The organism is Sinorhizobium alkalisoli (genome assembly GCF_008932245.1).
GTDB lineage: Bacteria > Pseudomonadota > Alphaproteobacteria > Rhizobiales > Rhizobiaceae > Sinorhizobium > Sinorhizobium alkalisoli.
Genome location: NZ_CP034909.1, coordinates 227,960 through 283,719 on the forward strand (window position 1 = coordinate 227,960; position 55,760 = coordinate 283,719).

The following is a 55,760-nucleotide window of genomic DNA, read 5'->3' on the forward strand; positions in this document are numbered from 1 at the left end:
CTCGTCGGCGCCGGGCGTTCGGAATTCATGCAGTCGTTGATCGGCATCACCCGGCCGTCCGCCGGTGCGGTCAAGCTCGATGGCAAGGTACTGGTCATCCGCAATCCGGCCGAGGCGATCCGCGCCGGCATCGTCTATGTACCGGAAGAGCGCGGCCGGCAGGGTGCGATCATCGGCATGCCGATCTTCCAGAACGTCACCCTGCCATCGCTTTCCCACACGTCGCAATCCGGCTTCCTGAGGCTCGCCAACGAGTTCGCGTTGGCGCGCGAATACACGTCCAGGCTCGATCTCCGCGCCGCTTCCCTCGACCAGGATGTCGGCACGCTTTCAGGCGGCAACCAGCAGAAGGTGGTGATCGCCAAATGGCTGGCGACGAAGCCGAAAGTCATCATACTCGACGAGCCGACCAAGGGCATCGACATTGGCTCCAAGGCTGCCGTCCATGCCTTCATGAGCGAACTCGCGGCGCAAGGCTTGAGCGTTATCATGGTGTCGTCGGAAATCCCTGAGATCATCGGCATGTCCGACCAGGTCATCGTCATGCGCGAGGGGCGGATCGCCGCCCGGTTCGAGCGCTCCGAACTGACGGCGGAAAAGCTGGTGCGCGCGGCGGCCGGCATCGAGGCGCAGCCTGAGGGGTGGGCCGCATGATGGCGAAGCTGCTCAAGCACCGCGAAGCTCTCCTGGTCATGGCGATCGCCGTCCTACTCGCCCTGATCGCCCTGCGCTTTCCGGCCTTCGTCGCACCGGCAAATCTGGCGCGCGTCTTTAATGACACCTCGATCCTGATCATCCTCGCCCTCGGGCAGATGGCGGTGATCCTCACCCGCTGCATCGATCTGTCGATGGCGGCGAACCTCGCGCTTTGCGGCATGGTAGCGGCCATGCTCAACACAGCCTTTCCCGGATTGCCGATCCCGCTCGTCATCGTCACCGCGATGGCGCTCGGCGCATTGCTCGGCATGATCAATGGCACGCTGGTCTGGAAACTCGCCATTCCGCCGATCGTCGTCACCCTCGGAACGCTGACGATCTATCGCGGCCTCATTTTCCTTCTGACGAACGGCAAGTGGATCAACGCGCACGAGATGAGCGTTGCCTTCAAGGCTCTTCCCCGCCTGGATATCGCCGGCGTGCCCATGCTCTCCTGGCTGTCGATCGCAATGATCGCGCTGATGTTCGTGGTCATGAGCCGCACGTCGCTTGGCCGCGCCTTCTACGCGGTCGGCGGCAATCCGCACGCCGCTATCTATACGGGTATCGATGTCGGCCGCACGCGTTTCTTCGCCTATTCTCTGTCGGGTGCGCTGGCGGGACTTTCCGGCTATCTCTGGGTATCCCGCTACGCGGTTGCCTATGTCGATATCGCCGCCGGATTCGAGCTCGACATCATCGCCGCCTGCGTCATCGGCGGCATTTCGATCGCCGGCGGCATCGGTTCCGTTGCCGGGGCCGTACTCGGAGCTCTCTTTCTCGGCGTGATCAAGAACGCGCTGCCCGTCATCAACATCTCGCCTTTCGCGCAGATGGCGATCTCCGGAACGGTCATCATCATTGCCGTCGCCGTCAACGCCCGCGCCGAGCGTCGCAAGGGCAGGGTCATTCTCAGAAAAGCGGAGGCGGTCTGATGGCTGACGCTCAACTCTCTCCCCGCTACATCCCCGATCGCCTGCAGGGGCGGGGCGCACGTCTTCTGAAGAGCTGGGAGGCTTTGCTCGTCATCGTGGCAATGGTGATCTTCCTCGGCAATTCGCTGGTCTCGCCCTACTTCCTCGACCCGTGGAATCTCTCGGATGCCACCTTCAACTTCACCGAAAAGGCGATGATTGCCTTCGCCATGGCGCTGGTCATCATTTGCGGCGAAATCGATCTTTCGGTCGCCTCGATCATCGCGCTCGCCTCGACCGCGATGGGCTATGCCGTGCAGCTCGGCTTCGATACGCCGGCGCTTGTCGCGGTCGGCCTTGGGGTCAGTCTTCTGTGCGGCGCGATCAACGGACTCCTGATCACCGGCCTGCGCCTTCCTTCCATCGTGGTGACGATCGGTACGATGAGCCTGTTCCGCGGGCTGGCCTTCATCGTGCTTGGAGATCAGGCCTTCACCGGCTACCCATCGAGCTTCTCCTGGTTCGGTCAGGGCTACGTCTGGTGGGTCTTCTCGTTCGAATTCACGCTTTTCCTGCTATTGGCCTTGATCTACGGCGTGCTGCTGCACAGGACGAATTTCGGCCGCACCGTCTATGCCATCGGCAACAACCAGACCGCCGCCCTCTTTTCGGGCGTGCGGGTCGGCCGAGTGAAATTCATCCTCTTCCTGATGACCGGGCTGATGGCGGGACTCGCCTCCGTCTGCCTCACCTCCCGGCTCGGGTCGACGCGTCCCTCGATCGCGCTCGGCTGGGAGCTCGAAGTCGTTACCATGGTCGTGCTCGGCGGCGTCAGCATTCTCGGAGGTTCCGGCACCATACCCGGCGTCGTTCTGGCGGCGCTTATCATGGGCATGGTCACCTTCGGCTTTGGCCTCCTGAACGTTCCCGGGATCGTCATGTCCATCTTCATAGGGCTGCTGCTGATTTCGGTCATCGCCCTGCCCATCCTGTGGCAACGCGCCCGCCGTCATTTCGCGCATTGAGGTAGCCATGGAAAAATACGCCTTCCGTATGCGGCTCAATCCGGGAATGGCCGAGGAATACAAGGCCCGTCACGATGCAATCTGGCCCGAATTGTCCGCGCTCCTGAAGGATGCCGGGATCTCGGATTATTCGATCCACCTGGACGAGGAGGCCAACCTTCTCTTCGGGGTGCTCTGGCGAAGCGAAGACCACAGAATGGCTGACCTGCCCTCTCACCCGGTCATGCGGAAATGGTGGGCCTACATGGCCGACCTCATGGAAACCCGCGCGGACAACGAGCCGGTCGCCGTGCCGCTCAAGACCGTCTTCCATCTGCCATGAAGACCGTTGCCGTCATCGATATCGGCAAGACGAACGCCAAGGTCGCGCTCGTCGACCTTGAGCGTTTCGAAGAGATCGCCGTGCGAAAGACGCCCAATCTCGTGCTCGCGGACGGGCCTTACCCGCATTTCGACATCGAGCGGCTCTGGCGATTCATTCTCGCGAGCCTCGCCGCACTCCATCGTGAGCACCCGGTGGAGGGGATCACCGTTACCACGCATGGTGCGACCGCGGTTCTGCTCGACGAGGAAGGCCGCCTCGCTCTGCCGGTCCTGGACTACGAGTATACCGGGCCGGATACGCTCGCCGAGGAATATGACGAGGCGCGCCCGCCCTTCCTGGAGACCGGCTCGCCCCGTCTGCCGATGGGTCTCAATATCGGCGCTCAGCTGTTCTGGCAGCAGTGCACGTTTCCTGAACACTTCGCCAATGTCGTGTCCATCCTCACCTATGCGCAATATTGGTCCTACCGTCTCACCGGCATCAAAACCACCGAACTGACCTCGCTTGGTTGCCACACCGATCTCTGGAACCCCAGGGCGGGCACCTTTTCCACATTGGTCGACAAGCAGGGGTGGCGCGGGCTCTTCGCGCCGGTACACAAGGCGGGCGAAGTCATCGGCGGCCTGCTACAGCCGCTTGCCGAAGAAGCGGGCTTGCCGCCGGGCCTGCCCGTCTATTGCGGCATTCACGACTCCAACGCCTCCTTGCTGCCTCATCTGCTGACGCGCGGCGCCCCGTTCTCCGTCGTCTCGACCGGAACCTGGGTGATCACGCTGGCCGTCGGCGGCGCGGCAGCCGAACTCGACGAGACGCGCGACACGCTGATCAATGTCAATGCGCTCGGCGACCCGGTACCCTCCGCCCGCTTCATGGGTGGCCGCGCCTTCTCGATGATTGTCGGCGAGGACCCGCCGGCGGCGTCGCCCGACGCCGAGGCGCGCGTGCTGGCGGCCGGTCACATGCTGTTGCCCTCCGTGCCGGGTGGTTCCGGGCCATTTCCTTCGGCAAGTCCCCGCTGGACGGCAGAGGAGAAGTCGCGCGACCCTTCGGAACGACTGGCCATCGTCTCCTTTCACCTGGCCCTGATGACGGCGACCTGCCTCGACCTTATCGGGGCAAAGGGAGAGATCGTTGTAGAGGGCCCCTTTGCGGCCAATGCCGCCTATCTGCGCATGCTTGCGGCCGCAACCGGACGCCCCGTGCTGGCAAACCGGCTGAGCACCACGGGAACCAGCCTTGGGGCAGCCTGTCTCGCGGCGCGCGCGCGTGTCAGGACCGGCGCGGAAGCTTTCAAGGACGAAATTCCGCCAGCCTACGGAGACTATGCGGTTGCGTGGAAGAGGGCGACCGCGCAGCATGTGAAAGCCACCGCAGGCTTGAAGCCAATTGGCGGTTGAGCGGTGAAGTGAACCGCATGGGTTTTCTTGAAGACAGAGGGCGTGGGGTCAGAAGATATTTCTGCTTGCCGCCCGATCATGCTCGATGATGACGACGATCGATATCGCGGTCATTGCCAGGATTGCGGTGATGGCGGCGCTGATTCCAAGAACAATCATTGTTCATTTCCCGAGAGCGCATCCTCATGATGTCGCTTGTGCCCGGATGGGGCAGCATGCGCAGTGGCGCCCATTCGGCTCGAATGGATACCGGACGGAAAGCAGGACCGCAATGCCAAACTCTTGTGATTGAAAAGCTGGCGGTTTGCCGCCGGAGCGAATTTAAAAGGCTGGCAGCAAAGACGCTATTGCGGTTCCGCTCCACTGAATTTTAGCGAGTCCGATAACAAGCCGGCGCTGTTAACCTTCAAGCAAGGAATTAACCATAAACATGGTCCAACACGTCGGATTGGGACAGTTTCGGCTTCCCCTCAAGGCATGACGCCGTACCGCCGTACCGGTTCCGGTCCGGTATGCAATCTTCACCAGTTTTCTTGCGGGACGGACGATCGCACACGCCTTGGGCGCGCAGATCTCATCGATTGGGCGTGACCGGCTACGGCCCCTGGCGGGCCACATCTTCCTTCCGGCAAGTTTTCGAATACGCATCGGCCGGGGTTCAGTGTGAAGCAGGAAGCGTCAGAACAGGCAAGGAAGGGCCAGGCGGGCAGTCTGTTCGACCGACTGCGCTTCGCCGGCCTTGACGAGGACGCCTGCACGCTTCTGCGCGATCATCGACAAGCGCTGTCGCCGCGTATCGAGCTTGCGTTGCGTGATCTTTTCCAACGTCTGCAGTCCTATCCCGACGCCGCCCGCCACTTCGACAGCGATCGCCAGTTCGACCGTCTGCACGACTTGCAATCCTCGCATTGGAACGTTTTGACCGACGCCCGTTTCGACGGTCTCTATGCAGAGCGGGTGAAGGTCCTGGCCGATACCGAAAATCGTATGGGGCTCGATCCGCGCTGGCAAATTGCGAGTCACGCGGTGGTATTGGAACATCTGATTGTCGGTGCGATCGAGAGTGCTTGGCCCAGATACCTGCTTCCCCTCGGCAAGAGCCGCAGGAAGGAGCTTTGCGAACTGGTCGCCGCCCTTGTCCGCGCCACATTCGTCGACACCGAAATCGCGGTTTCCCTGCGCTTCAATGCCCTGCGTCAGCGACACCAGCAGCAGCTGTCGGAGCAGCGCAAGAGCGACGAGACCGAAGTAGCCGGTCTTTTCCAGGATTTCCTTGGCGCTCTTGCCGACGGCAACCTTGCGGCCCGTCTCCCGGAAAACGCGCCGGATGCCTATCGCCCGATCGGAGCGGGCCTCAATGCGGCGTTGGACCGGATCCAGGAGTCGCTGGCGGCGGCCGACCAGCGTGCCGCGGCGGCCGAGTCGCTCGCCCGGAGCCTGCGCGACCGCGCTGCCGAGTTCTCCGGCAAGGCCGGCGGCGAGGCTGAGGCGCTGTCCGGCCATGTAGCGCTGCTCGATAGCGTGACCGAGCGCATGCGCTCGGGGTCGATCCGTATCGGCGAGACCGAGACTGCGGCGAGCGGGACCCGGGTGGCGGCCGAGCGCAGCGGCGAGATCGCAGGTCAGGCGATATCGGCCATGGCGGATATCGAGGCCTCGGCGGAAAAGATCGGACAGATCATCGGCGCAATCGATGAGATCGCCTTCCAGACCAATCTATTGGCCCTGAACGCAGGCATCGAGGCCGCACGTGCCGGCGACAGCGGCCGGGGCTTCGCGGTGGTGGCACAGGAGGTCCGCGCTCTCGCGCAGCGCTCGGGGGAAGCAGCGCGTGAAATCAAGCATCTCGTCAGCGGCACGAAAGCGCAGGTCGAAGTCGGCGTCGAGATCGTCGGCCGCACACAGGACGCGATCAGCAGCATCGTCGAACAGGTAACTACCATCAATGCCGCGGTCTCCGGCATCGCTCGGGACGCGGAGAGCCAGGTAAAGGATCTCGCTGCCACGACTTCCAGAATCGGCGGCATGTCGCAGGCGATGGGCCAGAGCGCCGCACTCGCAGGCGAGACACTGGCGTCGTCGGACGATCTCCATAGCGTGATCCTGGAACTGGGCCAGACGGTCCGCCGCTTCCGTTTCGAGCGCCAGGCGGGACCGGCGGTAAGTGCCTTCTCCCATGCGCCCGCACTGTCGCCGCAGGTCCATGAAGACGAACCGGCGACGCTGTTCAGCGATGACGCCATATCGGAGCGGCGGGTCGCCGGCTGGCGGGACTAGCTTCAGGGGCAAATTGGATTTCAGTCGAGGACGAAATGGCCAGGAAAAACACCGCAAAAAAAACGCTCAAGCTCGCTCCCGTGCTGGATCTGAACGAGGCGACCGCGCTGCACGAGAAGCTCTTGGCATTGAAGGGCAGCTCGGTCGAGATCGATGCTTCCGCCGTCGAGCGGATCGGAGCGCTTTGCGCGCAAGTGCTGATGGCGGGCGCAAGAAGCTGGAAAGAGGACCAGTCGTCCTTCACCTTTTCCCAGGTGTCGGATGCTTTCATTAAAACGACACAGCTCGTCGGCGTGGACATTGCGCCCCTGATGGCAAAGGAGATTTGAGAAAATGAAGAAGAGAGTTCTGACTGTCGATGACTCCCGGACAATCCGGAACATGCTTCTTGTCACCCTCAACAATGCCGGGTTCGAAACGATCCAGGCGGAGGATGGCGTCGAGGGCCTCGAAGTGCTCGAAAGCGCCAACCCGGATGTCATCGTCACCGACATCAACATGCCGCGCCTTGACGGATTCGGCTTCATCGAGGGCGTTCGCAAGAACGACCGCTATCGCGCCGTGCCAATCCTGGTGCTGACGACGGAGAGCGACGCCGAGAAGAAGAACCGCGCGCGGCAGGCAGGCGCCACCGGCTGGATCGTCAAGCCGTTCGACCCCACCAAGCTGATCGATGCGATCGAACGTGTAACGGCCTGAAGTCCGAGGGTAGCCTCCAATGGATATGAACGAAATCAAAGAGATCTTCTTTCAGGAATGCGAGGAGCAGCTCGCAGAACTGGAATCCGGTCTCCTGAAGCTCAACGACGGTGATCGCGATCCCGAAACGGTCAATGCCGTCTTTCGCGCAGTTCACTCCATCAAGGGGGGCGCGGGTGCGTTCGGGCTGGACGACCTCGTCTCGTTTGCGCACGTATTCGAGACGACGCTCGATTGCGTTCGATCCAACAGGCTTGAACCCACACAGGACGTGCTGAAAGTCATGCTCCGCTCGGCGGACGTGCTTGCCGATCTGACGAACGCCGCACGCGACGGCGGCAGCGTCGACGGCGCCCGCAGTCGGCAACTGATAGCCGAGCTCGAGGCGCTGGCGAATGGTGAGCTGCCACAGCCCGCAGTCGAAGCCGTCAAGGCGGCGCCAGTAGCGGAGGCGCCTCGGCCCACCGTGAACGAGGAAGGCTTCCAGCCGGTTGCATTCTCCTTCGATGAATTCGATTCGAGCGAGCCGCCGACGATCGAGCCATCCACCTTCGAGATCGTCTTCAAGCCGAAATCGGAGCTCTACTCGAACGGTAATGACGCGACGCTGCTTCTTCGCGATCTCTCGCGCCTTGGCGAGATGAGCATCCTTTGCGACATGGACGAGCTGCCGGCGCTCGATCGCATGAACCCTGAAGCGGCCTATTTCAGCTGGAAGATTTCGCTGAAGACGGACAAGGGCGAAGACGCGATCCGCGCCGTGTTCGAATTCGCCGAGTGGGACTGCGAGCTCGAGGTGGTGCTCGCGGGAGACGCGCACGCCGGGGCGGGCGAGGAGCTGCCGATGCAGCCGGTTCCTTTCGATCTGTCGCTGCTCGACGACGAGGCGCCGGCGGCCGTGGCCGAAGACGAAGATCAGAGCGCGGATCAGCCGCGCGAACTGCACGACGCGACTGTTTCAGCTGCCGCGACCGCAAGCAACATCCTGCATATGGCGCAGACCGCCGCGCGTGCAACCGCCGAAACAGCGAAGACTGCGGCCCCCGCGCCCGTTGCTGCGGCCCAAGCGGCGGGCCAGCCGGGAGCCTCCGCCGCCACGCCGACGATCCGCGTGGATCTCGACCGCGTCGATCGCCTGATCAACCTTGTTGGCGAACTCGTGATCAACCAGGCGATGTTGTCGCAAAGCGTCATCGAGAACGACACCAATGGGACGTCGTCGATCAATATGGGCCTCGAGGAGCTGCAACAGCTCACCCGTGAGATCCAGGACAGCGTCATGGCGATCCGTGCTCAGCCCGTGAAGCCGGTCTTCCAGCGCATGTCCCGCATCGTCCGCGAAATCGCCGATATGACCGGCAAGTCCGTGCGTCTCGTCACCGAGGGCGAGAACACGGAAGTGGACAAGACGGTCATCGACAAACTGGCTGAACCGCTGACGCATATGATTCGCAACGCTGTCGACCACGGCCTTGAAACGCCCGAGAAGCGTGTTGCCGCCGGCAAGAACCCGGAAGGCACGGTGCGGCTGACGGCGAAGCATCGCTCCGGCCGTATCGTCATCGAGCTTGCCGACGATGGTGCGGGCATCAATCGCGAGAAAGTGCGTCAGAAAGCGATCGACAATGACCTCATCGCCGCCGATGCCAATCTCTCGGACGAGGAAACCGACAACCTGATTTTCCATGCGGGCTTCTCGACCGCCGACAAGATCTCCGACATCTCCGGTCGCGGTGTCGGCATGGATGTCGTCAAGCGGTCGATCCAGGCGCTCGGCGGCCGCATCAACATCTCCTCGAAGCCGGGGCAGGGTTCGATCTTTACGATGAGCTTGCCCCTGACGCTCGCGGTTCTGGACGGCATGGTGGTCACGGTCGCCAACCAGACTCTGGTGGTGCCGCTGACCGCGATCGTCGAAACACTCCAACCGGAAGCCTCCGCCATCCACAGCTTCGGTGCCAGCCAGCGGCTGATCTCGATACGCAACTCTTTCTGCCCGCTGGTGGATGTCGGCAGGATCCTGAATTTCCGCGCGACGCAGGCCAATCCGGTCGAAGGCGTGGCCTTGCTGGTCGAGTCCGAAGGCGGCGGGCAGCGCGCCCTCATGGTGGATGCCATCCAGGGGCAGCGTCAGGTCGTCATCAAGAGCCTCGAAGCGAACTACACGCATGTTCCGGGCATCGCGGCGGCGACCATACTCGGCGACGGGCGCGTGGCGCTCATCCTCGACGTCGACGCCATCGTTGCCGCATCGCGCGGACAGTCCCTCAAGCCTGAAATGACCCTAGCTGCAGCCGGATAACATCATGACCTATGCCGCAAAAAATCTGACCACTGGCGGACGGGAGCTGATCGCTTTCCGCGTCGGCGACCAGGAATTCTGCGTCAACATCATGTCGGTCCGCGAAATACGCGGCTGGACGCCCGCGACGCCGATGCCGCATGCGCCGCCCTATGTTCTGGGCGTCATCAATCTGCGCGGGGCGGTGCTGCCGATCATCGATTTCTCGGCCCGTCTCGGTATGAAGCCGGCCGAGCCGACGGTGAGGCATGTGATCATCGTAGCCCAAGTAAACACCAGGGTCGTGGGACTGCTGGTCGACGCCGTCTCCGATATCCTGACGGTCGCCGATTCCGATATCCAGCCCACGCCGGAGATCGCTTCCGATTCCGAGCGAAGCTTCGCCCGCGGGGTGCTGGCGATCCAGGGACGCATGATCTGCCTTGTCGAACTCGATTCGGTCTTCCCGAATGAGGAAAGGGAAGCGGCATGAATTTTCAGGTGACCACCGAGCCGAAGCTCTCGCCGGACGAATGTCTCGCAAGCGGCGAATATCCGCTGACCCGTCGCGACCTTAACGAGATCGCGGCGATGATCTATGCGGACGCCGGCATCTATCTCAACGAAACCAAAGCGTCGCTCGTCTATTCAAGGCTGTCGAAGCATATCCGTAGCCTTGCCCTCGGGGGCTTTCGCGATTATTGCCAGCTCGTCGCCTCGCCCGCGGGCGCGGCGGCGCGCCGCGACATGCTCTCGCACCTGACGACCAACTTTACCCGTTTCTTCCGCGAGAACCATCACTTCGAACATCTGAAGTCGGAGGTCTTGCCGAATCTGATCTTGCGCGCAAAGCAGGGTGGTCGCGTGCGAATCTGGTCGGCGGCCTGTTCGGACGGGCAGGAGCCCTACTCGATTGCGCTCACGGTGCTGTCGCTCCTGCCGAATGTGTCGGACTACGACTTCCGCATCCTGGCAACCGACATAGATCCGAAGATCCTCGCTCTCGCCCGGGCCGGGTGCTACGACGCGACGGCGCTGGAGACGGTTGATCCCGCCATGCGCAAGCAATGGTTCAAGGAGGTCGAAGTCGCCGGCCGGTCCAAGTGGCAGATCGACGACCGCGTCAAGCGCCTGATCACCTTCAACGAGCTCAATCTAATGGCGCAATGGCCGGTCAAGGGGCCCTTTGACGCGATCTTCTGCCGCAACGTTGTGATCTATTTCGACGAGCCGACGCAGATGAAGATCTGGTCGCGCTTTGCCAGCCTGCTCGATAGCGGTGGACATCTCTACATCGGCCATTCGGAGCGGGTGTCCGGAGATGCCAAGGCGCTCTTCGACAACATCGGCGTCACCACCTATCAACATATCGGAAAGTTCCAGGGAGGTCGGGCATGAGCACTCCCGCCCGCGTTCTCGTCGTCGACGACTCGCCTACGATGCGTGGCCTGATCTCCGCCGTGCTCAATGCCGATCCGGAAGTGAGAGTCGTCGGCCAGGCCGCGGATGCGTTCGAGGCGCGCCAGGCCATCAAGCAACTCGATCCCGATGTGGTCACTCTCGACATCGAGATGCCGAATATGAACGGCCTTGAATTCCTCGAAAAAATCATGCGGCTCAGGCCGATGCCGGTCATCATGGTCTCGACGCTGACGCACAAGGGCGCGGAGGCGACGATCGCCGCCCTCGAGATCGGCGCTTTCGATTGTGTCGGAAAACCGCATGCCGGCGATCCGAACCCGTTCGACGGGCTGGTCGACAAGGTTAAGGCGGCGGCGCGTTCGCAGCGAAAGGCGATGATCACCACGAACAGCACGGCGGCGCCGGCCGTCGGCGCCGCAGCCGAATACCGTGCTAGCCGCAAGATCATCGCCATCGGCGCCTCGACGGGGGGCGTCGAGGCATTGATCGCGGTACTGCAGAAGTTTCCGCCCAGATGCCCGCCGACCGTCATTACACAGCACATGCCGCACACCTTCACCAAGAGCTTCGCCGAACGGCTGAACAGGCTCTGTGCTCCGGCCGTCGCGGAGGCGACCGACGGCGCTCGGCTGGAAATCGGCAAGATCTACCTGGCCCCCGGCGGCGAGAAGCATCTGCAGGTCGCCAACGCGGTCGCGCCTTGCTGCAGGCTCGTCGACCGTGAGCCCGTCAACGGCCATCGCCCGTCTGTCGACTTGCTGTTCGATTCGGTTGCCGAGTTGGCGGGGCGCAATGCAATCGGGGTTATCCTGACCGGAATGGGTCGCGACGGCGCGGCTGGTCTCCTGAAAATGCGGCATGCCGGAGCACGCACATTCGGACAGAACGAAAAGACCTGTGTCGTCTACGGCATGCCGAGAGTTGCCTATGAATTGGGCGCTGTTGAAACGCAACTCCCCCTCGGATCGATCGGGGACGAGGTTCTCAAAGCGGCAGCAGCCCGGAAGGAAGGAATTGAATAAATGTCCATCGCCGAAAAAATAAAGGTTCTGATCGTCGATGATCAGGTGACGAGCCGGCTGCTGCTCGGGGATGCCTTGCAGCAGCTGGGCTTCAAGCAGATCACGGCCGCCGGTGACGGGGAGCAGGGCATGAAGATCATGGCCCAGAATCCGCACCATCTGGTCATCTCGGACTTCAATATGCCGAAGATGGACGGCCTGGGGCTGCTGCAGGCGGTGCGCTCGAACCCCACCACCAAGAAGGCCGCCTTCATCATCCTGACGGCCCAGGGTGATCGGGCATTGGTGCAGAAGGCGGCGGCGCTCGGCGCCAATAACGTTCTGGCGAAGCCCTTCACGATCGAAAAGATGAAGGCGGCGATCGAAGCCGTGTTCGGGGCGCTGAAATGATGACAGAGGCTGCCGGCAGGCGCGTGCACGTCATCCAGGGCGAGTTCAAGGTCGTCGACGATCCCGATATCGTTCTCTCGACGATTCTCGGCTCCTGCGTGGCGGCTTGCATGCGCGACCCGGTCGCCGGAGTCGGCGGCATGAATCACTTCCTCCTGCCGGGATCCGCGGGTTCGGCAGCATCGGGCGGCGATGCCACACGCTACGGCGTGCATCTGATGGAGCTCCTCATCAATGGACTGTTGAAGCAGGGCGCTCGTCGCGATCGCCTCGAGGCAAAGATTTTCGGCGGGGCGAGGACGATTGCGCGCTTCTCCAATGTCGGCGAGCAGAACGCGGCTTTCGCACGCCAGTTCCTGATGGACGAAGGCATTCGCATCGTCGGTGAAAGCACGGGCGGCGAACATGGGCGCAAGCTCGAATATTGGCCGGTGAACGGCCGCGCCCGCCAATATGCCTTGACCGGCGTGGAAGCCCAGCGGGCGATCCAGCTCGACCAGAAGCCCGCGCCCGTGCCGAAGCCGGCGGAGAGCTCGATCGAGTTCTTCTAGAGGGTGGCCAAGCTCCAGATTTCGACAACCACGTGAGATATGACATGCAGACCTATTGCCAAAGCAACACACCTCACGCGGAAGAAGCGCTGCCGGAAGTGCTGATGCGAATCGTCACGGAGCTCCACGACGTCGCCTATCTCATCGAGCGCATCGAACCCCAGCTTCTGGACAGCAGGGATGGCGGCGCGGATGTCGACAGGATGATGGTATTCCAGGGCATCGACCTGGCGGTCCAGAAGACGCGCGGGCTGGCTGAATTCATCGACACGATCACCGCGTCCATTCCCGACAGCTGGCTGGTGGACGTCAGCACGGCTGTCAATCTCGTCAAGCTGGCGGACATGAAGAAAGCCCTCGGCAACGGCGTTCTTCGCCATGGACACTCGCAGCCGCTGACGAAAGCCTCGGGTGATTTCGAGGCATTCTGACCGGCTGACCGGCTGCGGAATCTTCTCATTCATACCGCCGCACGCGTCGTGAGTGCTCGGGCGATCGTCGCCTGCATTCTGCATTCGTCTTCCGACGAATCGCCCACTTTCCAAATCCCCGTCAAGTTCGCGCAAGTTTCGCTGCCTAGCTTCGCTTCCGGGGCTGGTAGATTCGCGTGTATCGAATGTCGGCGATCGAGCCGATACCCAGCAACCCGAATGTTGGATCTGCGCATGGCGACGTCGATCATGGGCGAGGCTGTCATGCGGTACTGGGTGCGGAAACAGAATGAATCTGTTCGATCAATTTTCGACGTTTACGAAGAATCTGAGTAGTCTCGGGCAGGGCAAGCTGATCGCGCTTGCCGTCGCCGGCGTCGTTGCAATCGGTGTCGTCCTTGCCGCAGCCATCTACGTCAACAAGCCGTCTTATGAAACGCTCTATGTCGGTCTCGAGCGCAGCGATGTGACCCAGATCAGCCTTGCGCTCGCAGAGGCGAACATCGATTTCGAAGTCGGTTCCGATGGCGCCAGCATCCAGGTTCCCGTCGGCATGAACGGCAAGGCGAGATTGCTGCTTGCCGAGCGCGGGTTGCCGAATAGCGCCAATGCCGGATACGAACTCTTCGACAATGTCGGCTCCATCGGCCTCACCTCCTTCATGCAGGAAGTGACGCGCGTTCGCGCGCTCGAGGGCGAGATCGCCCGAACGATCCAGCAGATCTCCGGCGTTGCCGCCGCGCGCGTCCACATCGTGATGCCGGAGCGGGGCAGTTTCCGCAAGACCGAGCAGACGCCGACGGCCTCGGTGATGATTCGAGCGAGTGCCACGGTCGGTCGCAATGCCGCCGCCTCCATCCGCCATCTGGTCGCATCGTCGGTGCCGGGTCTCGACATCGACGATGTCACCATCCTCGATTCGACCGGCCAGCTTCTCGCCTCCGGCGACGACCCTGCCAACAGCGCCCTCAACCAGTCGCTCGGCGTCGTCCAGAACGTTCAGACCGATCTCGAAAAGAAGATCGACAATGCGCTCGCCCCCTTCCTCGGCATGGATAATTTCCGCACCAGCGTAACCGCCGAACTCAACACCGATGCGCAGCAGATCCAGGAGACCGTTTTCGATCCCGAATCGCGGGTCGAGCGTTCCACGCGCGTCATCAAGGAAGAACAGAAATCCAGCCAGCAGCAGCCGGATAATGCCGCAACCGTACAACAGAACGTGCCGCAGGCGGAGCCTCGTGGCGGTGCCGGGCAGCAATCGAGCGACGAGGCGGCCAAGAAGGAAGAACAGACGAATTACGAGATCAACAGCAAGACGATCGCGACCGTCAAGAACAGCTACTCGATCGAGCGCCTCTCGATTGCGGTTGTCGTCAATCGCGGCCGTCTGGCGGCCATGGTCGGCGAGCCGGCCGACCAGGCGAAGATCGATGCCTATCTCCAGGAAATGCAGAACATCGTTTCATCGGCTGCAGGCTTCGATGCCAAGCGCGGCGACGTCGTCACGCTGAAGGCGATGGACTTCGTCGAAACGCAATTGCTCGACCAGGCCGTCGCCGGCCCGGGCATCATGGAAATGCTGACGCGCAATCTCGGCGGCATCATCAACTCGCTCGCCTTCGTCGCGGTCGCCTTCGTGGTCGTCTGGATGGGCATGCGGCCGCTGGTACGCCAGATGGGCTTCGGCGGCCAGGCGGGTCAGCTCGAAGGCGAGGCGGCCGGTCTCGAACTGCCGGACTTTTCGCCGGCCGGCGCCGGCGCCGGGGGCGCCCTCATGGAAGGCTTCGGTTCCGACTTCGGCTTCGACAGCACCGACGACCTGCTCGACATGGGCGACGAGGCCGGCTTCAACCGCCGCGTCAAGGAAGGCCCGGAGCGCAGACTAGCTCGCATGGTCGAGATCAGCGAGGAGCGGGCTGCGAAAATCCTGCGCAAGTGGTCCCTCGACCAAGCCGCCTGATCGAGCAGACATACGGAACGAAAATCCCGCCTCCGCGCGGGACTTTCGTTCTCGTTTGGCGAGCCACGGGATCGCCTCCACCCGCCTGAGTGTTCCGGCAGCGGTAACAGTCGATCGAAATATTGTCCGAGACCGACGTTTCCCGACGATCGGGGCGGCGAGTCGGTGACTAGATTCCGTCGTTGCGTTGGAGGCTTGCCCTGGGGATTGGTTGCCGTAATTAAGGAGATCTTAACTTTTATTTATTCCGGGGTGGCCGGCGTCAGCCATTTGCCACTTTCCCGCGTGCCCGGTTCTTTTCCGCGGAATCTAAATTGGGCGAAATATAACTTTGCGAATCGAAATAGAATTTCGTTGCTCCCTCCTTGTTCTTCGGAGTTATTCTACCGTCCTTTCGATCTGCATTTGGTGCATTTTGGCAACAGCCAGATACATTAAAAAAACCCTCCCGGTTGTATTCTCGGCTGCCGGTCTCTTATCTGGCGTCCAGGTTGCATCTGCGAGATGCAGCTGTCGCGCATTTGGGTGCCTCCAGAGTCTCGCGCTGTCCGAATGTCGGAGGAAAAATTGTTGAATATCAATTATATACCTGATTCCTGATATCCGTTTGCGATTGCGAGGCTGGATTTTGAGGAAAGATGGTTCGCGGACTCTGCAAGAGGACGAGGATACAAACCAGCGGGCAATGTCAGTGCCATTTTAGGGGAAGCGATGTACAGTTTATAAAATGATTCGCGTCCTGGTTTTTGCGGTGGTGGCGAGTACCGGCCCGGTCGGATGTCGGTGGGGCAGGCAAGCCTATGGGGACGCCGAATTCGGCATGGGGGCTGAATGTCATGGAGATTTTGCAGGCGAAGGCAGCTCGGTCTTTCGAGGCCGCTGCGCCACGGGCGCGTGGTTGGGGCATATCGCGCGAACAGTTGATCGGAAGGCTTGGCGAAACCGTCAGCCGCAGCGGCCTCGGCAATGGACTGGCGGCGCTGACGGAATATGTCGGGGCGAGTCATTACCTCCTGGCCCGGCATGATCTCTCCCAGGACGGTGGCCTCGACTTCGTCATCTGCTCCGACTGGCCATTCGACGTCGTTCGCCGGCTCTCGCGAATCGTCGTCGGTTTGAATGCAAAGACGAGCGAACTGGACAAGTGCCTGGCGGCGCTTCAGCCATGCTTCCATCCCATGCCGGACGACATCGACCTGCCGCGTGGCATCAGCCGCTCCTATTGCATCCTCGCCTTGAATGTGGGTCGATCCCGTTTGTCGTTCATGCTCCTATTCCCGGAGGACGTCATCTTGTCTCAGGACGGGCTGCGAGACATCGGCGTGCTGGCGAGTTATCTTGCGAGCGTGAAGGCGGACGTCGCCGTACGGCAGGAGCGGGAGTTCGAACTCACCGAACGCGAGATCGAATGCCTGTTCTGGATAGCGGAAGGAAAGACCAGCGACGAAATCGCCGTCATTCTCGGCATCTCCCGCAACACGATCAACAACTACATCACCAGCGTGATGCGAAAGACGGCCACCCGGACCCGGTCGGAGGCGATTGCCCACGCAGTTCGCCACAATCTGGTGTAGGAGCGCGAGGATGGCGCATATCACGACAGGCTCGCGCTACTGCGAAGACACGGGCGGCAGCGGAAAGGCCGCCCGCGCTGCGACGCTGGTCGCACGGCTGCAAGCGATGCAGCGGCAGATCAATGCGAAGAGTTTCGCCGTCCTGCGCGTCAATGGAATGGCCGCGACGCGCAAGCTTACCTGCGTGCTCCATAATTGGGGGGCCGCGTCGGAAGTGAATGCGCACGACCTCATCAAGGTCTATGGGGAGGAGCTGCTCCAGCATCTCGACCGCTCGCCGCTGCCGGTGCTGTGGGACGGCCAGGGGCAGCATCAGGTCGCAGAGGCGTCCGATTTCGAGCCGTTCACGCATCGCTTAAGCGGCCGCAGGCTCTCCTATTCCGGGATCGGTTTTCCTGTGAGGCTTGGCGCTCAGGGGAACGGCTACGTGGTGTTTACCGGCAGCTACATGGATGCGTCCGGCGAACAGCTTGTCGAACTGCACGGACGCTGCGCCCACGTCATGACCGACATGCTGGCCGCCGATGAAAGGCGGACCGTCAAGGCCGAAGCGCTCAGCGACCGCGAGATCGCCTGCTTGCAGATGGCGGGCGACGGCCATATCAGCGAGGAGATCGCCGACAAGATGGGTCTATCCGTCCACACGGTGAACGCCTATCTCGGCGCTGCGACGACGAAACTCGATTCGGTGAACCGCATTCAGGCGATCGCCAAGGCCATACGACTCGGCTATATCAGCTGATATCTGCACCGGAGTTCGCCAAGCTCGCGAAGAATGCAGCGCCGCAGCGCCCGAGAAGACGTGCGGCGCTCGCGCATCGGCCCGAAAATCGTACCCGATCTTCGGAAAGCTCGATGCGCCGGTTCAAAGAGTTACAGCGACCTTTGCGCGTCTGAACAGACGCGCGGCGCTGTAAAGGTGCATTTCTTCTGGTCAGCTTGCCAGCGGGAGCGGATAGGACCTGACGAATTTCGCCTCCGCCAGGCTTCTGGCGAGGAAGGCCGTGTTCTCGTCGGGATCTTTCGAGGGCTTCTGGAAATTGATGTGGCTGATTTCTATGCCGGCCGTTTCCCCGGCAAGGACGAGGCGCACATAGACCGCGACGCCGCGCGGCTTCAGTTCGAGGTCGAGGGTGATCTCGGGGCAACTGTTCCAGTCGAGGCTATAGTTCCCGCCGAGGCCGAAATTGACGGTTCCGGGCTGGAAATAAAGTTCTGCAGCCGATTCCACGAGGTCGGCGAGGCTCGCATAGGACTCGAACCGCAGAAGCGCGATGAAATCCGCAGCATCGATCAGACGCAGTTCCGTTGCTATCGGACGGATCGCCTCTGCCACTATCTTTTCGCGTTCTTCGGAGAATTCGTTCTTTTTCAAGATTATGTCACCCGTCTCTGTTGCGGCTGAGCTGCGTAGACCCGGTGAATCAGCTCGGCGACCGCCTTGTAAAACACCGGTGGAATGACACTATCTACCGAGACTTGTGCAAACATGGAGCGGGCGAGCGGTGGATCTTCGAAAACGGGGATGTTGTTCTTCTCGGCGATCTCGCGGATTTTCAGGGCCACCAGATCCTGGCCCAGGGCAACGACCACCGGCGCCTCGTTTTCCTCGCGCACGTAGCGGAGCGCGACGGCGTAGTGTGTCGGGTTGGCGATGACGAGTGTGGCGCGCGGCACGGAGGCCATCATGCGCTTGCGCGCGCGGTCGCGCTGCATCGAGCGCAGCCGCGACTTGACGATCGGGTCGCCCTGCGACTGCTTCAGTTCTTCCTTCACCTCCTGCTTCGTCATCTTCAGTTGCGTGTACCAATGATGCCTGGTCCAGAACAGGTCGACGATCGCCAGCACCGCCGTCGCCAGAAGGACGACAATCATGATCTGCTTGAGGTCGGACATCATCGTCGTGAAGATCGTTACCGGATCGGAAAACATCAGGTCGAGCGTCGCGAAGTAGTCGTTCCATAGAACGAAGACGACGATGAGCGAGACGATGATGATCTTGAACAGCGACTTGCCGAATTCCACGAGCCCCGGAACGCTGTAAATGCGCTTGAAACCCGCCACTGGCGACACCCGGTTCATCTTCGGCATGACGCGGTCGAGGACGGGGCGCGGCAGGTTCTGGAAAATCGAGGATCCGACCCCGAAGAGGATGAGCAGGACGAAGATCGGTACGAGCAGCGCAGCCGCCTTCAAGAGGATGTGCGAGACCAGACCGACGACGTCGGTCGCCGTGCCGATGCGCCAGGCTTCCGGCTGTTCGAAGATGTCCTTGAGCGCTTGCGCCGTGTTTGCCACGCCATCCGCCAGGAAGAAGACGATGAAGATGTAGATCGCCAGCGTCGAGGCGAAGACTGTCGTTTCGCGGGAAAAGGGGAGATTGCCTTTGTCGGCGGCATCGGAAAGTTTCTTCTCCGACGGCGCCTCGGTTTTGCTGTCCTTGTCCTGATCGTCCGACATGAACGGAACGCTCCCGCCGCCATAAAGTGGGATGAGAAAAGCCAACGCCGGCGCACATCCCGTGCCATGCGCGCCTGCAGAATCGATCCGCAGGCTGAGACGAGGCGCTTCTCTGGTGGACCGCGCGCGCCCCATATGCAAGAGCCGGCCACTGGTTAGGCGTCCGACTCAACAGAAATCAATGTGTGGCTTCGGATTTGGAGAAAGTCGCGACTGAGAGCCGCGATTCGGTCAGGCTGCTTCCGCCTCTTTCTCTTTGAGTTCCAGTTGTCCGCTCGCGGCGAGGCGAATCGCCTCCTGCGCAATCGACCGCCGCGCGATCGCGACGTCGCGCGGGTTGATGCCGGCGTCGCCGCCGGCCAGATCCGATTCGATCATCCGGCGCTGGCGCGCGCCGATCGACGCGAGGACCGATTCGCGCAGTTCCGCAGCCGAGCCCCGGAGCGCCATGGTGATGATGTCCGTGGAGACGTCGTTGAAGAGCTGCACGCGGCTTCTCTGCGGCATGTAGAGGATGTCGTCGAACAGGAAGATCTTCGGCCGGACCTTCTTGGCCGAGTCGGTGTTGAGCGTCTCGAGCGAGGCAAGCAGCGTATCTACTTGCTTCTTTTCGAGCTCATTCATCACTTCCGCGATCTTGGCCGGTCCGGGCGAATTGCGTTCCGCGTCCATCTCGTCGATCATCTCGACCACGCGGGCTTCGATGATGGCGGCCGCCTTGGGGCTGACATTCTTCATGTTGACCGCGCGGTTGAGAATGTCCGGTCGCTGCCTGTCCGAAAGCTGCAGCAACACCTTGGCGCCGAAGTTCGAGGGCATCATCGACAGAACGTAGGCGATGGTCTGCGGGTGTTCCTCGGCGAGCAGCTTCGAAACGGCGACAGGATCGCAGTCCTGCAGGCGGTCCCAGATGTTGGCCTCGTAGGACTGGAACGTCGCCCGGCGTCCGAGCAGCCCGTCGACCTCATCCGGCGTCAGACCTTCTTCGAGGATGCTCTCCATGGCCTTGGCATTGTCCATCAGGCCCGCGCCTTCGGTGAAGAGATCTTCGAATTCGTTGATGAGCGCTTCGAGCTCGTGGGGAGGAATGGCACGCAGCGTCTGCGCCGCGGCGATGATCGCCTGCAGTTCGCTTTGCGTGAAGAATTTCAGCAGTTTGCCCGCCACGGACTTGCCCATGGCCAGCAGCACGGCCGCCGCCTTTTCCGTCTGTGACAGCGGTTTGGCTAACGCCTGTCCTTCGAAACTTCCGAAATCCGTCATGGATTCATCCTTCGCCCAACATCGGGCTTACTTCTTGCTGCTCTTGATCTCGATGAGCTTGACACCGAACCGGGTTACGTCGCCGTCGAGGACGGTGATCTCGCCGCGGCCGATCACACGACCATTGACCATGATTTCCACGGGCTCGCCGATCTTCCGGTCGAGCGCGATCGTCGCTCCCTCGGAAAGGCCCATGAGGCTGGACACCTGCATACGGCTGGTGCCGAGCACGATCTGGACATCGATCGGGATGTCCATGATCAGGTCCATATTTGCGGTCATGCCGCTGCCCGGTGCGTCTTGTGCCGAGGAGCCGACATCGAAATCATTGCCGCCGAACCCGCTGTCGAGGTCGGTGTTTCCGGGCGCGTCGGTTCCGCCGAAATCGCCGCCGAAGCCGCCGTCGGCGAAACTCCCGCCGAAGCCGGCCCCATCGGCTGCGCCGAAATCGCTACCGAAGTCCGAGAGGTCGGCCGCCGGTGCGGGCGCTGCGAAATCGGCGCCGAAATCGGTCGGGGCATTGTCCTTCTTCAGAACGCCGCGCAGGTCGTCGATTGCCTGGTCGAGTTCGGCGTCTTCCGTGAATCCGGCCTGTTCGTCGATGGATGCTGCTTTTTTTCGTACCATGTGCGGATCATTCCAGTTGAAGCTTGCCTCAGGCATTCTGAGAGGCGCGGTTTAACTCATGATGTGGCGAAGGATGTCCTGTTCGGACCCGTGCGTATCCTTGACCCGGACCGTGTATTTGGCGCCGGACCGGCCGAACTCGCAGATGTAGAGCTCCCGTCCGTTGGCGTTGACCTCGACCTGGACGTCCTGGTCGTCATGGAACGGGATCACATCGCCGAGCTGCAGCCGGCTGATGGTGTCAAGCGTCAGGCTGTCCAGCCGGATCCGCGCCTCGAGGGTTACCGCCGATCGGCGGACCTGCTCCTTGATCTGTTCCGCCCACTCGGCTTTCGCACCCGCATTCTGGCCGGCGCTGCCGGGCATGGTGATCTGGGTCTTGAGCAGCGTGCCTTGCGGAATGATCAGGCAGAAGGTCGAGAGCACCGGGCCGAGTCCGATCGTCATGTCGATGGAGGCCGCATAGACATCCGCCATCGCGTGATCCGGTTGCGGGCGGTCTTCGCTGTTGTGGGGGCGGCTGAGCACCGGTTCATGCCCGCCTGGAGCGTTGACGGCCATGCGCAGAACCTCTGCGATCCTGTCGAACACCGGCGCCGCCACGTCTATCTCGATCTTCGACAACGCCCTCGGCTCCGGCTCCTCGATCCCTGTCGGCTCGGCGCCGAGCAGCGCTTCGACGAGCGTGACGAGAACGGGACTGTCGCAGCCGATCTGGAAGTCCTCGCACCAGTTGCGCAGCGAGACGTCGCAGATGAGGAAGCCGTCGCCCAGTTCGGCGATGAGGTCGTTGCGAAGGCCCGTCTTGTATCCCGCATAGCCGATCGTGATGTCGCGGCCCGTCTCGGCCTTGAGAAGGTCCGGCAGGACTTCACCGAGGACCTGGCCGATCTCCAGGGCGGTGCGGCCGATCACCTTGTCGTCGCCGAGCGCGCCGATCATGCGCGCCAACAGCCGCTTGTCGAAGGGATGGATGTTCGATGCCGTGCTCGCAGTCATGGTATCAAGCCGCCTTGCTCTCGCTGCCGCCGCCCGGGTTCATCATTTCCTGCTCGACCGCGTCGATCGACGGCCGCTCATAGGCGGAGATCGTCTTGCGGCCATATTCGAGCGCCACCTGCGGAACGGAGCCGTTCATGTAGGCCAGCAGCGTCTGCTTGACGAGGACGTAGAGCCGGTTCTGCTTTTCGCGGACCGCCTTGATGTTGGAGACGAGGGGGGCAACGACCGAATAGGAGAGGAATACGCCGAGCAGCGTTCCGACGAGCGCTGCGGCGATCTTCGCGCCCAGCACTTCCGGCGCCTCGCTGATTGCGCCCATGGCCTTGATCACGCCGAGGACCGCGGCGACGATGCCGATGGCGGGCAGGGCGTCGCTCATGGTCGTCAGCGCGTGATAGCACTTCATCTTGTCGTGGGTGATCGTCTGGATCTCCTCGTCCATCAGCGCCTCGATCTCGTGCGATCGGGCGTTGCCGATGATTATCAGGCGCACGTAGTCGCAGATGAAGGCCGTCAGTTCCCTGTTCTGAAGGACGGTGGGGGCGGACTGGAAGATCGAGGATTCGTCGGGATTGTCGATGTGGCTTTCGATTTCGTTGCGCGACTTGGTTCTGAGATCGCGCATCAGGCTGTAGAGCACGCCAAGGGTGTCGAGATAGTGGCGCTCCTTCGGTACCTTGTGCTTGAAGGCTTCGCCGAGCGCCTTGCCGGTGTCTTTCACCACCTTCATCGAATTCGCCATGATGAAGCCGCCGATACCGGCGCCGCCGATGATCATCAGCTCGAACGGCTGGTTGAGGACTTCCAGATGGCCGCCCATCGCGACGTAGCCGCCGAGAATACAGCCGAAAGTCACAAGGAGTCCGATGATGATGTTCATTGTCGATACCTGTCGCGATCGTGATTTCCCTTGGATGGAATAGGATTTCATCCTTGCGTGAGGCTGGCCGTGAAACCGATCGGCACTCCGGCCGCGGATCAGGTTCGCGCAAGCAAGTCAGGTCAGCATTTTGCCAGCGTCGGGCCCGAATCGCGTCCCGGCTTCTCTACAGGCGAAGCGGGATTCCCGCTCGAATTCGGACGGAACGGATCGTGACGACGACCTACACGAGCTACAGACTGATCACCGCCGATCTCACGAAGTCGCTTGAGCGCGTTTCCGAGCAGCCGGACGTTGCCCGCGAGACGGATTATTACCTTTCCAAGATCGGCAGCATCAAATCGCTCGACGAGTTCTTCGCCGACAGCCGGCTCTATAATTACGCGATGAAGGCGCATGGCCTCGAGGACATGGCCTATGCCAAGGCCTTCATGCGAAAAGTCCTGACCGAGGGCATCGACAGCGACGACGCCTTTGCCAACAAGCTGTCGGATAACCGCTACAAGGCGCTGGTCGAATCTCTGAATTTCGCCCGCCATGGCGAAGCGGCCACGGCCTTCGACAGCGCCCAGCAGGGGGTCGTCGGCAAATATACGCGCCAGACGCTCGAGGAGAATGCCGGGCAGGACAATACCGGCGTCAGGCTGGCGCTCTATTTCCAGCGCACGGCTCCGGCGATCACCAGTGCCTACGAGATCATCGCCGACGAGGCGTTGGCGCAGGTCGTTCGAACGGTTCTGCAACTGCCTGACGAATTCGCCGCGACCGACGTGGACCAGCAGGCGAAAACCATCGAGAAGGCGATCGAGCTGGAGGATTTCCGGGATCCAGGAAAGCTCTCGGCATTCCTCGACCGCTTCACGGCGATTTGGGAGATCGAGCATTCATCCGACAGTTACGACCCGCTCGCAGTATTCGGTTCCTCGAGTGGCTACGGCATCTCGGCCGACCTGCTGCTGTCCATCAATAACCTGAAACTTGGGGGGCGCTGACGTGCAGACCGGCCTCTATGTCGCGCTTTCGTCGCAGATGGCGCTCGAAAAGCGCCTCAACACGCTTGCGGACAATATTGCGAATTCCAACACCGTCGGCTTCCGCGCTACGGAGGTGAAATTCAACCAGGTGCTCGGCGACACGAAGCCCACCAAGGTCTCCTATGTGTCGGAAGGCGACGAATATCTGAGCACCACCAGCGGCTCGCTGGCGCGGACCGGCGCCACGCTTGACTTTGCCGTCCGGGGGGACGCCTGGTTCTCGATCGAGACGCCCGCCGGTCCGGCGCTCACCCGGGACGGCCGCTTCAGCCTGACCGAGGCGGGAGAACTTGTCACCATCAAGGGGTACCCGGTGCTCGACGCCGGCGGCGCCCCGATCCAGGTCAACGGCGCGGCCGGCGACATAAAGGTCGGCGCCGACGGAGTCATCCACCAGAACGACACTCAGGTTGCGTCCCTCGGCCTGTACCAGGCGGATTTCAGCGGCGGCTTCATGCGTTACGACAACAGCGCCGTGATGCCTGCCATCCAGCCGGAGCCGGTGGTCGACCGATTCGACGTCGGTGTGATGCAGGGCTTCCTAGAAGAGTCGAATGTCAATGCCATTCAGGAGATGACGCAGCTCATCATGGTGACGCGCGCCTTCGACAATGTGACCGCGCTGATGCGCGACAGCGAGGGCTCGCTCGACGAGGCGATCAAGACACTCGGCGGCGCCCGCTAATACGACGGATATCTGCATGGAACGACAAGGTTCTGAGACCATTGCGACATCGACGTCACTGGCGGCCCTTGCCGGGCTCGTCGCGCGTTACGCCAATCCCGACGTCGCGATCGCACCGGGGGGGCATGTCCAGACCATTTCGCCCGGGCACTACACGGTCACCGGGCTGTCGCGGCATGTCCGGCTCGGCGATTTCGTCGCGCATAAGAGCGCGACCGGCACCCACCTCGGCGAAGTGGTCCGCGTCGAGCCGGAACGTGTCGTCGTCTGTCCGATCGAGCCTGGCGACCCGATCGGCATCCATGACGTGGTCATCCGCAAGGGAGCCTTCCGCATCGCGCCAACCGGCAACTGGTGCGGGCGCACGGTCAATGCGCTCGCCGAGCCGATCGACGGTCTCGGCCCGCTGCTGCAGGGCGAGATCCGCCGTTCGATTTCGAATGCCGCGCCGCCGTCGATGACGCGCAGACGGGTCGAGCAGGGTTTCAAGACCGGCGTGCGGGCCATCGATATCTTCTCGCCCCTGTGCCTCGGGCAGCGGCTCGGCATTTTTGCCGGCTCCGGCGTCGGCAAGTCGACGCTTCTGTCGATGCTTGCGCGCGCCGATGCGTTCGACAAGGTGGTGATCGCGCTCGTCGGCGAGCGCGGCCGCGAGGTGCGCGAGTTCATCGAGGACACGCTGGGCGACAATCTATCCAAGTCGGTCGCCGTTGTCGCTACCAGCGACGAGAGCCCCATGCTCAGGAAAATGGCGCCGCTGACCGCGGTCACAATCGCCGAGCACTATCGCGACAAGGGGGATAACGTCCTGCTCATCGTCGACAGCGTCACGCGCTTCGCGCATGCGATTCGTGAGGTGGCAACGGCGGCCGGCGAGCCGCCCATCGCGCGCGGGTATCCGGCCTCGGTGTTCACGGAACTGCCGCGTCTGCTCGAGCGCGCCGGACCCGGCGCCGAGGGAACGGGCACGATCACCGCCATCATTTCCATCTTGGTCGACGGGGACAATCACAACGATCCGGTCGCCGATTCGGCACGCGGCATTCTCGACGGGCACATCGTCCTCGACCGTAGCCTTGCGGAGGAGGGGAGATACCCGCCCATCAATCCGCTTGCCTCGATCTCCCGTCTGGCGCGCAAGGCCTGGACGCCCGATCAGGAAAAGCTCGCTGCCCGCCTGAAGTCGCTGATCCACCGTTTCGAGGAAACGCGCGACCTGCGGCTGATCGGCGGCTACCGTGCTGGCGGCGATCCGGATGTCGACATGGCGATCAAGCAGGTTCCCGTCATTTACGACGTTTTGAAGCAGACGCCCGGCGAACGGCCCGCAGTCGATGCTTTCACCGACCTCGCCAACGCGTTGAAGGCTGCCGCAATGGGCAACCAGCCGGGCGCCGGCGCGCCCAGGAGGTCCTAGAATGACCGATTACGACGCGGACGAGATCGTCCGCCAGCGCCGGCGCGACGCCAGGACGCCGGTGATCGACAGGCTGCTCGGTGCCCTGGGCCTGGCCATGGCGGCCTTCGCGACCTTCTTTCCCTGGTATGCGCTTCTCCACCAGGACGAGTTCAGCATGCCGACGCTGTGGCAGGAGACGAGCCGCGACCTTCCCGAACGTCCCGGCCGCGACGTCGTTTCCGTCTCGCCGCTGGCAATGCCGGACAAGGACGACGAGATCGCCGCCGCCATCGACCGGCTGACGACGGCGACCGTGCCCGGGCCGGAGTACGATCCGCAGGCTGACAAGAACCAGGCGGAAGCCGGACCAGACCAGCCATTCCCGGCGTCGCGCTTCAAGTTGATGCATGTCGCCAATGGCAGGGCGCTCATCGAGGATGAAGGCGGCATGTATGTCGTCCGTCTCGGCTCCGTTCTGCCGGACAACAGCCGCCTTGCGACCTTCGAGCAGCGGGACGGTCGCTGGGTGATGATCACCTCCAAGGGCGAGATCTACCAGGCGAGGTAGGCGAAGCCCCGGCACGGCAATTCTTGCGCTTTGCATCTGTCGTTCTTTGAATCTGCGCATCGAGCTTTCCTCAAATCGGTTCCGCTTTTCGGGCCGATGCGCCGGCCTCCCGGGTGCATGTGCCCAGGGGAGGCCCGCAGCCGTCTTCGTCCCTTGCCATCACGCGGCCTGCGGCAAACCTGCTTCACGACAAGTCCCACGCAAGATTACCCCCTTAGGTTCCACGTCATAAGCAGGAGCTTTAGATGGAACCGATTCAGCTTTTCGAACTCGCGTCGCGCCAGGCTCAATGGCTGACGGTCCGCCAGAACGTCGTGGCGGGCAACATCGCCAATGCCAATACGCCGCACTACAGGGCCAGGGACGTCCTGCCCTTCGAAAGCGTGCTGCAGAGTACCGGCCTGCAGATGGCCGCCACCCATGCCGCTCATTTCACCGAAAGCCCGGAAGCAGCCCAGGTGACAGAGGTCAGCGCGTTGGACGATGTCGAGGTGCAGCAGTCCGGCAATACCGTCGCGCTCGAACAGGAATTGATGAAGACCGGTGAGATCAAGCGCGACCACGAGCTCAACTCGGGACTCGTGAAGGCCTTTCACCGCATGATGCTCATGACCGTACGGAAGTAGACACCATGGATCCTTTGACTTCTGCCCTCAAGGTTTCGGCTTCCGGCCTGCAGGCGGAATCGACCCGGCTGCGCATCGTTTCCGAGAACATCGCCAATGCCCGCTCGACCGGCGACGCCCCCGGCGCCGATCCCTTTCGCCGCAAGACCGTTTCCTTCGCGGCGGAAGTCGACCGGGCAAGCGGCGCATCGCTGGTCGAGGTCGACCGCATCGGCACCGATGATTCCGAATTCAATGTCGAGTTCGACCCCGGCAGCCCGGCCGCCGACGAGAAGGGCATGGTCAAGCTGCCGAACGTCAACATCCTCGTGGAAATGGCCGACATGCGTGAGGCGAACCGCGCCTATGAGGCCAATCTGCAGACCATCAAGCAGTCTCGCGATCTCATTTCCCAGACAATCGACCTGTTGAGGGCTTCGCAATAATGATCGACGCAATTCAGTCCATCGGCGCATTTTCGGCCAAGGCGGAGGGAGCGGAGCTGAACGCCTCCACCGCGCTCGTTGTGTCGCATGCCGGCGCGGCCGCCCCGCAGTCGCAGAGCTTCGCCGAAGTCCTGGGCAACATGACCACCGACGCCATTCACTCGATGAAGTCTGCAGAAGGGATATCGATGCAGGCCATCCGCGGCGAGGCCAATACCCGTGAAGTCGTCGATGCGGTGATGACGGCGGAACAGTCGCTGCAGACCGCGATTGCCATCCGCGACAAGGTGGTCACCGCCTATCTCGAAATCGCGCGCATGCAGATCTGAAGGAACGTGTCATGAAGGCTCTCTCCATCGCCGCCACGGGCATGAACGCCCAGCAGCTGAACCTCGAAGTCATCGCCAACAACATCGCGAACATCAACACGACCGGCTACAAGCGGGCGCGCGCCGAGTTTTCGGACCTGCTCTACCAGACCGAGCGCGCCCAGGGCGTGCCGAACCGCTCGAACCAGGCGATCGTTCCCGAAGGCGCGATCGTCGGCCTCGGCGTGCAGACATCGGCGGTGCGCAACCTTCATATCCAGGGCAGCCTCGTCAATACCGGCAACAATTACGACCTGGCGCTGGTCGGCCGTGGCTGGTTCCAAATCGAGACGCCGGACGGCGAGACGGTCTATACCCGCTCCGGCGCCTTCAACACCAACGCCACCGGGCAGTTGGTCACCATCGACGGCTATACGGTCGTCCCCGGCATCACCGTGCCGCAGGATGCGAGCGAGATCGTCTTCACGTCCTCTGGTCAGGTGATGGTGCGCATCGGCAATGACACGGAGCTTCAGGAAATCGGCCAGCTGACGATCGCGAATTTCGTCAACGAAGCGGGTCTCGAGCCTATGGGCGAGAACTTGTTCCGCCAGACGCCCGCTTCCGGCGAAGCCATCGTCGGCACGCCGGCCGATCCGGGCTATGCCCAGATCAAGCAGAATTATCTCGAGTCCTCGAACGTCGATGCGGTCAAGGAAATCACCGACCTGATCTCGGCCCAGCGGGCCTATGAGATGAATTCCAAGATCATTCAGGCCGCGGACGAAATGGCGGCCACGGTGAGCAAGAACCTCAGGTAACGCAAGCAGGAGGCAAACATGACGTTTCGCCAGTCCGCCGCAAGGGCAGCAATCGCAAGCGGCGCCGTGCTTCGGGCGCAGGCCATCGGCCTTGTTGCGATCGCCGCGTTTCTGTCGCCGGCGCTTGCCGCCGGGGAACGACCGACAGCCGTCATCCCGACGCAGACGATCTATCCCGGCGAGACGCTGGAAGCCGGCATGCTGGAAGTGGTCGACGTGACCAATCCCGATATCACGGACGGCTATGCGCGCTCGCTCGACGAGGTGGACGGCAAGGTCACGAAACGGACCCTTCTTCCCGGACGGGTTATCCTCGCATCGGCCTTGCGTGAGCAACATGCGGTCGAGCGCGGCTCCAAGGCCCTGCTGGTCTTCAGCAAGGGCGGACTGACGATCACCGCCACCGGTTCCCCGCTCCAGGACGCGGCTGTCGGCGACCTCATCCGTGCGCGCAATGTCGATACCGGCGTCATCGTTTCGGGTACCGTCATGGCCGACGGCACGATCCATGTGGTGGCGAAATGACGATCCGGGCATGCAAGTGGCTGTTGACCTTCGCCGTCGCCTTTGCGGCGACGCTGACCTTCGCGCACGGCGCCTCGCGCATCAAGGACGTGGCTTCACTGCAGGCCGGGCGTGACAACCAGCTCATCGGCTATGGCCTCGTCGTCGGGCTCCAGGGGACGGGCGACAGCCTGCGGTCCTCGCCCTTCACGGAACAGTCGATCCGCGCGATGCTGCAAAATCTCGGCATCTCGACCCAAGGGGGCGAGTCGCGGACGCGCAACGTCGCTGCGGTCCTGGTAACGGCCACGCTGCCACCCTTTGCGAGCCCCGGCAGCCGTATCGACGTGACGGTCGGCTCGCTCGGCGACGCGACCTCGCTACGCGGCGGCACGCTGGTCATGACGTCGCTTTCCGGCGCCGACGGCCAGATTTACGCGGTCGCCCAAGGCTCGATCGTCGTGACCGGCTTCAACGCCCAGGGTGATGCCGCGAGCCTGTCGCAGGGTGTCACGACGGCTGGCCGCGTGCCGAACGGTGCCGTCATCGAGCGGGAATTGCCGGCGAAGTTCAAGGATGGCTTCAACCTCGTCCTGCAGTTGCGCAATCCGGATTTTTCCACGGCCGTCGGCATGGCTGCGGCGATCAACAACTACGCCGCGACGCAGTTCGGCGGACGCATCGCCGAGGCGCTCGACTCGCAGTCGGTGCTGGTCCAGAAGCCGAAAATGGCCGATCTCGCGCGCCTGATGGCCGATATCGAGAATCTCGTCATCGAAACCGACGTGCCGGCGCGTGTCGTCGTCAACGAGAGGACGGGCACGATCGTCATCGGCCAAGACGTCCGCGTTTCCGAGGTTGCGGTCAGCTATGGCACGCTGACGGTGCAGGTGACCGAAACGCCGACGGTCGTGCAGCCGGCGCCCTTCTCGCGCGGCCAGACCGCCGTGGAGCCGAACACGACGATCGAGGCGCAGGCGGATGGCGGCACGGTGGCGATCCTCAACGGCTCCAGCCTGCGCTCGCTCGTGGCCGGTCTCAACAGCATCGGTGTCAAGCCGGATGGGATCATCGCGATCCTCCAGAGCATCAAAACGGCGGGAGCCCTCCAGGCGGAGCTTGTGCTGCAATGACCGCAGATCTCTTCCATTTCATTCGCAAGTCACGGCGCTTGGCTTTTGGGTCGGCCTGCGGGGCGTTGATGCTCGCTATGCCGGGCGCCTTCGCCCAGGACGTCACGGCACCGCCCGCCGAAAACGCGACGGCGAACGAAATCCAGCAGTTCTGCACCAATATTGCCGATGCCGCGCGCGACCAGCGTTACCTGCTGCAGCGCAAGGACTTGGAAACGCTGAAAGTAAGCGTCGACGAGCGCATCTCGGTACTCGAACAACGCCGGGCCGAATATGAGGACTGGCTGAAGCGCCGCAACGATTTCCTCAAGCAGGCCGAGCTTGGTCTCGTCGACATCTACAAGGCGATGAAGCCGGACGATGCCGCCGGCAAGCTCGAAATGGTGCGCCCGGAAATCGCCGCGGCGATCGTCATGAGGCTGCCGGCGCGCCAATCCTCGCTGATCCTCGGCGAGATGAGTGACGAAAAGGCGGCAGTGCTTACCAATATCATCTCCAGCGCCAGCGATCCGAACACCTCGAAGGAACCGTCATGAGAAAGCAATTCACGGCCGTCCTGGCCGTCGGCCTCCTTGCGGGATGTCAGAGCCAGGCCTTCAAGGAGATCGGCCAGGCGCCATCGATGAGCCCGATCGGCAGCGGCCTGCAATACACCCAGACGCCGCAACTCGCCGCTTATCCGAAGCAGCCGCATCAGATCACCAACGGCTTTTCCCTTTGGAACGATCAACAGGCGGCGCTTTTCAAGGATGCGCGGGCGATCAATGTCGGCGACATCCTGACGGTCGATATCCGCATTGATGATAAGGCAAAATTCAGTAACGAGACCGACCGCAGCCGCACCAATTCCAGCGGCTTCAACCTCGGTGCCAGCGGCGAATCGCAAACGAGCGACTTCGGTTGGTCCGGCGATCTGGAATATGGCTCGAACACGAAGACCCAAGGGGACGGCAAAACCGAGCGGTCCGAAAAGCTGCAACTGCTCGTCGCCGCGGTCGTCACAGGCGTCCTCGAGAACGGCAACCTTTTGATCAGCGGCTCGCAGGAAGTGCGCGTCAACCATGAACTGCGCATCCTCAATGTTGCGGGGATCGTCCGGCCACGGGATGTCGATGCCAACAACGTCATCTCCTATGACCGCATCGCCGAGGCGCGGATCTCCTATGGCGGCCGCGGCCGCCTGACCGAAGTGCAGCAGCCGCCCTATGGCCAGCAGGTGATGGATCTGATCTCGCCGATCTGAGTACCAGGTGTCGGGCGCCGGAACGATCGCAACGGAACGTCATGATGGAAGAAACTGAAAACAAGCAGCCCCAATCTCCGTCAAAGATCATGACCATCGTCGTCGTCGCGGTGCTGACGCTCGTGGCAGGCGGCGGAGGGTGGCTGGCCGGCGTCGCGCTTGCGCCGCCGCCCCCGGAGCCCGGGAAGACGGCCGAAATGTCGCCGGAGGCCACCGGCGCCGAGGGATTGCCGAAACTCGCCACCGAGGAGAACGGCATCGTTGAGCTCGAGCCGATCACGACGAACCTCGCCTATCCTTCGGAGAACTGGATTCGCCTCGAAGTGGCTCTCCAGTTCAACGGCGCCCCCGACGTCGCGCTCGCGGAGGAAATCCACCAGGATATCGCGGCCTACCTGAAGACCGTATCGCTGCAGCAGATCCAGGGACCGCGCGGCTTTCAATATCTCCGGGATGACATCCAGGAGCGGGTTGACCTGCGCTCCGACGGGCGCGTAACGAATGTGATGTTCAGAACCTTCGTCATTCAATGATTCGCTGATGCTCCGGATTGCTGCGTTCATAGTCGCCATGATGGCGATGTCGGGAATTGCCGGGGCGCAGAGCTTCCCTGCCGATATCCTCAATACCCCCGTCGACGGTTCGGTGGCCTCCTGGATCATCCGCACGTTCGGCCTCTTGACCGTCCTTTCGGTGGCTCCGGGTATCCTGATCATGGTGACGAGCTTCCCGCGCTTCGTCATCGCTTTCGCGATCCTGCGTTCGGGCATGGGACTGGCGACGACGCCGTCGAACATGATCATGGTGTCGCTGGCGCTGTTCATGACCTTCTATGTCATGGCGCCGACCTTCGACAGCGCATGGCGCACGGGTATCGATCCGCTGCTCAAGAACGAGATCACCGAAACCGAGGCGATGCCACGCGTCGCGGAGCCGTTCCGCAAGTTCATGCTCGCCAACACCCGCGACAAGGACCTGCAGCTCTTCATCGACATCGCGCGCGAGAAAGGCCAGACGGTCGTCGTCAACGACCAGGTGGATCTCCGCGCCGTCGTGCCCGCCTTCATGATCTCGGAAATCCGCCGCGGCTTCGAGATCGGCTTCCTGATCATGCTGCCCTTCCTGGTGATCGACCTCATCGTCGCGACCATCACCATGGCCATGGGCATGATGATGCTGCCGCCGACGGCGATCTCGCTTCCCTTCAAGATCCTCTTCTTTGTGCTGATCGACGGCTGGAACCTGCTTATCGGGAGTTTGGTGCGCTCGTTTACGTGAGGGGGCCGTTGCCACCTCCACCTCATCCTTACAGGAAGCCACGGGGCGTCAGTGCCGCGAGTAGCCTTAATAAGCGGCTCCCTCGGCAGGACGGGCTGCCTCCCGGTCCCCGTAACATTGCGTTAACCATAAGTTTTCACGCCTGATTAACCATAACGCGGTCCGCGCCTCTCCAGCTTCCCCCGATTAAGTACTTGGCAATGAATGGCTGCGAGTTTCGTCCTCACACGACGGGTTTGGCGTCCTTCACGAGTTGAGCGGAGCCGAGTGGCATGAGGCCGGATCGCCGTGACCGGTAACGAACTCCGGTATGTCCCCCCAATCCGTATTTCGTAAGGGACAAACGAAAATGACGAGCATTCTCACCAACACCTCCGCAATGGCCGCGCTGCAGACCCTGCGCTCGATTTCTTCCAGCATGGAAGAAACGCAGGCTCACGTATCCTCCGGCCTGCGCGTCGGCTCCGCTTCCGACAACGCCGCCTACTGGTCGATCGCGACGACCATGCGTTCCGACAACATGGCGCTCTCCGCCGTCCAGGACGCCCTCGGCCTCGGCGCCGCTAAGGTCGACACTGCTTATGCCGGTATGGAATCGGCCATCGAAGTCGTCAAAGAAATCAAGGCCAAGCTGACGGCCGCCACCGAAGACGGCGTCGACAAGGCTAAGATTCAGGAAGAAATCACCCAACTTCAGGACCAGCTCGTCAGCATCGCTGATGCCGCATCCTTCTCGGGCGAGAACTGGCTGCAGGCTGATCTGAGCTCGGGCACGGTGACGAAGAGTGTTGTTGCCTCCTTCGTTCGCGACGACTCCGGCAACGTCTCGGTCAAGAAGGTCAACTACGATCTGAGCACGACGAGCGTCCTCTTTGATACGGCCGGCGCCACCGGCATTCTTGATGCCGCCACGTCGATCGAAGACGACAGCATCACCCTGAACATCAACGTCGATGGCGTCACGTCTGCCTATACCGTTACTGCATACACCACCGAAGACGTTATCGCCGACACCGGCAGCGTCTTCACGGGTGATTCCGCCACCGGCGGTGCGCTCAGCTACGTCAAGGTAGCTGATGACACCTGGGTCGCTGCCGTCGACCAGTCGACCGTCTCTACGCAGGAAGTTGCATACAACGATGGCACGACGTCTTGGGCAGTCGACACGTCGGCTGCACCGGGTACTGTCACAACCGCATCCGTCTCTACGCTATCCATCGACTCGAATACGACCAGCGGTCAGCTCGACCAGCTCATCCAGATGGTTGATGACGCCCTGACTTCCATGACCAGCGCCGCTGCCTCGCTTGGCTCGATCTCTTCGCGAATCGACATGCAGAGCGAATTCGTTTCCAATCTGAGCGACTCGATCGAATCCGGTATCGGCCGCCTCGTCGACGCCGACATGAACGAGGAATCGACCCGCCTCAAGGCCCTGCAGACCCAGCAGCAGCTCGCCATCCAGGCCCTCTCGATCGCCAACTCCGACTCGCAGAACGTGCTTTCGCTGTTCCGCTAATCGTCGCCGAGTGCGGGAGGCTGACCCGCGCAGACCGGCTTGCAGGGACCGCGCTCGGCAACGAGCGCGGTCTCCGCATTTCTGGATTTGCTTCAGTATTCGTTAACCATATTGCGGTTAGATGGCATCATCGAAACGGCGGGTTTAGTCTTTTTTAACAAAGGCTTAACCGGCATGATGCTGATCGCCGTTCCCGGTGCGACCCGGAATGTCCCTTTCCCAATCAGCCATCAAGGGGCACCATCCTATGACTAGCATTTTGACCAATATCGCGGCCATGGCCGCGCTCCAGACCCTGCGCTCGATCGGATCCAACCTGGAAGAGACGCAGGCTCACGTATCCTCCGGCTTGCGCGTCGGCGAAGCCGCCGATAACGCCGCCTACTGGTCGATCGCGACCACCATGCGCTCCGACAACATGGCGCTTTCGGCCGTCCAGGACGCGCTCGGCCTCGGCGCCGCCAAGGTCGATACGGCTTACGCCGGCATGGACTCTGCCATCGAAGTCGTCAAGGAAATCAAGGCCAAGCTCGTTGCCGCCACCGAAGACGGCGTCGACAAGGACAAGATCCAGGAAGAAATCGCTCAGCTTCAGGACCAACTTGTCAGTATCTCCGAAGCAGCTTCTTTCTCCGGCGAAAACTGGCTGCAGACTGACCTGAGCTCCGGTACGGTTACGAAGAGCATCGTCGCCTCTTTCGTTCGCGACGACTCGGGCAATGTTTCGGTCAAGAAGGTCGACTACGATCTGAGCGCATCGACGGTTCTTTTCGACACTGTCGGCGACACCGCCATTCTCGACACCCTCACTTCGATCGAAGACGACAGCATCACGCTGAACATCAATGTCGGTGGCGTTACGTCTGCCTACACGGTCGCTGCGTACACGATCGAAGACGTTATCGCCGACACCGGCAGCGTCTTCACCGGTAACTCTGCCACCGGCGGCGCGCTCAGCTATGTCAAGGTCGCTGACGACGTTTGGGTTGCCGCCGTCGACCAGTCGGGCGTCGCCACGCAGGAAGTTGCATACGACGACGGCACGACGTCTTGGGCAGTCGATACAACCGCCGTGCCGGGCACGGTCACAACCGCATCCGTTTCTACGCTCTCCATCGACTCGAGCACGACCAACGGGCAACTCGACCAGCTCATCCAGATGGTCGATGACGCGCTTGAGGCTATGACCAGTGCCGCCGCAGACCTCGGCTCGATCGGTATGCGTATTGATCTGCAGGAAGAATTCGTATCGAATCTGACCGACTCGATCGACTCGGGCGTGGGCCGCCTGGTCGATGCCGACATGAACGAGGAATCGACCCGCCTGAAGGCCCTGCAGACGCAGCAGCAGCTCGCGATCCAGGCCCTGTCAATCGCCAACACCTCTTCGGAAAACATCCTCACACTCTTCCGCTAATCGGATCAGGCATCGGGATAGATTCCCTCTCATCGAAATCGAAACCGCGCTTCGCAAGAGGCGCGGTTTCTTGTGTTGCAGCAAAGGGCATGCGCCAGTCCGTCGCCCCCGTCGGCTCTTTACACGTTCGCCCCTTAACCCATTCTTCATGCATCCTAACCATCCATTAATCGCGTTAACCATTTGTTAACCATTGCCCATTAACGCTTTGTTAGGGACGACGGTCTGGCCGCCCAGGGCAAAAAGGCGCCAGCGCGCATGACGCCGCACCGTCGTCGTCGGCGCTTGGCCGGATGCTCCTTTCCCCTACAGGGCAAACACCAATGACCAGTATTTTGACCAATCCAGCCGCCATGGCTGCATTGCAGACCCTGCGCGCGATCAACAGAAATCTCGAAGTGACCCAGGCCCGGATTTCCTCCGGCTACCGCGTCGAAACGGCGGCCGACAACGCCGGCTACTGGTCGATCGCGACGACCATGCGTTCCGATAATTCGGCCCTCGACACCGTTCATGACGCGCTCGGCCTGGGTGCCGCCAAGGTCGACACCTTCTATGCAGGGCTCGACACCGTCGTGGAGGTCATGAGCGAGATCAAGGCCAAGCTCGTCGCGGCGCAGGAGCCGGGCGTCGACAAGGACAAGATCAACTCGGAGATGACCCAGCTGAAAAGTCAGCTGGTTTCGGCCGCCCAGTCTGCCTCCTTCTCCGGCGAGAACTGGCTCTACAACGACGCGACGGCGGCAATCGGCACGAAATCGGTTGTCGCCTCGTTCAACCGCAGCGCCGACGGCAGCGTTACGGTTGCGAAGCTCGACTACGACACGTCCACATCCGTTCTCGTGGATGTCGAAGATGCAAGTCGTGGGATGCTCACCAAGGCGGTGGACGCGGATGCGCTCGATCCGGACACGACCGGCACGGCGCGCGAATATTACCTGCTCGCGGTCGGGACAATCCCCACGGGCGCTACTGAAATCGCGATCGATGATTCGACGACGGACGACGAACTGACGGACATGCTCCGCGTCGTTGACGATCTGATCCAGCAGCTGACCGATTCCGCCTCGACGCTCGGGGCGATCACCAAGCGCATCGAAATGCAGGAAGGTTTCGTGGCCAATCTGATGGACGTGATCGACAAGGGTGTCGGCCGTCTCGTCGATGCCGACATGAACGAGGAATCGACCCGGCTGAAGGCGCTGCAGACGCAGCAGCAGCTCGGCATCCAGTCGCTCTCGATCGCCAATACCAACTCGGAGAACATACTGCGCCTGTTCCAGCAGTAGGGGGTGTGACGAGGGGAGAAGGCAAGGCCCCTCCCCAACCCCTCCCCACAAGGGGGAGGGGCTTCATCGGCCGCTCCCGCTTCGTTCCTCTCCGCCGTTGCTGCTGGGAGAGAGGCTGAATGAAGCTGAGGGCGTGGCAAACTCCTGCCCCTCCCCCTTGTGGGGAGGGGTTGGGGAGGGGTCTTGCACAGGCCTCAACCCCGAACCTGATTCCAGCCCTTCCTTCCGCCGTGCCGCCGGTCATCGGCGCGGCGGGAGCCGGTTGGGCCGCGCTATTGCCCTGGCGCGGTCCAACACCTTCATTTTCGCACAAGTTTGACCGGATAGCCTTTCCTCGCATCGGATGCTTGCCGGCCAAGATGGTTTTGCGCCGCCGCGGGCATCGGTCAGCCTGGGTACGCCCCGGCGTGCCGATGCTGATCGAGAATGTTGGTCCTGTCGCTGTCTCGGGCGATCGGGACCGAAGGAGACATTTAAAACGTGTCATGCTCATTGGATTTCCGGGCCATGAGGCAGCCTCTGCCGGACCGGCGGTGCGCGTCGGCTTTCGCGTGCGGGCAGGGGAGGCGCCCATGAGCGCATCGCTTTCCCGCTACCTCAAGGATTTCAGCGCGCCGAAGATCGAGCTCACGCGGATGCCGCCGAAGTATTTTGCGGATCTCGATGGGGGCTTTCCCGACGGCGAGACCGCTGCGAGGCCCGCCATGCCCGAGATCGACATCGATGCCGAGCGCCGTGCGGCCTTCGAAGAGGGTCGCACCGAAGCCACGAGCGAACTCGTCGCCGAGCACCAGCGGGAAATCGCCGAACTGAAGGCCCGCCATGCGGAGGAATTGGCTGCCGTGACCCGGCGCCTGCACGAGGATACCGCGCGAAATGTGGCCGCCCAGTTTTTGGAAATGACGGAGCGGCTGGCGCTCGCCCTCGGCGACCAGACGGCGCGCGTGCTGGCGCCTGTCATGGAAGACGCGCTGCTCAACCGCGCCATAGAGAATCTCGCAGACCTCATCCGGCAGGGAACCGCCGCCGGCGAGGATCTGGCGATAAGCGTCAAGGGGCCGCTTGCCCTCTTCGAGGCGCTGAAGGCTCATCTGCCCGATGACACGATGGTGTTCCGCCACGTGGAGTCTGCCGATGTCGACGTCACGGTCGAATTCGGCGATGCCATCCTAGTGACCAGGATTGCCGCCTGGTCCGATACCGTCCGGAAGGTTCTGGCATGAGCAATGAAAGCCATCATAACGGCAAGAACGAGATCATCATCGTCAAGCGTTCCAGCGGCGGCCAGGGTGATCATCACAGCGGTGCCTGGAAGATCGCCTATGCCGACTTCATGACGGCGATGATGGCCTTCTTCCTGGTCATGTGGCTGATCAACGCCGCCAACGAGGAAACGAAGGCGGCGATCGCCGCCTATTTCAATCCGGTGCAGTTGACCCAGGAAAAACCCTCCGAAAAGGGATTGAAGGATCCGGCGAAAGACGCCGAGGGCGAAGAGAAGCAGCAGCGTTCAAAGGCCGAAGGCGAGCAGTCGAAATCCGGCGGCTCGGCCAAGACCGGCGATCAATTGACGGCGACCTCCGGCGAAGAGACCAAATACTCGGACGCGGATTTCTTCGAGAACCCTTATTCCGTTCTTTCCGAGATCGCGCAGGAGGTCGGCCAACAGGCCAATATCAGCGTCAAGGGCGAGGGTGGCGCGGCTCAGTCGGGCCCGTCGACCGGCGCCGATGGCGGCGAAGCCTATCGCGATCCGTTCGATCCGGACTTCTGGACCAAGCAGGTCGAAGTCAAGCGGGCCGGCAATACCGAGAAGAGCAACGTCGCGGAGGCGCAGGAAGCTGCGCTGGGGCAGGACGACGTCTCGGAATCGATGAACGGCAAGACGCCCGCCGAGACGGCCGCGACCGCACAGACACCCACCGATGACGGGGAAGCTGCCAAGGGCGAAGCAGAGGCGCAGGATCAGGAGACACAGAAAGAGCAGGAGAAGCAGAAGGAAGCGGACGCGCTGAAGGCGGAAATCCAGAAGGCGGTCGGCGGCGAGGCCGGGCGGCTGCTCGAGGGGCTCGTCGTGTCGCCGACCGAGGGCGGTCTCTTGGTGACGATCAGCGAGCAGTCGGATGCGCCGATGTTTTCCGTCGGCTCCGCCGTGCCGCAAAAGGAACTCGTGTTTGCCATGGAGAAGATCGGCAGCCTCCTCGCCACGCGCCGGGGGGCCGTCGCCATCCGCGGCCATACGGACGGCCGTCCCTACAAGGACGGAACCTATGACAACTGGCGCCTGTCTGCGGCGCGCGCGCAAAGCGCCTATTACATGCTGGTGCGCGGCGGTCTCAGGGAAGAGCGCGTCGGCCAGATCAGCGGCTTTGCCGACCGACGCCTGCAGGTGCCGGATGATCCTTACGCGCCGGCCAACCGCCGCATCGAAATCCTGTTGCAGTCGGGGCAGGGTTGAACGCGATGCTGAAACGGCTAAGCAGGTTCCGCAAAAGTGTGCAGCGGTTTTCCGATGAGAACCTGCGTCAGACAAAGAGCAGGTTCCGCAAAAGTGTGCAGCGGTTTTGCGATCAGAACCTGCGTCAGACAAAGAGCAGGTTCGGGAAAAGTGTCCCACGGTTTTCCGATGAGAACCTGCGTCAGACAAAAGAATCCAATAAGACATTCGTGGGTTTTCCCGCGAATGTCCTATTGCGCGTCATTCTGGTGACATCGGCACTCATTGTGCCGATTGCGTCCGGCGCCGCACGGGCGAATGAGGGGCAAGACCTCGCACCGTTCAAGATGATCCGGTCGCTGCAATATATCCAGGATTCGGTCGTGCTCGGCGATCATTCCGCGAGCGAGATGCAGCGCTTTATCCTGGGTGAAATCGACAGGCGACTGCGCACGGCCGATCAGGCGCTGTTCCGTGACCCCCGCAACGTCGATGCGGCGCTCGTCTATGTCATGAGCGGCGGCAATCCGGAAACGCTGGACCTCTTGACGGACCGCGACGTCGAGGGGAACTTCGACACCCGCGTCAGCGATGCCCTGCGGCAATATCTGCGCGGCAAGGGACCGCTGATCGTCGAGCAGCTCTCCAAGGCCGCGCCCGAATACCGCAATTCCCGCATCGGCCCCTATCTTTTCCTGATCCTCGGCAACGCCACGTCGCAGCAGGATCCCGTCGCCGCGATGCAATATTACGACTGGGCGCGCCTGACGGCGCCCGGGTCCATTATCGAGGAGGCGGCGCTTCGCCGCTCCGTGGCGCTGGCGGCACAGGCTGGCAATCCCGAAAAAGGGTTTCGCTACGCATTGAACTATGCCCGACGCTATCTGACATCGCCCTATGCCAGCCAGTTCGCCGATGTCTTTGTCGAGCTGGCGGTCGTCCACTTCGGTGAGGCGGCCGAGCGGCGGGTCGACGAGGTCCTTGGCTTCATGGATCCGCCGCGCCAGCGCGAGATCTTTTTGCGCATTGCGCGGCGGGCGGCGATCGCCGGCCGCCAGCCGCTGGCGTTGCTCGCGTCCCAGCGCGCCGAGGAACTGGTCGGGGTCGGCGGTTCGCAATCGCAGCTGCTCGCAAGCTTCTATCAGGGGCTCGCCGCCGTTCCATCGGCGGATGTCTTCGCTGCTGCGCAGACGATCGCGGCCATTCCGGAGGAAAGGCTCTCGCAGCGCGACCGCGCCCTGCGGCAGGCAGCGAAGGCGATTGCCGATGCGGTTGTTCGACCACCAGAGGATGTAAGTCCCGCGCAAGCATCCCCGGCTACAGCGGAAGTGCACTTTCGCAAAGAAGGCGCGCCGGAGCCGGAGGAGACCGGAAGCGGCATGAGCCCCTTTGCCGTGCCGGCCGAGGCGGACGTGCCCAATCAAGCGGCCGCGCCGGCCGATCCGGCATTCGACGGCTTCCTTGCCGATCGGCACTCGAGGATCAAGGAGATCGATGCGCTCCTGGAGGAGGAAGGACCATGAACCCTCTTAACGAGACTTTGCGCGCTCCCGCCGCCGTCTCCGGCTCCGGTTCGCGGCAGGGCGGCCGGGATCAGCGCCCGGGCGAAGCGGGCGCCTTCGAGACCGCGGTCGTCGATGCCGCCCGGAAAAAAGGGCCGGGGCAGAAGGCGGCGCCGGACTCGGCTCAGAGTGCCGCCGACGCTGCAGCGACCGATTCGCAACTGGCGGCGGATGTGGTGCTCGATCGAAGCGGCAAGGCCATGCTGGCCGCAAGCGACGCCGTTGGGACAAGCGACGGCCTCGGGGCGGCGGTCAACGAGACCCCTTCCCAGGACGGGCAACCGCAGGTGGCCAACGCACGTCAGAAGGCGTTGACCCGCCTGCAGCAACTGGCGGGTGGGATGATACCGGAACGCGGCGCGGCCGTCGAGGACGAAGCGCCCGGTCGCACCGGAGCCGCAAAGGGCGGGAAAGCGCATCAGGCGGCGGTGAGCGCCGAAAGGGGCGATGCCGTCGACGACGAAGCGCCGGACGCCGGCACCGCTTCCTCCGAGCCCACGGCCGGCGCCGTCAATGACCTCCTGGGCCTGCTTGGTGGACCAGTGCAGGCGGCTACGAGTGTTCCGGCGGAAGGCAAGGCGACCCGTATGTCGGGAGAGCGTAACATGGCTGGTCATGCAGCGAAGATCGACGCGGGCGAACTCGCGACGGCTGACGATCATTCGGCGACCAACGGTTCCGATGACGGCGCGACGGACCAGCTTTTCCGCTTCGCCCGCGCCGATGGCAAGGGCCAGGCGGTATCCATGAATATCTCAGCGGATGGCGAACATGTTGCCGTCGAGAGCGGCGGATCATCCCCGGCAGCCAGAGCCGAAGCGATTACCGTCCTGGAAGCCCGCCGCTACCTTGGCGTGGCCATGAACCCGAATTCGGCGTCGGTTACGAGCGCGATCGCCGGTGACGCCGAATGGGTGCAGGCGCTCCAGTCGAGCCTTTCCCTGACGCAGCCGGAGGCGCTGGGCCAGGCGGGCAAGACCCTGAACACACTGAAGATCCAGATGCACCCAATCGACCTCGGCACGGTTACGGCGACGCTGCGCCTCAAGGACGACGAACTCCAGGTCGAACTGAAGGTGGAGACGGGCGACGCCTATCGGCAGTTGCGCGACGACCAGGGCGAGATGGTGAGAGCCCTTCGCGCCCAGGGCTTCGCGGTCGACCAGGTGAACATCACGCTCAGTGCCGGCGGCGACACGTCGAGCGGCAATGGCTCGCAGGCGCAGGCCGGTTCCGGTCAATCCGGGCGCGAGCGGGCCGGTGAGGGCAATGGCGAAGGACGTCAGCGGCAGGACGGCAGCCAGGCCGCCGCGGCAGAGAGGTGGACAGGCAATGACGGAACGGATGATGCGTCGACTGGCGCTGAGCGCGCTCGCGCTGGTTACGTCTACATGTAGCGCCTTGGCGAGCGCGGGCGCCTGTGAAGGTGAAATCGTCGCCGCCGCTGCGAAATATGGCATTCCCACCGGAATTCTCTATTCCGTCGGCCTGGCGGAGACCGGCCGCAAGGGATCCCTTCAGCCCTATGCGATGAATGTCGAGGGCAAGGCCTATTTCGGAAGCAGCGCACGGGACGTTCTGGCACAATTCGACGCGGCGCGGGCGCATGGCGCAAAGCTCATCGATCTCGGGTGCATGCAGATCAATTATCACTTTCACGGCGAGCATTTCCGTTCGCCGGAGGAAATGCTCGATCCGCGCCGGAATGTCGAATACGCCGCCCGATTCCTGTCCACCCTGCGCGCCAGGCACGAGAGCTGGACGATGGCCGTTGCGCGCTACCACGCCGGGCCGAACAACGATCCGGCGCAAAAGCAATATGTCTGCCGCGTCATCGCCAATCTCGTTGCGACCGGCTACGGCAAGTGGACGCCGAATGCGGCGCAGTTCTGCAAATAACAATCAACAGTTGCATTTCTGACGTTCGTTCCTCATTGTGGCCACAATGCGGAGAGATTGTGACTGCAAGGACTTTTGTCGCATGGCGTTAACTTTTCCACGCGACGATAGTGGCATGGTTAACAATTGCCTACTAGATATAGATCAAATCGGCACCCTTTCCTTAATCAATTGTTAAAAACCCCCCTTAATTTTATCTAGTTGTTCGTGAATCCCACGATTCGTACCTCTCAACCAGTGAGACACCCATACTGATTCGGAGGCGGACGAATGATCGTGGTGGTTGATGAACGAGGGCTTGTGAAGGAGGGCTATACGTCCCTGTTCGGGCGCGAGGGCATTCCCTCGACGGGCTTCGATCCGAAGGAATTCGGCGAATGGGTGAGCACGGCCGCCGATTCCGACATCGATGCGGTCGAGGCCTTCCTGATCGGCCAGGGCGAAAGCGCGATGGCCTTGCCGCGTGCCATTCGTGACCGCTCCGAGGCTCCCGTCATCGCCATGAGCGACACGCCGTCGCTCGAGACCACGCTGGCGCTGTTCGACTGCGGCGTCGATGACGTCGTGCGCAAGCCGGTTCACCCGAGGGAGATCCTCGCGCGTGTTGCGGCGATCCGCCGGCGCCTCAAGGCAATCGCCAACTACACTGATATCGGCGCCATTCGTGTCTTTGCCGACGGACGCGACCCGGAGATCAACGGCGAGGTCTTCGCCTTGCCGCGGCGTGAGCGGCGCATCCTTGAATACCTCATCGCCAATCGCGGCCGCCGTGTCTCCAAGTCGCAGATATTCAATGCCATCTACGGCATCTTCGACGAGGACGTCGAGGAGAATGTCGTCGAGAGCCATATCAGCAAGCTGCGCAAGAAGCTGCGCAAGAAGCTTGGCTTCGACCCGATCGATTCCAAGCGCTTCCTTGGCTACTGCATCGACTGGACCTGAGGCCGAACTGCGGGAAATCCAACCAATACAGGTTCACGCAAGGCCGGGCTTCTAGTCTCCGGAAGAAGCAGGAAACGAGGATCGAAATGAGTCTCTATGGTACCATGAGAACGGGCGTCTCAGGCATGAACGCCCAGGCCAACCGCCTCAGCACGGTGGCTGAGAACATCGCAAATTCCAGCACGGTCGGCTACAAGCGTGCATCGACTGAATTCTCCTCGATGATCCTGCCGTCGAGCAGCGGCTCCTATAATTCCGGCGGCGTCCAGACCCAGGTGCGCTACAGCATTGCCGACCAGGGGGCGACGACCTATACGAGCTCGGCCAGCGACCTTGCGATAAGCGGCGGCGGCTTCTTCATCGTCGAGGGTGCCAATGGCCAGGAATACCTGACGCGCGCCGGAGCCTTCGTCCAGGACGACCAGGGCAATCTCGTCAATGCAGCCGGCTTCACGCTGATGGGCTACGAATACCAGGCCGGCGTCGACCCGACCGTCGTCGTCAACGGATTCGATGGTCTGACCAAGGTCAATCTGGCCTCGGAAGGCCTGACGGCGACCGGCTCGACCGCGGGCTTGATGGGTGCGAACCTGCCCTCAGGCGCCGCTAATGGCGACGTATTCACGACCTCGCTCATCGTTTACGACAGCCAGGGCAACACGCGCATCCTGGATTTCAATTACGAGAAGCTTGCCGATAACCAGTGGGAACTGGAGATCATCGACCGGACGTCGAGCACGTCTCTCGGCACCGCGACCCTGGATTTCGACGCCGACGGCGTGTTGACCACCTCGCCGGCGACCTTGACACTCAATGGTGGCGCGATCAGCCCGATCGCCGGGACTGGCGCCGTTCTCAACGATATCGACATCGACTTCTCCAAGACGACCCAGCTCGGAACCTCCTTCACGCCTGACGGTGGCAAGATCGACGGGAACGCGCCGAGCAAGATTTCAGGCTACCAGATCGATTCGGACGGTGTCGTCTATATCAAGTATGCCAACGGTGAACTCGAGCCGCGCTACCGAATCGCGCTTGCCAATGTCCAGAGCCCCGACAAGCTGGTGCCGCAGTCGGGCAACGTCTACTCGCAAGGCGTTGATTCCGGCGTCATCATTACCGGGTTTGCCGGCTCCGGCAGCTTCGGCACCATTCTTTCCGGCGCGCTCGAGAGCTCCAACGTCGATATCGCTGATGAGCTGACCTCGATGATCGAATCGCAGCGCAACTACACGGCCAATTCCAAGGTCTTCCAGACCGGCTCGGAGTTGCTCGAAGTCCTCGTGAATCTGAAGCGGTAATACCAAGAAGACGGTCCCAGCATGTCGTTGTCCTCCGCAATCGCGATCGCACAGTCAGCATTCAGCACCACGGCGCAGCAGACGGCCACGGTGTCGAAGAACGTGGCCAATGCGAGCAACGCGGATTACTCGCGCCGCATGGCCATGCTGGGAACCACCGCGGGCGGCGCTCAGATCGTCTCGATCTACCGCGCGCAGAACGAGGCGCTATTCAAGCAGAACCTCGCCAGCATTTCGCAGTCATCCGCACAGAGCAGCCTGCTCGCCGATCTGGAAATCCTGAAATCCGCGCTCGGCGGCAACGACTACGAGACGGCGCCCTCGACCTATCTCTCTGCCTTCCGCAACAGTCTGCAGACCCTCGCCTCGACGCCGGGCAATTCGACCCTGGCCGCAACCGTGGTGGCAGATGCAACCGATCTCGCCAACTCGATCAGCAATACGTCTGCGGCCGTTCAGGACTTGCGTCTCGGCGCTGACAAGCAAATCGCCGAGGCGGTCGACAACCTGAATGCGCTGCTGGCACGATTCGAGATCGCGAACAATGCAGTCAAGTCCGCGACGGCGGCCGGAACGGATACGACCGCCGCGCTCGACGACCGTGACAAGCTTTTGAAACAGATATCGGAACTGGTTGGCATCTCGACGGTCACCAGAGCCAACAACGACACCGTCATCTACACAACCGGCGGCACCGTTCTCTTCGAAACCCTGGCGCGGCAAGTCAGCTTCACGCCGACCTCGGCCTACGGCGCCACCACCACCGGCAACGCCATCCTTGTCGACGGCGTGCCGATTTCGGCCGGCTCGGGTGCGGATACGACGGCGCAGGGCAAGCTTGCGAGCCTGCTGCAACTGCGCGACGACATCGCGCCGACCTTCCAGTCGCAGCTCGACGAGATGGCGCGCGGCCTGGTCGAACTCTTCCAGGAAGGCGGTTCTCCCGGGCTCTTCACCTGGGCGGATGGCAACGTTCCTGCCGCCGGCACGATCGAAGCAGGCATGGCCAGTTCCCTGATCGTCAATCCGCTTGCGAAGTCGAATCCATTCTTGCTGCGCGACGGCGGTTTCAACGGCGTCGTCTCAAACGCGGATGGTGCGTCGGGCTATACCGACCTGCTCGACGGCTACATCGCTGCCATGGACACCGACATGACGTTCGATGCGGCGACGGGGCTCGACGGCACGAGCTCGATCATGGAGTTCGCAGCGGCATCGATCGGCTGGTTCGAGCAGATCCGCAGTGCTGCCTCCGCAGCCGCCGAGAACAAGACGGCGCTTTTGGCGCGCACCGAAGAGGCGCTCGGCAATGTGACCGGCGTCAGCATCGACGAGGAAATGTCGCTGCTCCTCGATCTGGAGCAATCCTACAAGGCATCGGCCAAGTTGATCAGTACCGTGGACGCCATGATGGCGGCCCTTCTGGAAGCCGTGAGGTAATCATGAAGACATCCTTCGTTTCAAACCTGGCAGTGCAAAATGCCATGCGCCTGACCATTCAGCAGGGTCAGACGGAACTGCTGAAGCTCGAAACGGAGATATCGACGGGCCGGCTTGCGGATGTCGGCGTCGCGCTCGGCTCCTCCACCGAACGCTCGGTCAGCCTGAGGCGGGAGCTGACGCGCCTCGAAACCCTGACCGACACGAACGCGATCGTCACCCAGAGGCTCGCTGCGTCGCAGGAATCGCTCTCGCTGATGGCGCAAGCCGCCGAGCAACTGCGCAACACGCTCGTCACCTTCAAGGGCAACGACTCGGTGGACCAGCTATCGGTCCAGAACAGCGAAATCGTGAGCGCGATGTCGATGTTCACGGCGGCCGCGAACACGTCCTTCAATGGCGAATTTCTCTTTGCGGGCATCAATACCGACGTGATGCCTTTCGAAGACTACAATGCTACCGCCTCGTCCGCAAAGGCGACCTTCGACGCCGAACTTGCCGCCTACATGACGGCGAACGGCATCGGTTCCATGAGCGACTTCACCCGGGCGCAAATGGAAGACTTCATCACCAACACGCTGGCCCCGCTGTACGACGACGACGCCCAATGGGCTGCCGACTGGTCTCAATCCTCGAGCCAGAACATGACCAGCCGCATCAGCGCGGGTGAGGTGATTCAAAGCTCGACGAACGCGACGACGGACGGCTTCCGGAAGTTCGCTCTTGCCAGCGTGATCGCGTCGGAACTCATGGACGCGGATATCAGCTCCGAGGTGCGCACCTATATCGGCGAAGCGGCGATCGGCTATGTCGCTGAGGCGATCACCGACATCACCGCCGAGCGCAGCATGCTCGGCATCTCTGAAGCGCGCGTAGAAAAGGCCAATACCTCGCTTGAGGTTCAGATCAACCTGATCAACACGCACATCACCGACCTCGAGGGTATCGACGCCTACGCGGCCTCGACCCGGATGAACACTTTGCTAACGCAGATGGAGACATCCTACACGCTGACAGCGCGGATCCAGCAGTTGAATTTGATAAATTTCCTCTGATGACGAGAGGATAAGGACAAGCATGAAGGATGTCTGAATGTATCAGTTTGCATACGCCGAGATCATGGAGGAAGGCGTAGCCGTTTCCAAGGATCGAGAGAAACAGGTCCTGAACCGCTCGATCGCGCTTTTGGAGGCGGCAAAGCAGCAGAAGGGATATGCGAGGGAGGCAATCGAGGCGATCTATTTCACACGGCGCCTTTGGATACGTTTCATCGAAGACCTGCGCACCCCCGACAACCAGCTGGACGCCGAATTGCGCGCCAATCTGATTTCCATCGGGATCTGGATTCTGAACGAAATGGAGAAGATCCGCAGGCGCGAATCCTCCAATTTCCAAGGTATTATCGACATCACCACCATCATCAGGGATGGACTGAAATGAAAAGCACACTGCGTATCTCGCTGAAGTCGGGCGAACGAATCTTTGTGAACGGCGCGGTGCTTCGCGTTGACCGCAAGGTTGCGGTCGAATTCCTGAACGACGTCACCTTCCTCTTGGAAAATCATGTCCTGCAGCCGGAAGATGCGACGACGCCGCTTAGGCAGCTTTATTTCATCGGCCAGATGATCCTGATCAATCCCGAAGGGGCAGAACAGTCGACAGCCATGTTCCGCAAGTCGGTCGTGATGCTTCTGACCTGCTTCAAGAACGAGGAAGTGCTGGCGGAACTGAAGCGCATCGACGGCCTTGTCACGCAGGGCCGCGCCTTCGAGGCACTGAAGGCGATCCGCGCCCTCTATCCGATAGAGGACCGTATCCTCAACCAGCAGGAGATGGCGCCTCAGATCGTCGAGAATATCCGCAGGGAGATTGCCCCATGGCGGTAAGCGGCGTCACGTCGAGCACTTCGACGACCAACACGCCGAGCTCAACTTCGACGAGCAATGCGGATGCGACCGATGCGACCCTGAATTACCAGAGCTTCCTCAAGCTTCTGGTTGCGCAGATGAAGAACCAGGATCCGACCGACCCGATGGATGCGAGCGAGCAGATTGCTCAGCTTGCGACCTTCTCCCAGGTCGAACAGACGATCAAGACGAACAAGAACCTCGAGAGCCTGCTGGCAAGCGAATCCCTGACGCAGGCCTCGACCTATATCGGCAAGACGATCACCAGCAGCGACGGTCAGACGAGCGGCATCGTCGCCCAGGTCGAAGTGACGTCCGATGGTGTCACGGCGATCACGACGACCGGCAAGGAGATCGCCATCCAGACCGGCATTACGGTTTCGAGCACATCGTCGGATTAATATATAAGGCGGCGGGGCGTCGACCGCTGTTGGAACAGGGGTGCGCCGCTTGACGCGAATCGACGGTGCTGTGATCCTCTTCCAATCAGCACTCCACGCCGCCTGATCGGAAGCGCAAGTCGCGGCATCTCGAAACGGCTCCTGACAGGACCATCCGAATGAACGAAGCAGACGCCCTCGACATCGTGCAGGCCGCAATCTGGACCGTGATCGTCGCCTCGGGCCCCGCGGTTCTGGCCGCCATGGTGGTCGGCGTCGTCATCGCCTTCATCCAAGCCCTGACCCAGGTTCAGGAAATGACGCTGACCTTCGTCCCGAAAATCCTGGCGGTGATGGCGACTGCGGCGCTCTCGGCGCCCTTCGTCGGCGCGCAGATCTCCATCTTCACCGACCTCATCTTCTCGCGGATCCAATCCGGGTTCTGATCGGTCGGGGAATTCCTTCCCGATACCACCCTCGCGCAAGCTTGGGCCTTTAGGTCTTCCGTCATAGTTTGGGGCAGCTTGCGTGATGGCTGCCCGCCTCTCATGAAGAGACGGAAGAGACATGGCACAACAGGCGACGCTGACCATCCCGAAACTCGCCCCGAAGAGCCGGGATATCGGCTTCGCCCTCGGGATCGTCATGATCCTGTCAATTCTGTTCCTGCCCATCCCGCCGTTCCTGATCGATCTGGGTCTCGCCTTTTCCATTGCCTTCTCAGTGCTGATCCTGATGGTTGCGCTGTGGATCCAGCGGCCGCTCGAATTCTCCTCCTTCCCGACAATCCTTCTGATCTCGACCATGACGCGCCTGTCGCTGAACATCGCGACCACGCGCGTCATTCTTTCGCACGGGCATGAAGGCCATGGTGCCGCCGGCGGCGTCATCTCCGGCTTCGCCAGCCTCGTCATGTCCGGCGATTTCGTGATCGGCCTGATCGTCTTCCTCATCCTGGTCACCGTCAATTTCATCGTCATCACCAAGGGCGCCACGCGTATCGCGGAAGTAGGCGCGCGCTTCACGCTCGACGCGATCCCCGGCAAGCAGATGTCGATCGACGCCGACCTTTCCGCCGGCCTCATCGACGAGAAGGCGGCGCAGCACCGCCGGCGGGAACTGGAAGAGGAAAGCTCCTTTTACGGTGCGATGGACGGTGCCTCGAAATTCGTGCGCGGCGATGCGATCGCCGGCCTGATCATAACGGCGATCAACATCTTCGGCGGCATCGTCATCGGCTATCTTCGCCACGACATGCCGATCAGCCAGGCGGCCGATGTTTTCGTCAAGCTTTCCGTCGGCGACGGTCTCGTCTCGCAGATCCCGGCGCTGATCGTTTCGCTTGCCGCGGGCCTGCTCGTGTCGCGCGGCGGTACGGCGGGTTCGACGGATCAGGCGGTCGTCGGCCAGCTCAGCGGCTATCCGCGCGCGCTGACGGTCGCAGCAGGCCTCGTCATTCTGCTTTCGGTCATGCCGGGGCTGCCGTTCCTGCCCTTTGCCGTGCTCGGCGGCGGCATGGCCTTCCTCGGCTGGTTCATCCCCAGGCAGATCGAGGCGCTCAATGCCGAAAAGCGCGCACAGGAAGCCGCGAAGGTCCAGGAGAGCAAGGAGGCGGACAAGGAATCCGTCAAGTCTGTACTGAAGACGGCGGAAGTCGAGCTGCTGCTCGGCAAGCAGGTCTCGACGAGATTGCTCGGCGCGCATCAGGAACTTGCCTTCCGGGTCGGCAAGATGCGCCGAAAATTCGCCCTTCAATACGGGCTCGTCGTTCCGGAGATCAAGGTCTCCGACGACATCACCATACCGGACAAGGCCTATCACATCCGCATTCACGGCACGACCATCGCGTCGAACACGGTGCGGGTCGGCGAAGTGCTGGTGGTGACCGGCGCCGGCCGCCGTCCGAGCGTGCCGGGGGACGAGATCCGCGAACCTGCCTTCGGCATGCCGGCCCTCTCTATCCTCGAGACCTTTACGGAGGACCTGAAGCGCGAGGGTTTCCACCCGATCGACAATGTTTCGGTGGTACTCACGCATTTGAGCGAGGTGATCCGCAACAACCTGCCGCAACTGTTATCCTACAAGGACGTCAAGGTGCTGATCGAGCGGCTCGATCCCGAATACCGCAAGCTCGCGGACGAGATATGCACTTCGCACATGTCCTATTCCGGCCTGCAGGCGGTGTTGAAATTGCTGCTCGCCGAGCGGGTGTCGATCCGAAATCTCCACCTGATCCTGGAAGCCGTGGCGGAACTGGCCCCGCATGTCCGCAAGACCGAGCAGATCGTCGAGCATGTGCGCGTGCGCATGTCGCAGCAGCTCTGCGGCGATCTTGCCGACAACGGCGTGCTGCGCGTCCTGAGGCTCGGCAACAAATGGGACATGGTGTTTCATCAGGCGTTGAAACGCGACGCCAAGGGCGAGATCGTTGAGTTCGACATCGACCCGCGGCATCTCGAGGAGTTCAGCGAACAGGCGACGAAAGTTATTCGTGAACATCTCGATCGCGGTATGCCCTTCGTACTGGTAAGCTCGCCCGAATCCCGTTCTTATGTGCGCATGATCATCGAACGACTCTTCGCCACATTGCCGGTCCTCTCCCATGTCGAACTGGCCAAGGGGCTTGAGATCAAGATCATCGGCTCGATTTCATGATAACCGATCCCGAGGGCACGGTTCTGGCGCTGTTTGCCGCCTTTTGCCGCATCGGCGGCTGCGTCATGATCATGCCGGGTTTTTCCACCGCCCGCGTTCCCCTTCAGGTCCGGCTGTTCATCGCCGTCGCACTGTCAATGGCCATCCTGCCGATCATGTGGACGGATATCTATCCGCAGGTGGCGGGGAAGGGGCACGCCTATCTCTATCTCGTCGCAAGCGAGACCCTCGTCGGAGCAATCATCGGGCTCGTCGCACGCTATTACGTTCTCGGGCTGCAATTTGCGGGAACCGCGCTGACGATGCTGATCGGCTTCAGCCCGCCGCCGTCGAACGACGTTCTGGAGGATACGGCGGAGAATCAGCTGACCAGCATGATCAGCTTTGCCGGGCTCATGCTTCTCTTCATGCTGGATTTCCACCACGTGCTCTTCGAGGCGATCGCGCAGTCCTATCGGGCAATGCCGATCGGCGGGGGGTTCGATCCGCAGGGCATGCTGATCACGCTTGCGAATTCGCTGGAGCAGACCTTCCTCATCATGCTGCGCCTCGCAAGCCCGTTTGTGATCTATGGCCTGCTTTTCAACGTCGCCATCGGCATGGTGAACAAGCTGGCGCCGCAGATCCCGATTTATTTCATCTCGCAGCCCTATCTCATCATGGGTGGTCTGTTCCTGCTTTACCTCGGTATCGCTGCCATGCTGCACCTTTTCGCAGACGGATTCTCGCTGGTGATGCAGGGCGGCTGAATGGATTGAGATTGCTGGTTCCCGCATCCCGCTCCTGCACGAGGACTGAAGTCTGGCGATGAAGACGCGATCGGAAAAACTGAAACGACTCGTCGCGGTACAGCGGCATCTGGAACGCATGGCCGAGACCGAACTTGCCGAGACCGCTCTCCAGCGCCAGGAACTCGCCGGCACGATCGACGTGGTCGTCGATGCCATGGGCTCGGGCCATCCCATGCACCGTATGTTGTCCGGCCACTACGCCTCGCATCTCGGACGGCTGGTCCAGAAGGACCAGATGCTGCTCGGCATCCAGCAAGTGCACGAGGCGCGTATGCTCAAGGAACGCGCCAAGGGCGACCGGCTCGAAGAGAGCATGAAGGATGCGCGCCTGGCGGAGGAGCGCGAGGCGGCGGACAATCAAATCTTCGACCTGATCGACCAGCACGTTGCGGTTCAGGCACCAGTTTCCGGTAAGGTTGAGCGGCGATAGTGGGTCAGCCGGACCACCTGCCGAAAGCGGGTTGCCGGTTCGAAACGGGATGGGGTTGCCGAATGACGCTCGCGGCAGCCGTCTTCGAGAGGATTCTGACATGGCAATTTCCCCGCCCAGCGACCTGGTGATGGACGTCGTCCGCGCAGCCGATCCGGCGGAGGTCCAGGAGGCGCAGGCGCGGCTGAAGGCCAATCGCGCCGCCTTCCAGGCGACCAGCCTCGCGGAAAGCGGCAATGGTTTTGCCGCTGCCGTTTCCGTGCTGAACGGCTCGGAGGGCTCGAGCGGCCTCGGCGACATCGCCAACCGGGGCGAAGCGAAAAAGGTTCCTGAGACCTATCGCAAATTCGAGGCGATGGTGTTGCAGAATTTCGTGAAATCGATGCTGCCGAACGACAGCGAGAGTGTCTTCGGCAAGGGCACCTCCGGTGACATCTGGAAGAGCATGATGGCGGAGCAGATTGGCGACGTTCTCTCCAAAGGCGGCGGGATCGGCATCGCTAAGGGACTGGCCGGAAATGATACTGTAGAACGCGTGAATGCGGCGCTCGACGGCAACAGTCGAAACCTCGCCGCCGGCATGGTTCAGGAATACGAGCGCAAGGCGCTCTCGGCTTATCTGACGAGCGACGAAAAAGAGAAGAACGCCTGATGCCTGCCGCCGGGATCCGAAGCGGTTCCGGACATCGGCAGTCATCAAATCAAACACGTAAGGCGCATCGCACGGAATTTGGGTGCGACGCGGCCTGGAGCGGCTCGAGGACCTCGGGTCCACCCGCCGATATCGCTTGGGAGCTGAAATATGGAAGCTGTGGCATCCAATGACCTGCGCATTCAAAACGTCCTCGGTCGCCTGGAGATGATCATCGACAACGAGAACAGCCGGATCGGCATCGATCCGAACTTCGACATGAAGACGTCGAACGCCCATAAGAGCCGCTGCCTGTATGAATTGACGATGCTGCATCGTGACGCTGCGCCCAGCGAGATCTCGCCGGTTTTCGCCTCGCAGACGCGCCACCTGCGGCAGAAGCTGCACCTCAACGCGCAAAAGGTTGAAGCGCATCTGGAGGCCGTTCGCTCCGTCGTCGATCTTCTCAAGACCGCCGCCCAGGATGCCGATGCGGACGGCATCTATACCGAAGCGCAATTCCGTTACAGCGACTTCTGATGCTTAAGCTCCTTTTCACCGGGGTTTGGGTCTGCGCCGTTACGCTCGGATCGGTCTATTTTTCGATGCAATATGCGTCGGCGCCGGTTCTCTCCGATGCGGAGGCCGAGCGGCGGGCTTCGGAGGAGTACGTGCCGGGTGAAATCGTCACCGTCCCGGTGATCAAGGACGGGGCCGTCCAGGGCTATTTCCTGGCCAAACTGTCGTTCTCTGCCAAGCGGGAAGGGATAGCGAAGCTGCACGCGCCGCTCCGCCAACTCGTTACCGACGAACTTTACGATCTGCTCGTCGGGTCGAAGTTCATCGACGTCGCCGACACCGGCTCGTTCGACTTGCCGCACTTCAAGCTCCAGGTGAAGGACGGCCTGAATGGCAAGCTTGGCAGAGAAGTGATTACCGAAGTGCTGGTCGAGCAACTCGAATATCTGAGCAAGCTGGATGTGGAGCGCGCCTCGAGCGGACAGGCCATCGCTTACGACAAGCCGGCACCCGTTGTCGACAGGAACGGCAATGTTGCCGCCGACAAGCTTCCCGAAGCGGCGGTCAAGGCAAGCGGCAGCGTCCACTGAACGAACAGCGGCCGCCGTCTCATATATCAGCCCGACGGTTCGGGCTTGTGGTCTTCTTGCCTGACCAGGCCGAACTCGGCCGTGACGCGCCCTCGCGCCACGTGGAAATAGTGGAGGGCGGCGAAGGCAAGCCCGGTTTCCGCCCAAAGCTTCACGCCGCGCGGCAGCGACGTGGTCATGAGCGCCAGGGATGCGCCGAGCCTCTTCAACCGGCCGGTCAGAGTCGGATCGCGGCGATGCGCGAGATAGGCCGAAACCCTGCCGCGGCGAAGGCTCCTGCCGCGAACCCATGCGGCGATCGCGCGATTCCCGGGTACCGTTTGCGTCACCCAGGCATCCGCGGCCCAGGCAAAAGAGAACCCTGAAGCCTTACACCGCTGGAACAGATCCAACGCGCAGCCGCCGACGACGTCCACGGCGGGATCGAGAAACGGCTGCGGCATCGCCTCAAGCACCGCCCGCGCCACGAGAATGTTGCTGGCGGAATAAAGCATCGGCACCGGTCCGGTGACGTCGTAGGGGGGCGCGAACACGGGGTGCCGCTTCCATCGCTGATCCTGCGGATGTTCGAACACCGGCAGTTGTGGGCCGCCGACGATATCCGCCCCGTAGGCTTCCTGCACAGCCATGAGGCCGTCCAGCCATTCGGGCGCCGCGACCTCGTCATCGCCGATAACGGCGATCGCATGCAGATTGGGATAAAGTTCGAGGGCCGTCGACAACGCAGCATTCAAGGCGTGGCATCGTCCATGCCTGCGACAGATGATCACCGCGGAATCGGACGGACGGCTGAGAAAGAAGGCTTTGGCTGCGTCTGCGCCCGCCGGT

The 55,760-nt window shown here is 62.0% G+C and carries 61 protein-coding genes (2 of these 61 running past the window's edge); 54 read left to right on the forward strand and 7 right to left on the reverse strand.

Translation table 11 applies throughout. The features are described from left to right. From EKH55_RS01060 to visR, 18 genes are all read left to right on the forward strand, one after another. Positions 1-654, forward strand: partial view of a sugar ABC transporter ATP-binding protein gene (locus tag EKH55_RS01060; protein WP_151610810.1) — the 3' end only. The gene continues 858 nt to the left of window position 1, outside the view; the window shows 654 of its 1,512 coding nt (coding positions 859-1,512); its start codon lies beyond the left edge, outside the window; its stop codon occupies positions 652-654. Continuing rightward, positions 651-1,631, forward strand: a complete 981-nt coding sequence (locus EKH55_RS01065) for an ABC transporter permease (protein WP_069459990.1) — start codon at positions 651-653, stop codon at positions 1,629-1,631. The genes EKH55_RS01060 and EKH55_RS01065 overlap by 4 nt, the downstream gene beginning before the upstream one ends. Next, positions 1,631-2,635 carry an ABC transporter permease gene (locus tag EKH55_RS01070; protein ID WP_151610811.1) on the forward strand — a complete coding sequence of 335 codons (1,005 nt, stop codon included), beginning with the start codon at positions 1,631-1,633 and terminating at the stop codon, positions 2,633-2,635. The genes EKH55_RS01065 and EKH55_RS01070 overlap by 1 nt, the downstream gene beginning before the upstream one ends. Positions 2,636-2,642: 7 nt before the next feature. Further along, the gene (gene rhaM, locus EKH55_RS01075; protein ID WP_069459517.1) at positions 2,643-2,957 is read left to right on the forward strand and encodes an L-rhamnose mutarotase; all 315 of its coding nucleotides are present in this window, start codon (positions 2,643-2,645) and stop codon (positions 2,955-2,957) included. Continuing rightward, the gene (locus tag EKH55_RS01080) at positions 2,954-4,357 is read left to right on the forward strand and encodes an FGGY-family carbohydrate kinase (protein WP_151610812.1); all 1,404 of its coding nucleotides are present in this window, start codon (positions 2,954-2,956) and stop codon (positions 4,355-4,357) included. The genes rhaM and EKH55_RS01080 overlap by 4 nt, the downstream gene beginning before the upstream one ends. Positions 4,358-5,020: 663 nt before the next feature. Next, entirely contained in the window at positions 5,021-6,634 is a 1,614-nt protein-coding gene (locus EKH55_RS01085; RefSeq protein ID WP_151610813.1) for a globin-coupled sensor protein, read from the forward strand. 35 nt (positions 6,635-6,669) lie between these two features. Then, positions 6,670-6,963 carry an STAS domain-containing protein gene (locus tag EKH55_RS01090; protein WP_069459514.1) on the forward strand — a complete coding sequence of 98 codons (294 nt, stop codon included), beginning with the start codon at positions 6,670-6,672 and terminating at the stop codon, positions 6,961-6,963. 4 nt (positions 6,964-6,967) lie between these two features. Beyond that, on the forward strand, positions 6,968-7,333 hold the full coding sequence (locus tag EKH55_RS01095) for a response regulator (RefSeq protein WP_034851747.1): 366 nt from the start codon (positions 6,968-6,970) through the stop codon (positions 7,331-7,333). A 19-nt stretch (positions 7,334-7,352) separates the two neighbouring features. Further along, complete coding sequence (locus EKH55_RS01100; protein ID WP_151610814.1) at positions 7,353-9,635, forward strand: chemotaxis protein CheA; 2,283 nt, start codon at positions 7,353-7,355, stop codon at positions 9,633-9,635. Positions 9,636-9,639: 4 nt separating this feature from the next. Beyond that, positions 9,640-10,107, forward strand: a complete 468-nt coding sequence (locus tag EKH55_RS01105; protein ID WP_069459512.1) for a chemotaxis protein CheW — start codon at positions 9,640-9,642, stop codon at positions 10,105-10,107. Beyond that, the gene (locus EKH55_RS01110) at positions 10,104-11,012 is read left to right on the forward strand and encodes a protein-glutamate O-methyltransferase (protein ID WP_151610815.1); all 909 of its coding nucleotides are present in this window, start codon (positions 10,104-10,106) and stop codon (positions 11,010-11,012) included. Before EKH55_RS01105 ends, EKH55_RS01110 begins: the two co-directional genes overlap by 4 nt. Next, positions 11,009-12,058 (forward strand): protein-glutamate O-methylesterase CheB, encoded by a 1,050-nt coding sequence (cheB, locus tag EKH55_RS01115; protein WP_151610816.1) that lies wholly within the window; start codon positions 11,009-11,011, stop codon positions 12,056-12,058. Before EKH55_RS01110 ends, cheB begins: the two co-directional genes overlap by 4 nt. Then, the gene (locus EKH55_RS01120; RefSeq protein ID WP_034851752.1) at positions 12,059-12,448 is read left to right on the forward strand and encodes a response regulator; all 390 of its coding nucleotides are present in this window, start codon (positions 12,059-12,061) and stop codon (positions 12,446-12,448) included. After that, on the forward strand, positions 12,445-12,999 hold the full coding sequence (cheD, locus tag EKH55_RS01125; RefSeq protein WP_069459509.1) for a chemoreceptor glutamine deamidase CheD: 555 nt from the start codon (positions 12,445-12,447) through the stop codon (positions 12,997-12,999). The genes EKH55_RS01120 and cheD overlap by 4 nt, the downstream gene beginning before the upstream one ends. 44 nt (positions 13,000-13,043) lie before the next feature. Continuing rightward, positions 13,044-13,430, forward strand: coding sequence for a chemotaxis protein CheT (gene cheT, locus EKH55_RS01130; RefSeq protein ID WP_069459508.1), 387 nt, complete (start codon positions 13,044-13,046; stop codon positions 13,428-13,430). Between the two features lie 289 nt (positions 13,431-13,719). Continuing rightward, the gene (fliF, locus tag EKH55_RS01135; RefSeq protein ID WP_151610817.1) at positions 13,720-15,393 is read left to right on the forward strand and encodes a flagellar basal-body MS-ring/collar protein FliF; all 1,674 of its coding nucleotides are present in this window, start codon (positions 13,720-13,722) and stop codon (positions 15,391-15,393) included. 836 nt (positions 15,394-16,229) lie between these two features. Beyond that, positions 16,230-16,967, forward strand: coding sequence for a transcriptional regulator VisN (gene visN, locus EKH55_RS01140; protein ID WP_151610818.1), 738 nt, complete (start codon positions 16,230-16,232; stop codon positions 16,965-16,967). 10 nt (positions 16,968-16,977) lie between these two features. Continuing rightward, positions 16,978-17,709, forward strand: coding sequence for a transcriptional regulator VisR (gene visR / locus EKH55_RS01145; protein WP_069459506.1), 732 nt, complete (start codon positions 16,978-16,980; stop codon positions 17,707-17,709). A 192-nt stretch (positions 17,710-17,901) separates the two neighbouring features. Here the strand turns inward: visR and EKH55_RS01150 are convergent, their stop codons facing one another. From EKH55_RS01150 to motA, 6 genes are all read right to left on the reverse strand, one after another. Next, the gene (locus tag EKH55_RS01150; RefSeq protein WP_083265368.1) at positions 17,902-18,348 is read right to left on the reverse strand and encodes a hypothetical protein; all 447 of its coding nucleotides are present in this window, start codon (positions 18,346-18,348) and stop codon (positions 17,902-17,904) included. Then, positions 18,345-19,427: a flagellar biosynthesis protein FlhB gene (flhB, locus tag EKH55_RS01155; protein WP_151610819.1), complete on the reverse strand. Its 1,083-nt coding sequence runs from the start codon at positions 19,425-19,427 to the stop codon at positions 18,345-18,347. Before flhB ends, EKH55_RS01150 begins: the two co-directional genes overlap by 4 nt. Positions 19,428-19,658: 231 nt before the next feature. Next, positions 19,659-20,690, reverse strand: a complete 1,032-nt coding sequence (gene fliG / locus EKH55_RS01160; RefSeq protein ID WP_069459503.1) for a flagellar motor switch protein FliG — start codon at positions 20,688-20,690, stop codon at positions 19,659-19,661. A 27-nt stretch (positions 20,691-20,717) separates the two neighbouring features. After that, positions 20,718-21,317, reverse strand: coding sequence for a flagellar motor switch protein FliN (fliN, locus tag EKH55_RS01165; protein ID WP_192803730.1), 600 nt, complete (start codon positions 21,315-21,317; stop codon positions 20,718-20,720). Between the two features lie 51 nt (positions 21,318-21,368). Next, positions 21,369-22,316: a FliM/FliN family flagellar motor switch protein gene (locus EKH55_RS01170; protein WP_151610821.1), complete on the reverse strand. Its 948-nt coding sequence runs from the start codon at positions 22,314-22,316 to the stop codon at positions 21,369-21,371. A 4-nt stretch (positions 22,317-22,320) separates the two neighbouring features. After that, a complete protein-coding gene (gene motA / locus EKH55_RS01175; protein WP_069459500.1) occupies positions 22,321-23,199 on the reverse strand; it encodes a flagellar motor stator protein MotA in 879 nt (292 codons plus the stop codon). 212 nt (positions 23,200-23,411) lie between these two features. Between motA and EKH55_RS01180 the strand changes: the two genes are divergently transcribed. The 36 genes from EKH55_RS01180 (at position 23,412) to EKH55_RS01355 (ending at position 54,932) form a co-directional block, all read left to right on the forward strand. Beyond that, positions 23,412-24,191 carry a DUF1217 domain-containing protein gene (locus EKH55_RS01180; protein ID WP_151610822.1) on the forward strand — a complete coding sequence of 260 codons (780 nt, stop codon included), beginning with the start codon at positions 23,412-23,414 and terminating at the stop codon, positions 24,189-24,191. A 1-nt stretch (position 24,192) separates the two neighbouring features. Next, entirely contained in the window at positions 24,193-24,918 is a 726-nt protein-coding gene (flgF, locus tag EKH55_RS01185) for a flagellar basal-body rod protein FlgF (protein WP_151610823.1), read from the forward strand. Positions 24,919-24,934: 16 nt separating this feature from the next. Next, the gene (gene fliI / locus EKH55_RS01190) at positions 24,935-26,335 is read left to right on the forward strand and encodes a flagellar protein export ATPase FliI (RefSeq protein ID WP_151610824.1); all 1,401 of its coding nucleotides are present in this window, start codon (positions 24,935-24,937) and stop codon (positions 26,333-26,335) included. Between the two features lies 1 nt (position 26,336). Further along, positions 26,337-26,885: a flagellar protein gene (locus tag EKH55_RS01195; RefSeq protein ID WP_151610825.1), complete on the forward strand. Its 549-nt coding sequence runs from the start codon at positions 26,337-26,339 to the stop codon at positions 26,883-26,885. Between the two features lie 245 nt (positions 26,886-27,130). Beyond that, on the forward strand, positions 27,131-27,511 hold the full coding sequence (gene flgB / locus EKH55_RS01200) for a flagellar basal body rod protein FlgB (RefSeq protein WP_069459495.1): 381 nt from the start codon (positions 27,131-27,133) through the stop codon (positions 27,509-27,511). A gap of 5 nt (positions 27,512-27,516) precedes the next feature. Beyond that, on the forward strand, positions 27,517-27,936 hold the full coding sequence (gene flgC / locus EKH55_RS01205) for a flagellar basal body rod protein FlgC (RefSeq protein ID WP_069459494.1): 420 nt from the start codon (positions 27,517-27,519) through the stop codon (positions 27,934-27,936). Beyond that, the gene (gene fliE, locus EKH55_RS01210) at positions 27,936-28,265 is read left to right on the forward strand and encodes a flagellar hook-basal body complex protein FliE (protein WP_151610826.1); all 330 of its coding nucleotides are present in this window, start codon (positions 27,936-27,938) and stop codon (positions 28,263-28,265) included. Before flgC ends, fliE begins: the two co-directional genes overlap by 1 nt. Positions 28,266-28,276: 11 nt before the next feature. Further along, on the forward strand, positions 28,277-29,065 hold the full coding sequence (gene flgG / locus EKH55_RS01215; RefSeq protein WP_069459492.1) for a flagellar basal-body rod protein FlgG: 789 nt from the start codon (positions 28,277-28,279) through the stop codon (positions 29,063-29,065). An 18-nt stretch (positions 29,066-29,083) separates the two neighbouring features. After that, positions 29,084-29,590 carry a flagellar basal body P-ring formation chaperone FlgA gene (gene flgA / locus EKH55_RS01220; RefSeq protein WP_151610827.1) on the forward strand — a complete coding sequence of 169 codons (507 nt, stop codon included), beginning with the start codon at positions 29,084-29,086 and terminating at the stop codon, positions 29,588-29,590. Then, the gene (locus EKH55_RS01225) at positions 29,587-30,702 is read left to right on the forward strand and encodes a flagellar basal body P-ring protein FlgI (protein WP_151610828.1); all 1,116 of its coding nucleotides are present in this window, start codon (positions 29,587-29,589) and stop codon (positions 30,700-30,702) included. Before flgA ends, EKH55_RS01225 begins: the two co-directional genes overlap by 4 nt. Further along, complete coding sequence (locus tag EKH55_RS01230; protein ID WP_151610829.1) at positions 30,699-31,238, forward strand: MotE family protein; 540 nt, start codon at positions 30,699-30,701, stop codon at positions 31,236-31,238. The genes EKH55_RS01225 and EKH55_RS01230 overlap by 4 nt, the downstream gene beginning before the upstream one ends. Continuing rightward, positions 31,235-31,945, forward strand: coding sequence for a flagellar basal body L-ring protein FlgH (gene flgH / locus EKH55_RS01235; protein WP_069459489.1), 711 nt, complete (start codon positions 31,235-31,237; stop codon positions 31,943-31,945). Before EKH55_RS01230 ends, flgH begins: the two co-directional genes overlap by 4 nt. A 44-nt stretch (positions 31,946-31,989) precedes the next feature. Beyond that, positions 31,990-32,478, forward strand: coding sequence for a flagellar basal body-associated FliL family protein (locus tag EKH55_RS01240; RefSeq protein WP_151611924.1), 489 nt, complete (start codon positions 31,990-31,992; stop codon positions 32,476-32,478). 7 nt (positions 32,479-32,485) lie between these two features. Then, the gene (fliP, locus tag EKH55_RS01245) at positions 32,486-33,223 is read left to right on the forward strand and encodes a flagellar type III secretion system pore protein FliP (RefSeq protein WP_069459487.1); all 738 of its coding nucleotides are present in this window, start codon (positions 32,486-32,488) and stop codon (positions 33,221-33,223) included. Positions 33,224-33,572: 349 nt separating this feature from the next. Beyond that, complete coding sequence (locus EKH55_RS01250; RefSeq protein ID WP_069459486.1) at positions 33,573-34,742, forward strand: flagellin; 1,170 nt, start codon at positions 33,573-33,575, stop codon at positions 34,740-34,742. Positions 34,743-34,989: 247 nt separating this feature from the next. After that, positions 34,990-36,159: a flagellin gene (locus EKH55_RS01255; RefSeq protein WP_069459485.1), complete on the forward strand. Its 1,170-nt coding sequence runs from the start codon at positions 34,990-34,992 to the stop codon at positions 36,157-36,159. Between the two features lie 323 nt (positions 36,160-36,482). After that, the gene (locus tag EKH55_RS01260; RefSeq protein WP_069459484.1) at positions 36,483-37,448 is read left to right on the forward strand and encodes a flagellin N-terminal helical domain-containing protein; all 966 of its coding nucleotides are present in this window, start codon (positions 36,483-36,485) and stop codon (positions 37,446-37,448) included. 572 nt (positions 37,449-38,020) lie between these two features. After that, positions 38,021-38,671 carry a hypothetical protein gene (locus EKH55_RS01265; RefSeq protein WP_151610830.1) on the forward strand — a complete coding sequence of 217 codons (651 nt, stop codon included), beginning with the start codon at positions 38,021-38,023 and terminating at the stop codon, positions 38,669-38,671. After that, positions 38,668-39,906, forward strand: a complete 1,239-nt coding sequence (locus EKH55_RS01270; RefSeq protein ID WP_151610831.1) for a MotB family protein — start codon at positions 38,668-38,670, stop codon at positions 39,904-39,906. The genes EKH55_RS01265 and EKH55_RS01270 overlap by 4 nt, the downstream gene beginning before the upstream one ends. A gap of 5 nt (positions 39,907-39,911) precedes the next feature. Next, positions 39,912-41,408 carry a chemotaxis protein MotC gene (motC, locus tag EKH55_RS01275; RefSeq protein WP_151610832.1) on the forward strand — a complete coding sequence of 499 codons (1,497 nt, stop codon included), beginning with the start codon at positions 39,912-39,914 and terminating at the stop codon, positions 41,406-41,408. Continuing rightward, positions 41,405-42,844, forward strand: coding sequence for a flagellar hook-length control protein FliK (locus EKH55_RS01280; protein ID WP_069459482.1), 1,440 nt, complete (start codon positions 41,405-41,407; stop codon positions 42,842-42,844). The genes motC and EKH55_RS01280 overlap by 4 nt, the downstream gene beginning before the upstream one ends. Beyond that, positions 42,780-43,346, forward strand: coding sequence for a transglycosylase SLT domain-containing protein (locus EKH55_RS01285; protein WP_151610833.1), 567 nt, complete (start codon positions 42,780-42,782; stop codon positions 43,344-43,346). The genes EKH55_RS01280 and EKH55_RS01285 overlap by 65 nt, the downstream gene beginning before the upstream one ends. A gap of 270 nt (positions 43,347-43,616) precedes the next feature. After that, positions 43,617-44,288 (forward strand): transcriptional activator Rem, encoded by a 672-nt coding sequence (gene rem / locus EKH55_RS01290; RefSeq protein WP_069459480.1) that lies wholly within the window; start codon positions 43,617-43,619, stop codon positions 44,286-44,288. A gap of 86 nt (positions 44,289-44,374) precedes the next feature. Next, on the forward strand, positions 44,375-45,589 hold the full coding sequence (locus tag EKH55_RS01295) for a flagellar hook protein FlgE (RefSeq protein WP_069459479.1): 1,215 nt from the start codon (positions 44,375-44,377) through the stop codon (positions 45,587-45,589). 21 nt (positions 45,590-45,610) lie between these two features. After that, entirely contained in the window at positions 45,611-47,029 is a 1,419-nt protein-coding gene (flgK, locus tag EKH55_RS01300) for a flagellar hook-associated protein FlgK (protein ID WP_151610834.1), read from the forward strand. Between the two features lie 2 nt (positions 47,030-47,031). Further along, positions 47,032-48,084, forward strand: a complete 1,053-nt coding sequence (locus EKH55_RS01305) for a flagellar hook-associated family protein (RefSeq protein ID WP_069459477.1) — start codon at positions 47,032-47,034, stop codon at positions 48,082-48,084. Positions 48,085-48,121: 37 nt separating this feature from the next. Then, positions 48,122-48,469 (forward strand): flagellar biosynthesis regulator FlaF, encoded by a 348-nt coding sequence (flaF, locus tag EKH55_RS01310; protein WP_069459476.1) that lies wholly within the window; start codon positions 48,122-48,124, stop codon positions 48,467-48,469. Further along, complete coding sequence (gene flbT / locus EKH55_RS01315) at positions 48,466-48,915, forward strand: flagellar biosynthesis repressor FlbT (RefSeq protein ID WP_069459475.1); 450 nt, start codon at positions 48,466-48,468, stop codon at positions 48,913-48,915. The genes flaF and flbT overlap by 4 nt, the downstream gene beginning before the upstream one ends. Next, entirely contained in the window at positions 48,906-49,337 is a 432-nt protein-coding gene (gene flgD / locus EKH55_RS01320) for a flagellar hook assembly protein FlgD (protein WP_069459474.1), read from the forward strand. The genes flbT and flgD overlap by 10 nt, the downstream gene beginning before the upstream one ends. Positions 49,338-49,495: 158 nt before the next feature. Next, positions 49,496-49,762, forward strand: a complete 267-nt coding sequence (fliQ, locus tag EKH55_RS01325; RefSeq protein ID WP_069459473.1) for a flagellar biosynthesis protein FliQ — start codon at positions 49,496-49,498, stop codon at positions 49,760-49,762. Positions 49,763-49,883: 121 nt separating this feature from the next. Further along, positions 49,884-51,971, forward strand: coding sequence for a flagellar biosynthesis protein FlhA (flhA, locus tag EKH55_RS01330; protein ID WP_069459472.1), 2,088 nt, complete (start codon positions 49,884-49,886; stop codon positions 51,969-51,971). After that, positions 51,968-52,720 carry a flagellar biosynthetic protein FliR gene (fliR, locus tag EKH55_RS01335; RefSeq protein ID WP_069459471.1) on the forward strand — a complete coding sequence of 251 codons (753 nt, stop codon included), beginning with the start codon at positions 51,968-51,970 and terminating at the stop codon, positions 52,718-52,720. Before flhA ends, fliR begins: the two co-directional genes overlap by 4 nt. A gap of 58 nt (positions 52,721-52,778) precedes the next feature. Continuing rightward, entirely contained in the window at positions 52,779-53,192 is a 414-nt protein-coding gene (locus tag EKH55_RS01340) for a hypothetical protein (protein WP_151610835.1), read from the forward strand. Between the two features lie 100 nt (positions 53,193-53,292). Beyond that, entirely contained in the window at positions 53,293-53,844 is a 552-nt protein-coding gene (locus EKH55_RS01345) for a rod-binding protein (RefSeq protein ID WP_069459469.1), read from the forward strand. 150 nt (positions 53,845-53,994) lie between these two features. Then, positions 53,995-54,363, forward strand: coding sequence for a hypothetical protein (locus EKH55_RS01350; RefSeq protein ID WP_151610836.1), 369 nt, complete (start codon positions 53,995-53,997; stop codon positions 54,361-54,363). Next, the gene (locus tag EKH55_RS01355) at positions 54,363-54,932 is read left to right on the forward strand and encodes a hypothetical protein (RefSeq protein WP_151610837.1); all 570 of its coding nucleotides are present in this window, start codon (positions 54,363-54,365) and stop codon (positions 54,930-54,932) included. The genes EKH55_RS01350 and EKH55_RS01355 overlap by 1 nt, the downstream gene beginning before the upstream one ends. 26 nt (positions 54,933-54,958) lie before the next feature. On the opposite strand, the gene EKH55_RS01360 is transcribed toward EKH55_RS01355, so the two are convergent. Beyond that, positions 54,959-55,760, reverse strand: the 3' portion of a protein-coding gene (locus EKH55_RS01360; RefSeq protein WP_069459466.1) for a glycosyltransferase family 2 protein. The gene runs 191 nt beyond the window's last position; the window shows 802 of its 993 coding nt (coding positions 192-993); its start codon lies beyond the right edge, outside the window — the gene reads right to left on this strand; its stop codon occupies positions 54,959-54,961.

Coding starts and splice junctions, on each gene's coding strand:
- flgC (WP_069459494.1), top strand. CDS start 27,517: ATGGATCCTTTGACTTCTGCCCTCAAGGTTTCGGCTTCCGGCCTGCAG.
- EKH55_RS01070 (WP_151610811.1), top strand. CDS start 1,631: ATGGCTGACGCTCAACTCTCTCCCCGCTACATCCCCGATCGCCTGCAG.
- EKH55_RS01280 (WP_069459482.1), top strand. CDS start 41,405: ATGAACCCTCTTAACGAGACTTTGCGCGCTCCCGCCGCCGTCTCCGGC.
- fliP (WP_069459487.1), top strand. CDS start 32,486: ATGCTCCGGATTGCTGCGTTCATAGTCGCCATGATGGCGATGTCGGGA.
- fliR (WP_069459471.1), top strand. CDS start 51,968: ATGATAACCGATCCCGAGGGCACGGTTCTGGCGCTGTTTGCCGCCTTT.
- EKH55_RS01065 (WP_069459990.1), top strand. CDS start 651: ATGATGGCGAAGCTGCTCAAGCACCGCGAAGCTCTCCTGGTCATGGCG.
- EKH55_RS01225 (WP_151610828.1), top strand. CDS start 29,587: ATGACGATCCGGGCATGCAAGTGGCTGTTGACCTTCGCCGTCGCCTTT.
- rem (WP_069459480.1), top strand. CDS start 43,617: ATGATCGTGGTGGTTGATGAACGAGGGCTTGTGAAGGAGGGCTATACG.
- flgA (WP_151610827.1), top strand. CDS start 29,084: ATGACGTTTCGCCAGTCCGCCGCAAGGGCAGCAATCGCAAGCGGCGCC.
- visR (WP_069459506.1), top strand. CDS start 16,978: ATGGCGCATATCACGACAGGCTCGCGCTACTGCGAAGACACGGGCGGC.
- fliI (WP_151610824.1), top strand. CDS start 24,935: ATGGAACGACAAGGTTCTGAGACCATTGCGACATCGACGTCACTGGCG.
- EKH55_RS01270 (WP_151610831.1), top strand. CDS start 38,668: ATGAGCAATGAAAGCCATCATAACGGCAAGAACGAGATCATCATCGTC.
- EKH55_RS01090 (WP_069459514.1), top strand. CDS start 6,670: ATGGCCAGGAAAAACACCGCAAAAAAAACGCTCAAGCTCGCTCCCGTG.
- flbT (WP_069459475.1), top strand. CDS start 48,466: ATGAAAAGCACACTGCGTATCTCGCTGAAGTCGGGCGAACGAATCTTT.
- fliE (WP_151610826.1), top strand. CDS start 27,936: ATGATCGACGCAATTCAGTCCATCGGCGCATTTTCGGCCAAGGCGGAG.
- EKH55_RS01195 (WP_151610825.1), top strand. CDS start 26,337: ATGACCGATTACGACGCGGACGAGATCGTCCGCCAGCGCCGGCGCGAC.
- cheB (WP_151610816.1), top strand. CDS start 11,009: ATGAGCACTCCCGCCCGCGTTCTCGTCGTCGACGACTCGCCTACGATG.
- fliG (WP_069459503.1), bottom strand. CDS start 20,690: ATGACGGATTTCGGAAGTTTCGAAGGACAGGCGTTAGCCAAACCGCTG.
- cheD (WP_069459509.1), top strand. CDS start 12,445: ATGATGACAGAGGCTGCCGGCAGGCGCGTGCACGTCATCCAGGGCGAG.
- flgK (WP_151610834.1), top strand. CDS start 45,611: ATGTCGTTGTCCTCCGCAATCGCGATCGCACAGTCAGCATTCAGCACC.
- flgH (WP_069459489.1), top strand. CDS start 31,235: ATGAGAAAGCAATTCACGGCCGTCCTGGCCGTCGGCCTCCTTGCGGGA.
- EKH55_RS01110 (WP_151610815.1), top strand. CDS start 10,104: ATGAATTTTCAGGTGACCACCGAGCCGAAGCTCTCGCCGGACGAATGT.
- flgB (WP_069459495.1), top strand. CDS start 27,131: ATGGAACCGATTCAGCTTTTCGAACTCGCGTCGCGCCAGGCTCAATGG.
- flhB (WP_151610819.1), bottom strand. CDS start 19,427: ATGTCGGACGATCAGGACAAGGACAGCAAAACCGAGGCGCCGTCGGAG.
- EKH55_RS01095 (WP_034851747.1), top strand. CDS start 6,968: ATGAAGAAGAGAGTTCTGACTGTCGATGACTCCCGGACAATCCGGAAC.
- EKH55_RS01250 (WP_069459486.1), top strand. CDS start 33,573: ATGACGAGCATTCTCACCAACACCTCCGCAATGGCCGCGCTGCAGACC.
- motC (WP_151610832.1), top strand. CDS start 39,912: ATGCTGAAACGGCTAAGCAGGTTCCGCAAAAGTGTGCAGCGGTTTTCC.
- EKH55_RS01255 (WP_069459485.1), top strand. CDS start 34,990: ATGACTAGCATTTTGACCAATATCGCGGCCATGGCCGCGCTCCAGACC.
- EKH55_RS01260 (WP_069459484.1), top strand. CDS start 36,483: ATGACCAGTATTTTGACCAATCCAGCCGCCATGGCTGCATTGCAGACC.
- fliQ (WP_069459473.1), top strand. CDS start 49,496: ATGAACGAAGCAGACGCCCTCGACATCGTGCAGGCCGCAATCTGGACC.
- EKH55_RS01340 (WP_151610835.1), top strand. CDS start 52,779: ATGAAGACGCGATCGGAAAAACTGAAACGACTCGTCGCGGTACAGCGG.
- visN (WP_151610818.1), top strand. CDS start 16,230: ATGGAGATTTTGCAGGCGAAGGCAGCTCGGTCTTTCGAGGCCGCTGCG.
- EKH55_RS01240 (WP_151611924.1), top strand. CDS start 31,990: ATGGAAGAAACTGAAAACAAGCAGCCCCAATCTCCGTCAAAGATCATG.
- cheT (WP_069459508.1), top strand. CDS start 13,044: ATGCAGACCTATTGCCAAAGCAACACACCTCACGCGGAAGAAGCGCTG.
- rhaM (WP_069459517.1), top strand. CDS start 2,643: ATGGAAAAATACGCCTTCCGTATGCGGCTCAATCCGGGAATGGCCGAG.
- flgD (WP_069459474.1), top strand. CDS start 48,906: ATGGCGGTAAGCGGCGTCACGTCGAGCACTTCGACGACCAACACGCCG.
- motA (WP_069459500.1), bottom strand. CDS start 23,199: ATGAACATCATCATCGGACTCCTTGTGACTTTCGGCTGTATTCTCGGC.
- EKH55_RS01285 (WP_151610833.1), top strand. CDS start 42,780: ATGACGGAACGGATGATGCGTCGACTGGCGCTGAGCGCGCTCGCGCTG.
- EKH55_RS01080 (WP_151610812.1), top strand. CDS start 2,954: ATGAAGACCGTTGCCGTCATCGATATCGGCAAGACGAACGCCAAGGTC.
- EKH55_RS01170 (WP_151610821.1), bottom strand. CDS start 22,316: ATGACTGCGAGCACGGCATCGAACATCCATCCCTTCGACAAGCGGCTG.
- EKH55_RS01100 (WP_151610814.1), top strand. CDS start 7,353: ATGGATATGAACGAAATCAAAGAGATCTTCTTTCAGGAATGCGAGGAG.
- EKH55_RS01295 (WP_069459479.1), top strand. CDS start 44,375: ATGAGTCTCTATGGTACCATGAGAACGGGCGTCTCAGGCATGAACGCC.
- flhA (WP_069459472.1), top strand. CDS start 49,884: ATGGCACAACAGGCGACGCTGACCATCCCGAAACTCGCCCCGAAGAGC.
- EKH55_RS01355 (WP_151610837.1), top strand. CDS start 54,363: ATGCTTAAGCTCCTTTTCACCGGGGTTTGGGTCTGCGCCGTTACGCTC.
- EKH55_RS01120 (WP_034851752.1), top strand. CDS start 12,059: ATGTCCATCGCCGAAAAAATAAAGGTTCTGATCGTCGATGATCAGGTG.
- fliN (WP_192803730.1), bottom strand. CDS start 21,317: ATGGTACGAAAAAAAGCAGCATCCATCGACGAACAGGCCGGATTCACG.
- EKH55_RS01105 (WP_069459512.1), top strand. CDS start 9,640: ATGACCTATGCCGCAAAAAATCTGACCACTGGCGGACGGGAGCTGATC.
- EKH55_RS01350 (WP_151610836.1), top strand. CDS start 53,995: ATGGAAGCTGTGGCATCCAATGACCTGCGCATTCAAAACGTCCTCGGT.
- fliF (WP_151610817.1), top strand. CDS start 13,720: ATGAATCTGTTCGATCAATTTTCGACGTTTACGAAGAATCTGAGTAGT.
- EKH55_RS01230 (WP_151610829.1), top strand. CDS start 30,699: ATGACCGCAGATCTCTTCCATTTCATTCGCAAGTCACGGCGCTTGGCT.
- EKH55_RS01305 (WP_069459477.1), top strand. CDS start 47,032: ATGAAGACATCCTTCGTTTCAAACCTGGCAGTGCAAAATGCCATGCGC.
- EKH55_RS01345 (WP_069459469.1), top strand. CDS start 53,293: ATGGCAATTTCCCCGCCCAGCGACCTGGTGATGGACGTCGTCCGCGCA.
- flaF (WP_069459476.1), top strand. CDS start 48,122: ATGTATCAGTTTGCATACGCCGAGATCATGGAGGAAGGCGTAGCCGTT.
- flgG (WP_069459492.1), top strand. CDS start 28,277: ATGAAGGCTCTCTCCATCGCCGCCACGGGCATGAACGCCCAGCAGCTG.
- EKH55_RS01265 (WP_151610830.1), top strand. CDS start 38,021: ATGAGCGCATCGCTTTCCCGCTACCTCAAGGATTTCAGCGCGCCGAAG.